The organism is Brevibacterium sp. 239c (assembly GCF_900169365.1).
In the GTDB taxonomy this organism is placed as follows: Bacteria; Actinomycetota; Actinomycetes; order Actinomycetales; family Brevibacteriaceae; genus Brevibacterium.
This window is the reverse complement of sequence record NZ_FXZH01000009.1, coordinates 57672-114241: the sequence shown is the minus strand read 5'-3', so window position 1 is coordinate 114241 and position 56570 is coordinate 57672. Positions and strand designations below refer to the sequence as shown.

Genomic DNA, 56570 nt, shown 5'->3' with positions numbered 1-56570 from the left:
AGCAGCCAACCCTTCTGCAGCAGTCCGATGTCGGAATCGGTCTCCGCGCTTTCGTTACGCAGATTCTCCATGTGCAGCCAGGAGATGTCCTGTGGCAGCCATGCCGCGGCCGAGATCCTGCGCAGGTCGACAGCAGAGACGATCTCATGGGTGCGACCCGATTTAGTCGGTGCCGGCGGAACCTCGTGGACGAGCATGATCTGGTCCCGGTTGATCCGGATGGGCCCCCGTTTGGTTCCGATCTCCACCGTCGACTCGTCGGCGGTGTTGACGACCCCGAGGGCATCCGAAGTCGAATGTGTATCACCGGGCTCGAGCGAATACCGCACGACCACTCTTTTGCCGGGCTGCAGATCGTCCACTTGTCGCCTTCCGCCGAAACATCTTAGAGCTCTTGCGCCCCCAGCCTAATCGAGCCTGCATCGCAGCGGCCGCAGGCGTGACGGAGGACACGAACGTGAAAGAAGGATCACGTCGACCCGATGGGACCCTGCCGAGCCGGAAGGCGTAGTCTTAGGCTGTATACGTGCAATCTCGCTGAGTCTTAATAGGAGTCGTACTCGTGACGTACATCATTGCCCAGCCTTGTGTTGATCTGAAGGACAAGGCCTGCGTCGACGAATGTCCGGTCGACTGCATCTACGAAGGTGAGCGCAGCCTTTACATCCACCCGGATGAATGCGTCGACTGCGGTGCCTGCGAACCTGTCTGCCCGGTCGAGGCGATCTTCTACGAAGATGACACTCCGGAGGAATGGTCGGAGTACTACAAGGCAAACGTCGAATTCTTCGACGAGCTCGGTTCACCCGGCGGAGCCGCGAAGCTGGGCAACACTGGCCTGGATCACCCGATCATCGCAGCCCTGCCCCTGCAGCAGCACGACTGAGCCATGTCTTCTCGCTTCGGCCTCAACCTGCCCGACTACCCTTGGGATCGACTCACCGAGTACCGCAACCGGGCCGCCCAGCACCCCGACGGGGTCTGTGACCTGTCGATCGGCACACCGGTCGATCCCACACCTCAGGTGATCCAATCCGCGCTGGCGGTCGCCGGCGATGCTCACGGCTACCCGACGACGGCGGGCACGGATGAACTGCGTGAAGCCATTGCCTGGTGGTACCAGAACTGGCATGGAGTCACACTCGACCCCGCCGCTGAGGTGCTGCCCACCATCGGTTCGAAGGAGCTGGTTGCGTGGCTGCCCACGCTGCTGGGGCTGCGTCAGGTTGGCCTGGACGTTGCCTGCCCTTCAGCGGCCTACCCGACCTACGAGATGGGTGCCACGATCGCCGGTGTCGACTGTCGTCGTCTCGACGCGGCGGATGTTGCCAACGGTGCCTCCCTCGATGGGATCGGTCTGCTGTGGATCAACACCCCCGGAAACCCGACCGGTGAAGTGCTCGACACCGATACCCTGGCCGAAGTTGTCCGTCGTACCCGTGAAGCCGGAGTCGTTCTCGCCTCCGATGAGTGTTACGGACTGCTCAACTGGGAATCCGAGTCACCGGCACCGAGCATCCTCAACGTCACCGGTGGCGATCACAGCGGTGTGCTCAGTGTGTACTCGATGTCGAAGCAGTCGAACCTCGCCGGCTACCGTGCTGCCTTCGTAACCGGAGACAGCCAGCTCATCGCCGACCTCACCAAGTCGCGCAAGCATGCGGGCATGATCGTGCCGTTCCCTATCCAGGCAGCGATGATCGCGGGCCTGCGAGACACTACTCACGTTTTCGAGCAGAAGGAACGCTACCGAGCTCGTCGGGATCTGCTGCGCAGCGGGCTCGAAGCCTACGGATTCCGTATCGATCACTCGTCCGCCGGTCTCTATCTGTGGTCGAGCGCCGGCGTCAACTGCTGGGACTCACTGTCGAAGCTGGCAGATCTGGGCATCATCGCCGGTCCCGGCGAATTCTATGGTGAGGCCGCTGCCGACCATGTGCGCGTCGCTCTGACTGCTGGTGATGAGCGTATTCGCGCCGCTGCGCAGCGGCTGCACGGCGCCGTCGGCTGAGACGCCGGATGCGACGTTCACCGGCTTAAGGCACATCTCGGGAGCATCCGAACCGGAGTCTGAGACACCGTTATATGGCCAGAGTAAGCAGGTTACCGATCAGTTCCTGTGCGGAGCTGTGATTTTCTGATTCCTACAGTTATCGGTAGTCTTTGAGGGAATTGTGCAAGACACCTCAGGAAGTTCTTGAGGTGGGTCGAGGCTGAGGAGAACATATGCCATCGGATGCGAGTCTGCAGGTCGGGGACACGGAGCTGACACTGCCCGAGGTGGCATCCTCCGCGGGCAACAACGGATATCGCATCGGCTCGCTGCTGAAAGACACCGGCGCGGTCACCTACGACCCAGGTTTCGCCAATACTGCATCAAGTTCCTCGGCCATCACCTACATCGATGGTGACGCCGGTGTTCTGCAGTACCGCGGCTATCCCATCGAGCAGCTCGCTGAGCACTCAAACTTCGTTGAGGTCAGCTACCTTCTCATCCACGGAGAGCTGCCGACCCAGGAGCAGTACGACGCATTCGACGGCCGACTGCGTGGACACACCATCGTCCACGAAGACCTGCGTCGCTTCTTCCGTGCCTTCCCCTATGATGCGCATCCGATGCCCATGGTGGCAGCGGCAGTCGCCGCTTTGTCGACTTTCTACCAAGATGACCTCGATGTCTTTGACGAGGGCCAGGTCGACACCTCGACCTTCCGCCTGCTCGCGAAGATGCCGACGATCGCGGCTCTGGCCCACCGCAAGAACATGGGCTTGCCGGTCATCCACCCATCGAACTCCCTGGGTCTGGTGGAGAACTTCCTACGCGTGAACTTCGGTGTTCCCGCGGAGGACTACGAGCCGGATCCACTGACGGTCAAAGCCATGGACCAGCTCTTCATCCTCCACGCAGACCACGAGCAGAACTGCTCGACTTCGACGGTTCGACTCGTCGGCTCCTCGCAGGCCAACCTGTTCCAGTCGATCTCCGCGGGCGTCAACGCTCTGGCCGGACCACTGCACGGCGGCGCGAACTCGGCCGTCCTGACGATGCTGGAAGAGATCGCAGCCTCCGATGACGGCCCCGAGAAGTTCATGGAACGCGTGAAGAACAAGGAAGACGGTGTTCGTCTCATGGGCTTCGGTCACCGCGTGTACAAGAACTATGATCCACGCGCGAAGATCATCAAGAAGACAGCCGATGAGGTCCTGGCCCGCTCCGGCGGTGACCCGCTGCTCGATGTGGCACAGAAGCTCGAAGAGATCGCATTGGCCGATGACTACTTCGTCGAGCGCAAGCTCTACCCGAACGTGGACTTCTACACGGGTCTGATCTACAAGGCACTCGGCTTCCCGACCAACATGTTCACAGTGCTCTTCGCCGTCGGTCGTCTGCCAGGTTGGATCGCCCAGTGGCGCGAGATGATCAACGACCCCGAGACCAAGATCGGCCGTCCGCGCCAGATCTACACGGGTGCCTATTCACGCGACTACAAGGACATGAACGACCGCTGATCGTCCCTGGCGCGGCGGTGACATCTTCTACAGTCGGCCGCGTTCCGCACTGAAGGCGTCACTTCCTACAACTGACGTCACGTCCTGCAGCTAGCAGAATACGTCTTACATGCAGCATTGCTTCCACCCGTGGCAACACGGTGAGTTGCAGCTGAGTGTAGGGCGTATTTGCATGTTTGCTTGGGCCGCACGTGTTCACAGGGTATTTCGCTGGACTGTCCTTCAGGGCCTTTCAAGGCTGTGAGACGCAGAGATACGACAAAGGGCGCGCCCACTTCCGTGGACGCGCCCTTGTGATCAGAGCTTATGCAGCGTGAGCCTCAGTGCAGGTCGGGGTTGAGCTCGATGCCCTTGGACGTGCGTGAGATTGCCTCGACGGCTCCGGTGACGGAGTTGCGGCGGAACAGGATGTTGTTCTGACCGCTGAGCTCGGAGGCCTTCACCACGGCCTCGTCCTCACCTGTAACGCTGACGCGTGTGCCGGCGGTGATGTAGAGGCCGGCTTCGACGATGCAGTCATCGCCGATGGAGATGCCCACACCGGAGTTGGCACCCAGCAGGCTGCCATTGCCGATCGAGATGCGGTGCGTGCCGCCACCGGACAGAGTGCCCATGATCGAAGCACCGCCTCCGATGTCGGAACCGTCGCCGACGACGACGCCCTGGGAGATGCGACCTTCGACCATCGCCGATCCCAGTGTGCCGGCATTGAAGTTGACGAAGCCCTCATGCATAACGGTCGTACCCGCGGCCAGGTGCGCACCCAGGCGGACACGATCAGCATCGGCGATGCGCACACCGGAGGGGATGACGAAGTCGGTCATGCGGGGGAACTTGTCAAGGCCGTAGACGGCGACGGGGCCATTGGCCAGCAGCTTCGCGCGGGTGGCTTCGAAGTCCTCCGGTGAGCAGGCACCGGCGGAGGTCCACACGATGTTCGCGAGGTGACCGAAGATGCCGTCGAGGTTGACGTCATTGGGAGCGACGACACGATGAGACAGCGCGTGCAGGCGCAGGTAGGCGTCGGCGGCCGAGGCAGGACCGGCGTCGAGATCGATCGTCGTGGTCACGACCTCGGTCCGGGTGCCTCGAGCCTCATCGGTGCCGACAAGGGCATCGAGCCCGTCGGTGTTCGCGCGAGAGGTGGCGGTCGCCTCGGCGGCGTCCGGGGTGTCTCCCGTGCTCAGGGTGGGGTACCAAGTGGTGAGGACGGTTTCGTTGTGCAGGGTGGCCAAGCCACGTGCGGAAACTATGCGTTCTGTCATGCCCCCAAGACTAGTCGGTGGCGACAGTACTAGGCTAAGCGGTATGACTGTCGATCCATCTGCTGAGACCGAATCCGTTTTCAAACCCACCGGTGACCTGGCCGATTACCTGTTCGAGGCCCTAAGCGACCCGGCCGAACTCACGGGCCGCCTGTGTGCCATCGAGTCGGTCTCCGGTGACGAGACGACGATCACCGATGCCGTCGCCGAGGTGCTGGAGCGTATCAGCGCCGGGTCCGGTCCGGATTTGGAGATCCTGCGCGACGGAGACACCATCGTGGCGCGCACCCAGTTGGGGCTCGCCGAACGTATCGTCGTCGCCGGACATTTAGACACCGTTCCCGTGGAAGATAACCTGCCGCCTCGGCGCACACACTTAGACGGCGGCGACTACACCGGGGACGAAGTCATCTGGGGCAGAGGCGCCTGCGATATGAAGGCCGGAGTTGCGATGGCATTGGTCACCGCCGCGGCATTGAAGAATCCGAACCGTGACGTCAGCTGGGTCTTCTACGACCATGAGGAGGTCGACGCCTCCCTCAACGGGCTCGGCCGGGTCTCCCGCAACCACCCCGACTGGCTGTCCGGTGACTTCGCGGTCCTCGGCGAACCCTCGAACGCGTCCGTCGAAGGCGGCTGCAACGGCACCATCAGGGTCGACGTGTCCACCACAGGCGTCCGCGCGCATTCCGCGCGCGCCTTCATGGGTGACAACGCAATCCATGCCGCAGCCGAGGTTCTGTCCCGCCTGGCAGTGCACGAGACCGGGACCGTGAACGTCGACGGACTCGACTACCGTGAATCCCTGTCCGCCGTGTCGATCTCCGGGGGAGTGGCGGGCAACGTCGTCCCCGACACCTGCACCGTCGCCGTGAACTACCGTTTTGCCCCCAGCAAGTCCGCAGGAGAAGCAGAAGGTTTCCTCCGCGAGTTCTTCACCGGTTTCGACGTCGTCGTCACGGACGCAGCAGAAGGTGCCCGGCCCGGCCTCGACCGTCCAATTGCTCAGGACTTCATCGATACGCTCGGCCTCTCACCTGCCCCGAAGCTGGGCTGGACCGATGTTTCGCGGTTCAGTGCGCTGGGAGTTCCTGCTGTGAACTTCGGGCCAGGCAACCCCCTGTACGCCCACAAGTCAGATGAACACGTCGCCGTCACAGAGGTTGCAGCGGCCAGTCAGACGCTGCGCGACTACCTCGAAGGTCGTTGAGACCGATGAGTGAACACGATTCAGCAGCCGCGCACTCGGCCGCAGCGGGGGCAGAAAGCGGTGCAGGCTCACCCGATTCAAGCTTCTACAGCAAGGGGCCCCTGCGTCTGCGCCGCTCTCAGGTACCGGAGACGACCGCCGATCAGAGCCTGCTGGATTCCCGTGGCCCCTCCGATTGGACTCATGAGGACCCTTGGAGGGTGCTGCGGATCCAGGGGGAGTTCGTCGAGGGCTTCGACTCGCTGGCGAATATCGGACCGGCTGTGTCGATCTTCGGCTCGGCCCGCCTGAACCCCCAGACGCAGGCGTATCAGGATGCTCGCGAGATCTCGCGGCGCATCGCCGCAGGCGGCAACGCGATCATCACCGGTGGCGGACCAGGCATCATGGAGGCCGGCAATCTGGGCGCCAGGGAGGCAGGGGGGGTCTCGATCGGACTCGGTATCGAGCTGCCGTTCGAATCCGGGCTCAACGATCACGTCGAACTCGGCGTGAACTTTCGCTATTTCTTCGTCCGGAAGACGATGTTCCTCAAATACTCACGCGGCTTCGTGGTCATGCCAGGAGGCTTCGGCACTCTCGACGAACTCTTCGAAGCCTTCACAATGGTCCAGACCGGGAAGGTAACCTCCTTCCCGATCGTTCTCTTCGGCATCGACTACTGGCAGGGCCTCGTCGACTGGATGTCGGCGACCCTTGTGGCCGAAGGCACCATCAGCGACCGCGATATGTACCTGTTCACCCTCACAGACGACATCGATGAAGTCGTCGACATCATCGGCACTGCAATCGATAGAGAAGAACTGTGAAGGATGCAGCGGAACCGAGCACCCTCCTCGGCGGCTTCGAATTGGCACAGGCCCGGCCCGGCAATCCCGCCATCATGGCCGTGATCAACCGGACAACGGACTCGTTCTACGAATCCGCGTCCACCGCCGGGGAGGCCATCGACGCTGTTGCCGCCGCTGTGCAGGAAGGCGCGCACATCGTCGATATCGGAGGGGTGCGCGCCGGTCGTGGCAGGGAGATCTCCGTCGCCGAGGAGATCGACCGGGTCTGTCCCGTCATCGAAGCCGTCGCACACAGCCACCCCGACGTGCTCATCAGCGTCGACACCTGGCGACATGAGGTCGCCCAAGCTGCCTGCGCCGCGGGCGCAGGACTGCTCAACGACACCTGGGCAGGGGTCGACCCCGAACTAGCCTCCGTGGCGGCGAAGAACGAAGTGGGCCTCGTCTGCTCACATACGGGCGGCCTGTCACCACGGACTGATGCCCATCGCAACCGGTACGGCTTGAGCGCCGGGGAGGTCGTCGACCGGACCCTGGAAGGCGTGCTCGGACTGGCCGAGGCGGCACTGACGGCCGGTGTCGCGGCCGAGAAGATCATCATCGATCCGACACCAGATTTCGGGAAGAACACGTACCAGTCGCTGCGGGTGCTGCGTGAACTGGGCCGCTTCACCGAAACCCGGTTCCGGGTGCTGCTGGCCATCTCGCGCAAGGACTTCGTCGGCGAAGCCATCGGCGACGTGGAACCGGCACAGCGTCTCAACGGAACCATCGCGGCCACCGCGCTGACCGTGGCCAAGGGTGCCGCAATGATCCGCACCCACGACGTCCGCGCCACTGCAGACGCCATCGACGTGACCTTGGCGATGACTGGAGATGCCCTGCCCAAACACACCGTGCGCGGCCTGCGCTGAGCAGGTGAGCCCACTGTGAGAAACTAGCATCATGCCATTGTGGATTGTGATCGGAGTGGCCGCGGCGATCTTCGTACTCGTGATCGTGCTGGCGGCAACATTCAACGTCTTCTCCGCCGAATCCGCCGAGGAGACCGAGGCAGCGTGGGACCCCCTGCCTCCTGACTTCAACCCCGAGGATCTCGACGAACTGACGTTCCGGCCCGCCCTGCGCGGCTACCGGATGGAGGACGTCGACGCCGCGGTGAGAGTCCTGCGAACCCGCATCCATGAGTTGGAAGCCGCACGCGGGCAGCAATGAGCAGAGCCCACGACCTCCCCGGAATCACCCTCGCACCCGAAGTCTTCAACTCCTCCCGTCTGTCCCGGTTAGGCACCCTGTTCCTCGCCTTGCCCGTGTGGGTTCAGGCCATCGCCGTCTACTTCGTCTCACGTGTTGTGAGCATCTCGATCTTCGCCGCTGTCCTCAAACGTCAGGACCCGGCGAACTGGTCCTCGAGCCCGGTTACGACGACTCTCAACGACTTCCTCAACTTCTGGGACGGCGGTTGGTACGGACGGGTCGCCGAGGAGGGCTACCCGGGCATCCTGCCCGTCGATGACGCGGGCACGGTGACGGAGAACCAGTGGGCCTTCTACCCGCTGCATCCGGAGATCGTCGACTATATCTCCACGTTCACCGGCCTGAGCTATGAGGTGATCTCGCCGATCGTCTCGACGCTCGCGGCCGGACTCGCCGCCATCGTCATCCTCGTTCTGTTTCGCAGATACACTGATCCCGGGCAGGCTCTGACGGGGCTGGCCTTCGTCATGTTCTTTCCCCCGGCGGCCATATTCTCCACCGGGTATGCGGAGTCCCTGACGCTTCTGCTGCAGGCCACCGCGCTACTCCTGATCGTCGAACGCCGCTACCTGAGCGCGATCCCCGTCGTGTTCCTCATGGATCTGTCACGGCCCATCGGCGTCGCCTTCGCGTTCTTCATGCTGCTGCACCTCATCGACCGGTTCGCTCACCGCAGGCAGGATTCCTATCCCATCGCCGAGGTGGTCCGATCCTGGACCTTGGGTGTGCTCTCGTGTGTCGCGGCCCTGGTTCACCCCGTTCACGCGTGGTTGGTGACGGGGTCGATGACCGCGTATACGGATACCGAGGCGGCATGGCACACGGGGGAGTCGACCTATCTGGTGCAGTGGCTGGCTCAGGCCAATAACCTCATCGGTCCGCTGGGCCCGGTGCTCCTCTTCGTCGTCATTGCAGGAATGCTGGCACTGATCTTCTCGCCGGCAGGGGCGAAGATGGGCAGAACCCTGCAGTACTTCTGCCTGGCCTACGGCGTCTACCTGCTCATCTTCTTCACTCCTCAGACCTCGACCCTGCGTCTTCTGCTGCCGCTGTTTCCGATGGCGCTCACCCTGTCTCTGGTCCGCTCTCGCGGGTACAGAGCGGCAGTCCTGTGCGCGTTCATTCTGCTTCAGATCGTGTGGGTCGCCTACCTCTGGCACTTCACTCCACCAGCGGATCTGCCGCCCTGACAGCCAGTCCTAATGTCAGTTTTCGGTCGGGTTACCCGTCGATGACCGGATCATGGAATAATCGTAGGTATTACATTCGGTCCATCGAGCGTGAACCGTCTTTGCATAATCAACGGAAGGAAGAGCCCACATGGCAGCCCAGAAACCCCGCACCGGCGACGGACCTCTGGAAGTGACCAAAGAAGGTCGAGACATGGTGATGCGACTTCCAGTCGAGGGCGGAGGCCGCCTGGTGATCGAGCTCAGCAGAGACGAGGCCACGGACCTGCGTGACACCCTGGCTGAGACCTTGGGCCAGTGACCAGGACAGCACTTTTCCTCAGCTGAGCACAGAGCTCAGCGAAACGAACAGCAGAGACTTCGCAGAGTCTCTGCTGTTTTGGCATTCAGCGTCGGGTCTTCTGCACCATCAGCAGGCCCTGGCCGATTGGCAGCAGGACGTGTTCGAGTCGTTCCTGGTCTGCTAGGCGGTTGAGAAGTCCACGTGCTGCCTGTGTCCGCGGCGAGCGGTCGACAGGGTCGGCCACGCCGCCTTTGAGCAGCGTCTGGTGGATGACGAGGAGCCCGTGGGCGTCAAGCAGACGCAATGAAGGTTCGATCATGCGTTCGAGGTTCGTCGGTTCCGAGTCGAGGAACACCATGTCATAGGCACCCGGCGCCAGACGTTGGAGGACGTCTTCGGCCCGTCCACTCATCAGGCGCAGTCGGCTGTGCCGGATCCCTGCCATGTCGATGAGGTCCCGGGCAGCCGCCTGAGCAGTGGAGTTCGTGTCGATCGATGTCAGGATCCCTGAGCTGGGCATTCCGCGCAGCAGAGCCAGCGTGGAGGTGCCGGCGCCCGTGCCGACTTCGACAGCCGCGACCGGGGTGAGCAGCCGCGCCAGCAGGGTCAGCGTCGACGCTGTCGTCTGCGACACCGGAGCCAGGCCGTTCTCGTGAGAGAGCGCCCGTGCGGCGTCCAGAAGCGGGTCGGGCCCGTTGTACTGTTCGGAGAAGGTGAGATCACCTGAATTCTCGCGTGACAATCGACCCTCGCTTTCGGCTGACATTTGGTTCCAAGTCTAACTGCTTCCGGGGTCGATGCCGTGGGTCCGCCACAGCTCCTCGAGATCATCGACATCGACGAAGGCTGACCTGCTCACCTTCTCGTGCGTGTGAGGGATGCCCTCGTCGTCCCAGTGTTCGCGGGCGGTGGGCAAGAGCGCCTCCGGCAGCACTCCCGCAGCATTGACGACCCTCCACCAGCTGACATTGGAGCCGAACTCCTTCATCACTCGTCCGACATAGCGCGGGGAGCAGCCGGCGACCAGACCGACGGTGCCGTAGTTGACCACATGGCACTCAGGCACGAGTTCGACGATGCGCAGCACACGCTCCACAACCACCTCGTCCATGCTCGGAAATCCCTCCTGTGGCGTGTGAGCAATCCTGTATTGACCGTGAGTCGAGCATACTGCGGTCCACGGTAGACTTGTGCCCATGTTGGGTATCAACGGCACCGAGATGTTGATCCTGGTGGTAGTGGCTCTTGTCGTCATCGGGCCCAAACGCCTGCCCGAATACGCGCAGAAGCTGCGTGAGCTGGTGCGCCAGATGCGTCGCATGGCCGAAGGCGCGAAGGACAGCGTGCGCCGCGACTTCGGGGATGACTTCAATGATGTCGATTGGCAGAAGTTGGATCCTCGTCAGTATGATCCGCGCCGCATCGTGCGGGAGGCTCTTGTCGAAGAGGATTCAGCCATCCGGGAGTCCAAACGTCGGGAGCAGTCGACGGTGGCGAGCGAGAAGCCGGCTCAGGAGATCGAGGCCGGTTCCGAAGGCTCCACCGACACTGCGGGGTCCGGTGCTGGCGAGTCCCGAGCGCAGCCTTTGTCACCCATCGAACGTTTCCAGGCGCAGTCGGTCATGCGTGATCGCTCAGTCGCCGCGCCCTTCGATACCGAGGCCACCTGAGCCACGCTGGTCTGCATCGGGTTGAACTGAGTTTCCCAATCAGTTTTTGTGCACCGCAGGGTGTTCGGGGTTCGAGCACAGTTCGTTTGCGTAGCCGCGGCAGAAGTAGGAACCGCCCTTTTCGAACCCGATCCCTGCGAAGAGCTGACTGATGGTGACCGGATAGAGGCCTTTGTCCCTCACGGTTGCGAAGACACCGGGTGCGGCATCCACCGTCGTCGGATGGATCGAGTGCATGAGGACGATCGAGCCCGGCCCGGCATCGGCTCCGACCTCGGAAACCGTGCGTTCTGCGTCCTTGTGCTGCCAATCACCGGTGTCAACGTCCCAGATGATCGCCGGCCGGCCGAGAGCGGACGCGGCCGATCTGTCGAGCGCGCCGAAGGGTGGACGCACCAACTTTGGCGCCTTCGACGTTGCTGCTTCAATCGCCCTGTCGGTTCTCTTGACTTCCTTCTTAACCTTGGCGTCGCTCGATTTGTTGAGTCGTGGATGGGAGAACGTGTGGTTGGCGACCTCATGCCCGGCAGCAGAGATCCTCTTCACTGTGGCAGGGTCGGCGGCCACCCTCTTGCCGACGAGGAAATAGGTGATCCGGACCTTCGCCGTGGCTGCTTCTCTGAGCAGCCTGTCTTCGATTTCGGGCTTCCCCGGGCCGTCGTCATAGGTCAGTGCAGCACAGGGCAGCAACGTGCAGGAGAAGTCGGGATCACGCTCGTCGGTGCCGTCGGGCAGAGTGAGCGGGAGATAGAGAGAATCGATGACTCGTATTCCCAGCGAAGTCAGATCGGTTGAGGTGGGAACTTTACCGCCGACGGTCAGGTTTCCGGATTCGTCCGCAGCAACCTCGGCGGGGTCGATCTTCGAGGTGAACATGTCCTGGACATGCACCGTAGTGTCGTGCACCAGGTCGGTGAGCACTGCCCAGGTCTTCTCGGTGGGGGAATGCGTTGTCAGCGAGGAGATGAGGAAGTCCCCACCGGCTGCGATAATACGGTTGCTGACCTCCACGTCCGTGGACGCGTTGTGGTTGTGACCGCTGTCGGAGGCCTTCGCCGAGGTGGCTGTGCCCGGAACGAATGACGTGGAGGCCCAGCGGTGGGCCGGTGCTGTCGCCACAGGGGAGTAGGCCCGGTGAGTGTGGAAGCCTCCTGCGGACCTGATGGCCTGCAGAAGAGTCTTCTCGGTAGCCGAACTCAGGGAGTCGGCGCCGGGCAGACCGAAGAGATGGATGTTCGTCTTCGGATCACGCTTGGCATCGACGATCGCATAGCTGCGGATGTTCTGCCTCAGAACCTGAAGATTCGCCTCTGCCGTGTCCGCGTTGTGCTTGCCTGTTGCAGGGTCGGTGCGATGCTGCCCGCTGCGAGTGGGGTTGTCGCGGGTGGGACCGGAGACGACACATCCGGCAATGAGAGTCAGCGCTGCGCAGGTCGCGAGGAGCGCGAGGATGCGTCGCAGCTGCGTGCGATGGATGATCACGCCATGATCAGACGGGGCTGAGCCCGAGAGACTTGCCCGACAAGCCGCGTGAGCGATGCGCCAGAGTCGAGGCCAGCGAAGCGAATTCGCGCGCCGCGGGTGAGTCTGGCTGTCCCAACACAACGGGGGTTCCATCGTCTGAACCCTCGCGGACCTGTGTGTCGAGTGGCACCTGAGCCAGCAGCTCAACCTGTGAACCGATGGTCTCGGACAGATTCGCGGCCACCTGAGCACCGCCGCCGGAGCCGAAGACATCCATGCGGGTGCCATCGGGCATCTCCATCCAGGACATGTTCTCAATCACCCCGGCCAGTCGCTGATCGGTCTGTGTGGAGATCGACCCTGCCCGTTCGGCGACCTGCGCGGCAGCCTGCTGCGGCGTTGTGACGACGAGGAGCTCGGAGCCCGGAAGCAGTTGGGCCACGGAGATCGCGATGTCACCGGTGCCCGGAGGCAGGTCAAGGAGGAGCACGTCCAGGTCGCCCCAGAAGACATCGGTGAGGAATTGCTGCAGGGCCCGGTGAAGCATCGGCCCGCGCCAGACGACGGCCTGGTTGGGCGGGACGAACATGCCGATGCTCATGACCTTCACACCATGGGCGATCTGCGGGATGATCATGTCATCGACTCGGGTCGGCTTTCCGGACAGGCCGAGCATGGAAGGGATCGAGAAACCGTAGATGTCGGCGTCGACGACGCCCACGCGCAGGCCCTTCTGGGCCAAGGACACAGCGAGATTCGCGGTGATCGAGGATTTGCCCACACCGCCCTTGCCGGAGGCGACGGCGTAGACCTTCGTCAGGGAGTCGGGCCGGTTGAACGGGATCTCACGGCTCGTGCCGGGACCTTGGAGCTTCTCCCGCATCGCGGTGCGCTGCTCGGGGGTCATCGTGCCTAAGATCACGGACACCTCGGTGACACCCTCGACCTTAGTCACCGCGGCTGTGGTGTCCTTAGTGATCGTGTCCTTGAGCGGACAGCCGGAGATGGTGAGAAGAACGGTGACGGTGACCTTGCCGCCGTCGATGCTGATGGAATCGACCATGTCGAGTTCGACGATGCTGCGGCGGATCTCCGGGTCGATGACCCCTGTCAGGGCTTCGCGAACGGAGTCCTCGGATGGCCCAGTCATGTGCTCACGTCCTTTCTCTTCCCGATCAATATTCCCGGGGCCTTCAGCCTACCTGCTCGCCATCGGACCGGTCACTTCGCCCGGGGTCGCTGACAGGTCCCTTCGTCTCCTCCTCAAGTTCCTTCAGGAGGTCCTTGAGTTCGGAGCGGATGAAGTCGCGAGTTGCGACCTCACGCATGGCGATGCGCAGGGCGGCGACCTCACGAGCGAGGTATTCCGTGTCGGCGAGGTTGCGTTCGGCTCGCTGCCTGTCATGTTCGAACTCGACACGGTCACGGTCGGTGCTGCGATTCTCCGCCAACAGGATCAGCGGCGCGGCATAGGAGGCCTGCAGCGACAGGATCAGCGTCAGAAGTGTGAAGTTCAATGAGCGGGGATCGAACTGCCAGGCCTCGGGGAGGAGAGTGTTCCAAACCAGCCAGACGGCGCAGAACACGGTCATTCCCACGAGGAAGGCCGGAGTGCCCATGAACCGGGCGAAGCCTTCGGCGCCACGGCCGAATGTCTCCGGTGACATTGCAATGTTGGGGAGTCGGCGTTTGCTTGAACGGGGAACGTCGAAATCGTCAACGGCCACTGTTATCCCCTCCTGTGATCATCACGACCGGTGCGCCAGTCATCGGGAAGCAGCTCATCGAGGACGTCGTCGACGGTGACCACACCGATGAGGTGATCGTTGTCGTCGGTGATCGGCACCGACACCAGATTGTACGCCGCCAACAGTTTGGTGACCTCGCCCAGCGGCGAGTCCGGCGGCAGCGCCTCGACCTCGGTGTCGAGCATGATGCCGACAGCTTCGTGCGGAGGATGGCGCAGCATCTCCTGAATGTGGACGATGCCCAGATACTTGCCCGTCGGGGTCTCGATGGGCTGACGGCAGACGAAGACCGCCGCCGCCAGTGCTGCGGGAAGGTCCTCGCGTCGGACATGGGCCAGCGCCTCGGCGACGGTGGTCTCCGGCGTCAGGATGACCGGCTCTGTGGTCATCAGGCCACCGGCGGTGTCATCGTCATAGGACAGCAGGGTGCGCACATCCTCGGCTTCGTCGGGTTCCATCAGGGCGAGGAACCGTTCGGCCTGCTCATCGCTGAGCTCGCCGAGGAGGTCGGCAGCGTCATCGGGTTCCATCTCCTCAAGGACGGTCACCGCACGCTGGGTGTCGAGGGCGGACAGAAGTTCAACCTGCGTCTCATCCGGCAGCTCCTCGATGACGTCGGCCAAACGTTCGTCATCGAGGGCTCGTGCGACCTGAAGCCGACGTTCGGGTTTCATCTCAAACAGCACGTCGGCGAGGTCGGCAGGCTTCGTATCCTGGTAGGCCGCAATGAGCTGTGTGGCCTCCTGATCGACGTTGTAATCGGTAGGGTGCTCGGTGTCCGTCCAGTCGATCTGCATCGTCTCACCGCGTCTGCGGAATGCGGAAAAGGCGCTGCGCTCTTGGACTCTGCGTACGAAGAGCCGCGTCACCTCCCAGTCCTTGTTCACCTGCTGTTCGATGCCGACGTCTTCGATCTGGATTGGGGAGTTGTCCTCACGCAATCGCAGTCGACGGTCGAGGAGGTCGTTGACGACCAAGGTCTCCGAACGGCGCTGTTCGAAGCGGCGCATATTCACCAGCCCGGTGGTGATGACCTGACCGGAATCGATCGACGTCACCCGACCCATCGGCACGAAGACGCGTCGCCGACCCGGAACTTCGACGACGAGACCGATGACGCGGGGAAACTGGCGCATGGTGGCCCGGTAGACGATGACGGCGTCTCGAACGCGTCCGACCTGATCCCCGAGAGGGTCGAAGACGGGGACGGCGATGAGGCGCGCGACGAAGACTCTTTTCGGTGGACCACTCATGGTCTTAAGCCTACGGGGTCATCGCAGCAGTGTGCGCGAAACGCGCCTGGGCCACTGGCCGTGAGCAGGTTCCACGGACGCATCATCTCCCGTTCATCACACGGTCGTGCCTGCGCCATTCAGGATTCTCTCAGCTTCCCTAAGGTCTTTTCTCGGCAGCTCTTCTCACTACCGAAAACAAGGAGAACTAAATGTTCGAGAGACGACTTCGTCCGAGTGCGATGACGGGGCTCAGCGCCTGTGCCGCTCTCGCCCTGACGGCGCCGCTGGTGTGCGCCAGCTCCGCAGCGGCCGCCGAAACACCGGCTGAACTCTATGAAGGCCACGTGCAGGTCGACCGGGGCCAGGCCGATGACCCCGAGGCATTGCAGGGGCAGGTGTTCGACGATGTCAACGAGAACTCGAAGCTCGACGGCGACGAGACCGGCATCGCCGATGTCGCAGTGACCAACGGCGTCGACGTCGTCCAGACCGACGGAGAAGGCGCCTACGAGCTGCCCGTGCGCGACAATATGACGGTCTCCATCACCCAGCCCTCCGGTTGGCAGGTTCCTGTCGACTCGGATAATTTCGCGCAGTTCAGCTACAACCATCTGCCCAAGGGCTCACCAGGCCTCAAATACGGCGGAATCAAACCCACGGGCGAGACTCCGAAGGCCGTGAACTTCCCGATGATCGAGTCCGCGGCGACCGCCTCGGCGAAGCAGAACTGCGCGATCGCCTCCGACACGCAGGCCTATGACAAGACCGAGATGGGCTACGCGCGTGACGGCGCAGTCGGCGACCTTGCCGATCGTGACGACTACAAGGGCTGCGGCGTCCTCCTGCTGGGAGACAATGTGGGCGACGACCTCAGCCTCAATGACGAGCTCCGCGACGTCTACTCGCAGATGAACGGACCTGTCCGTGCCGCACCGGGCAATCATGACCAGGACTACGATTCGCCCGACGATGCTCACGCGCTCGACACCTTCCGTGACCAGTTCGGTCCCGGCTACTTCTCCTATGACGTCGGCGAGACGCACTTCGTCGTCCTCGACAGCATCGAGTACTCGGGCAACGCTTCGACGAAGAAGTACAAGGAGAAGATCGGTGAAGAGCAGCTGGAATGGCTGGAGAACGATCTGAAGAACGTGGCGAAGAACGACCACGTCGTCATCGCCACACACGCACCGATCGTCGACCACCAGCAGGTCATCGTCGATGACGCACCCGACCTCTACGATGTCATCGCCGACTACCCGAATGCGGTGACGATCGGCGGTCACACGCACACGCAGGAGAACCTCGTCGCCGGCGAACAGCGCAAGGAATGGGCCGACGCGGGCATCGACACCCTGCCGAACACCCAGATCGTCGCCGGTGCCGTCTCCGGTGACTGGTACTCCGGCGGACTCAACGCAGACGGGCTTCCCTACGCCTTCACTCGCGATGGGTCAGAACCCGGCATTCTCACCCTCGAATTCGACGGCTCCGACCGCAGCGAGCGCTACACGGTCCGCAACGAATCCGATGATCATCAGCTGCTGTTGGGTGTGAACTCACCCAAATGGCGCGACTGGGCACAGAAGGCTCAGGACTGGCAGGACGCGGACAAGGCAGGCGAAGAGCCTGAGGCCATCTCCGAGCGCGTCGTCACCCGCGAGGACCTCAAACAGGGCGACACCTGGCTGACCTCAAGCTTCCTCGCAGGGACCTCGGATGCCCGAGTCGAGATGAGCTTCGACGGCAAGGCGAACACCGTCGCCGAGCACACTCAGCCCGGCAAGGGCGAGTCGCTGGCCAAGGGCTGGGAATACTCCGACCCGTACACGACATCGCAGAACCTGCGCACCTCGGGCAGCGTCGGTCAGACCAGTTCGCACCTGTGGCGCACAGAGATCCCCTCCGACCTCGACCTGGGCACGCACACCGCCGAAGTCACCGGCACGGACCGCTACGGTCGTGAGTCCACGGAGACCATCCGCTTCACTGTCGTCGAGGACGAGGCCGCTGCGGAGCAGACCTCGAAGAAGCTGCTGCCGGAAGACGGATTCGACACACAGCAGGAGACCAAGGTCGACGAAGACGATCGCAAGGGGCTCGGCTCGGACGAGGCGCGACAGGCCGCGAACTGAGAGATTCCTTTGAGCGAATCGGTTGAGCTTGATTCGCATAGGACAGGGACGGGCACCAACATCATCGATGTCGGCGCCCGCCCCTGTTTCAGTCTGCAGCCAGTCAGTCGGTCAAGTCGCCGCCGTGATCTGCTCAGTCCAATGCGGCGAAAGCCTGTGCAAACTCGGGGGCGATGTCGCTGAGTGTCGGTGGCTGGTCCCACGAGTCCTCCACCGGTGCGGCAGCGACGTGAGCGTCGATGACGGCCAAGCTCAGGGCATCCGCTGCCGCGGCGGTGATCGAGACCTGGTCGAGTGTCGAGGCCGCGAAGTCTGTAGGCAGGTCGACCTCACCAGTCGCGATGGAGAAGACGGTGTCGCCATCGAAGAGCGTGTGCGAGGGGTGGACTGCCCGCGCGATGCCGGCGTGAGCACCTGAGGCCATGCGGGTGACCTGGGCCGGATCCAAGGTGGCGTTCGTGGCGACGATGGCGATGGTCGTGTTCTTCGCCGAGGTGGCCTCCGCCGTGGATACGGGGGCCGCGGGCAGGTGCCCGATCCCGGGCAGATCGAACCCATAGGAGCGCAGAAGTGGGTGCGCCCACAGCGTGCCATCGGGGGTGCCGATCGTCCCGAGCGGGTTGGCCACCACAAGCGCGGCGACAATGTACCCGCTGGGCAGTCGGATCGAGACCGAACCCAATGAGCTGCGCATGGTCTGCATTCCCGATCGAGCACCAAGACCGGCGCCGAGGCTGCCCCTGACCGAAATTGGCTCTGCCCCTTCGTGGGTTGGCTGCAGAGCGCTATGAGCCGCAGCGACGCCGTCGTCGTGTGTGGGCGGACGGGCCGTCCCATCGCCGCGCCCGAGATCGAAGATAGCGGCCGCCGGGACGAGGGGAATGACCGTGTCCGCAAGTCCTGGGGCGGGGAATCCACGCCCCGCCTCGGCGAGGGTGGCAACGACACCGCTGACAGACTGCAGTCCCAGTGCCGAGCCCCCGGTGAGGACGATCGCATCGGCACCGTAGGAATGGGTGCCGGGGGCGATGACGTCCGTTTCATGGGTGGCTGGCCCGCCGCCGCGGACGTCGACGCCGACCTGCGCTCCTGGGGGAGGCAGTACGGCGGTGACGCCGGTCAGCCGATGCGGGGCGAACTGACCGGCGTGGCCCACAGCGATCCCCGGGATCTCCAGGATGCCCCGACCCCGTATCGGGCCTGCGTTCATCGTCCCTGGACCCAAGCCTCTACCTCGGCGCGGGTGCGCGGGAAGTCGGCCGAGAGGTTCTCGACCCCATCTGCGGTGACGAGCACGTCGTCTTCGATGCGGACACCGTTGCCGCGGAATTCTTCGGGCAGGAGCAGGTCATCGGTCTTGAAGTACAACCCGGGCTCGATCGTGAAGACCATGCCGGGTTCGAGCACTGCATCGAGATACATCTCGGCCCGAGCCTGCGCACAGTCGTGGACGTCGAGTCCCAGGTGGTGGCTGGTTCCGTGCACCATCCACCGGCGGTGATGCTGGCCTTCCGGCGACAGCGACTGGGCCGCAGAGACCGGCAGGATGCCGAATTCTTCGAGACGGGCGGCGATGACCTCCATCGCCGCTCCGTGGATTTCGCGGAACTTGACCTCACGGTTGACGTGATCAGCGGCGACAGCGAAGGCCGCATCCGAAGCGTCGAGGACGGCATCGTAGATCTTCGCCTGGACCTCGGTGAAGGTTCCGGAAACCGGGAGAGTGCGGGTGATGTCGGCGGTGTAGAGGGAATCCGCCTCTGCGCCGGCATCGACGAGGACGAGATCCCCGGCCTGCACCGCACCGTCATTGCGGATCCAGTGCAAGGTGCAGGCGTGATTGCCTGCGGCCGCGATCGTGTCGTAGCCGATGCCGTTGCCATCGGAGCGGGCAGCGGTTTCGAATGCAGTCTCGATGATGCGTTCGCCGCGTCGATGGGCGAGTGCATCGGGCAGTGCGGCGACGACGTTGTCGAAGCCGGAGCGGGTGATGGCCACGGCTTCACGCAGAGCCTTCACCTCATGCTCGTCCTTGATCAGTCGCAGCTCGGACAGCAGCTGTGTCAGCTCGGCATCGCCAGCTTCGGAGATCTCGAGATCGGCCTGCACCTGGGTGCGGGCGACGTCGATGACAGAGTCGATGCGGGCATCGGCCTGGCGGACCAGTCGAACGGAGATCGCGCCGAGGTCTTTGGTGATCGCGTCGTCGACTGTGGCCGAGCTCTCGGTGGCGATACCTGTCATCGTCGACATCGCTTCGAGGTCGGCGCGGGGTCCGACCCAGTATTCGCCGTACCGGGAGTCGGAAAAGAACTCGACGGTGTCCGACCCTGCGCGGGGGCGGAAGTACAAGGTCACGTTGTGGGTGTCGTCCTCGGGCTCGAAGACGAGGACGGCGTCGGGCTCAGAGTCGGCCTCGAGTCCGGTCAGGTGGATGAATGCAGAGTGGGCGCGGAACCGGTAGTCGGTGTCGTTTGAGCGCACCTTGTGACCGCCGGCTGGGATGACGAGTCGTTCACCGGGGAAGGCCGCGGAGACCTGTGCCCGCCGTTCGGGAGTGAACCCGGCTGCGGCAAGAGCCTGAGCGTCTAGCGGCGTGCGGTCCCACCCCTCGGCGACGAAATCGCGGAATGCTTGCGAATTGGGGCGGTGGGAGCGGTTGTTGACGCGATCGTCGAGGGCCTGGGTCGTGTCGGTGCTATCTTCATTCTGGGCTGTCATGCTTCCATTCTAGGCTCTGCCTGCAGGCAGAGCCTGAACGAGGATGAGCTTCCTCGGTGACAGCGGATAGACTGGGTGCATGGTCATTGATCTCCATGTGCACACTGCGTTCTCGGACGGGACTCAAACCCCGTCCGAACTTATGTCCGAAGCGTCGATGGAAGGCATCGACGTGCTCGGCCTCACGGACCATGATTCCACCGCCGGGTGGGCGCCAGCGGAAGCTGCCGCCAGGGTCTACGGTCTGGGTCTGGTCCGGGGAATGGAGATCTCGTGTCGACACGAGGGAATCAGCGTGCACCTGCTGTCCTACCTCCACGACCCCTATGACACCGGTTTGGCCGCGGTGGTCGAGGAGACCCGACGCGCCCGGATTGATCGCACTCACCTCATCATCGATCGTCTCGCAGAGGACTACCCAATCGACATGGACGCGGTTCTCGCAGTCTCCGGTGAAGATGCGACGATCGGTCGACCTCATATCGCCGACGCTCTGGTCGCCGCCGGAATCGTCGAGTCGCGCACCGAAGCCTTCGGCTCGATCCTGTCCAGCCACGGCAAATACCATGTCAGTCTGCCGACGATCGATCCCATCACGGCCATCTCACTGATTCGAGAGGCCGGGGGAGTCTCCGTCTTCGCCCACCCGCGCGCCGCAATGCGCGGACTGGTCGTCCCCGATACGGCGATGGCCGAATTCATCGCCGTCGGTCTCGACGGTCTTGAGGTCGATCATCGAGACAACCCGCCGAACGAACGCGAGATCATGCGCAGGCTCGCGAACGAGCATGATCTCATCATCACCGGGTCGAGTGATTATCACGGCACTGGAAAGCCCAACCGGCTGGGTGAGCACGTGACGACGGACCACATGTTCGCAAAGCTCCTCGATCGTGCGAACTCCCGTCCTGGGGGAGTCGACTTCATTCAGGGCTGAGCACCGACCTCACCCGAGGATTCTGCGCAGGCGCAGCTTTCCCCACGCCAAGCTGAGTGCGTAGGACAAGACCGCGGTCAGGCCGAGATAGCCCACATACTGCACAACCAGCAGCAGGGGCGAGGCATCGACGACGAAGAGGCGCTCGAAGAAGAGCTCGAGGAAGAAGACATGGACGAGGAAAGCACCGAATGAGGCACCAGCCAGTTTCGTGAAGAACCGTTTCGTGCGCTCTCCCAGTTCGATGCGGGAGATGATGAGGATGACGCTGACCGCCAGTCCCACGATGAGCGGGTTGGCATTGGCAATCGGGTACGAATAGTCCGATTCCCAAAAGAAGACCCCAGCTGCGCAGACTCCGAAAGCGAGCACGAGGGTCCACCTGGGTGGTCGCAGATCCTTTGCATAGTGGATGAAGAATGCACCCATGCAGAAGTACACCACCTGGTAGGTCGCAAAACCCCACCTCCAGGCGTCCTGACTGGAACCGAGCTGCTCAAGCACGAACGGCGCCCAGACGCTCGAGCCGGCCAAGACGACGGCCAGGGCTGCGAGCTTCCACGGCCGCTGCCCGCGCCAGAACAGCACGAGAGTTCCGAAGACGAGGATGAGTGGGATATAAGCGTAGAGATACCAGAGGTGGAAGGCAGGACGGTCGGCTTCGAGGAAGGTTCTGACCAGGTCGTGTCGCACATCGACACTGTCAGTGTCGAAGAGATTGAAGCCGAGGATGAAGATGATCGACCACGCGAACAGCGGCACGAAATGACGGATGATGCGATCCCAAACTTTCGCGCCTGACCGCGGGGGTGCACCCACCAGGGTCGCCCAGCCGGCGATCATGAAGAACATCGGCACCGCCCACGGATTGACCGCCTCGGCGAGGTGGCCCAACAGCCAGGCGTGACTGCTCTCTTCGGCCTCACCGCGTCCGATGAGGACACCACCGGAATGTCCGACCATCACAGTCAGTCCGGCCAGGACCCGCATGACATCGACGTCGTGGCGGTGGCCTTGGGAAGCGAGGGGGAATTCCTGAGGCCGTGTCTGGGGGCGGATGCCATCCGGTGGTGGTGCTTCGAAGGACTCCGCATCCGGTGGGTGTGAACCGAACAAAACTCACTCGCGTTCATGCTAGACGACATAGGCTCAGCCATTGTCTGGGCACGAATTGAACGCAATATGAACGAGCGGCCCCGGCCGGTGTGGTCGGGGCCGCTCGTTCGGCTGTGACGTGCTTAGACGAAGTCCCTATTCCGCGGAGTTCTGGCCTTCGCTGGGGGCGCTTGACGTGCGTCCCACAGGCTTGCCGCCGCGGGTGCGTCGACGTTCACGGCTGCGGCGTGGCTTCTTCGGTGCTTCGTCGCCTGCGGAAGAACCGCTGCGGTTCGAGGAACCGCCTCGCCGCGATTCAGATTTCTTGGGACCTGTGTGGTCGTCGGAGCCTTCGGTCTGCTGCCTGCGCAGGCGCCCCTTCGTTCCCTTCGGAATGGAGAGGTCGGTGAAGAAGTGCGGTGAGGTCGAGTAGGTCTCGGCCGGTTCGTCATGGTCGATTCCGAGAGCCTTGTTGATCAGACGCCAGCGAGGCATGTCGTCCCAGTCGACCAGGGTCACGGCGATGCCCTTGTTGCCGGCACGACCGGTGCGGCCGATGCGGTGGACGTAGGTCTTCTCATCGTCAGGGCACTGGTAGTTCACGACGTGGGTGACATCGTCGATGTCGATTCCGCGGGCCGCAACATCGGTGGCCACGAGGACGTCGACCTGACCGTCGCGGAAGGACTTCAGTGCCTTCTCACGCTGGGCCTGGCCGAGGTCGCCGTGCAGGGGCTTGACCTGGAAGCCACGGTCGCCGAGTTCGGCGGCGAGCTTGTCTGCGGTGCGCTTGGTGCGGGTGAAGATGATGGTGCGTCCGCGTCCCTCGGCCTGCAGCATGCGGGCGACGAGTTCGCTCTTGTCCATGGAGTGGGCGCGGTAGACGAACTGTTGTGTGTTCTTGCCCAGCAGTGACAGGTCTTCGTTGTCGTGGGCGCGAATATGTGTCGGGCGGCTCATGTAGCGGCGGGCCAAGGTGATGACCGCGCCGGGCATGGTGGCGGAGAAGAGCATCGTCTGGCGGTGTGCGGGCACAGCGTTGATGATCTTCTCAACGTCGGGCAGGAACCCGAGGTCGAGCATCTCATCAGCCTCGTCGAGGACGACCGTGCGGACCTTGTGCAACCTAAGGACCTTGCGCCCGTAGAGGTCGAGGAGGCGGCCGGGAGTGCCGACGACGACATCGACACCCGATTTGAGCTTCTTGATCTGCGGGTCGAAGTCCATGCCGCCGTAAATGGTCATGATGTCGATGTCACGCTGAGTGGATGCGGTGACGAGGTCGGCAGCGACCTGCTTCGCGAGCTCACGTGTGGGGACGACAACGAGAGCCTGGGGGAGGCGTGTCTCACTCGAGTCGGACACCATCTCGGGCGTGTTCTCGGGATCGACCGGGGCAGACCCGTCTTCATTCTTGCCCATGACACGCTGGAGCAGAGGAATGCCGAAGCCCAGCGTCTTGCCGGTTCCGGTCTTCGCCTGTCCGATGATGTCGGCTCCGGACAGTGCCACCGGCAGTGTCATCGCCTGGATCGGGAAGGGGTGGGTGATGCCCTTGGCAGCCAGCGCGGCCACGATCGGTCCAGCAACTCCAAGTTCAGCGAAATCTGGTTCTGTCTCCGCCATGTTTCAAAACTCCTTTTAGCGCCTTCGCGCTCGTCATGGTCGTGAACCGGTACTCTTGAGTTATGCCCGATTCTGCCCCATTGGCCGGTAATAATGCTGCTACGCTCGCGCTTCTGGCGTTCGGCGAGCTGACCGCTTTCGAACGAATGGCCACCAACGCAACCACCGCTGTGCACATGGACGATAAAGTCACTTTGGCGCGGCTGGCCTCTCTGTCCTTTGCGAACTTCGAAGAGCTCTCGCAGCACATCAGTCGATTGGGCCAGGATGCGGTCGAGCTCTGTCAGCATTTCGAGCCGACCTTCTCCGTGCTGGCTGAACGGACTCGTCCTCGTGACTGGCACGAAAGTCTCATGAAGGGATTCGTCTTCGACGGAATCATGAATGACTTCTACCGCACGGCCGTGAATGAGCTCAGCGAACCCGGATACAGCCTGGCAATTACAATTCTCGATGATACACGTGCGACCGAATATGTGCGCAATCGTCTGACTGCAGACGTGGCTGCCGACACCCAGCTGGCCTCGCGTCTGGCGCTGTGGGGACGCAAGCTTGTGGCCGAGACCCTGGGGCGTGCACGCAACCTTCTCACCGACCCGTTTCTCGGCATCGACGAGGAATCGGTGGTGGCATCGATTCCTGCGGTGACGGCCAATCATTCGAAGCGGATGTCGGCTCTGGGACTCGTCGCCTGAGGCTCCGCGATTCCGGTACGTGAATAGGCTGGGGGCCCGGTGAGAAACCGGGCCCCCAGCCTATTCACGGGGAATTCACCGAGACGCGGTGTTCAGCCGTGCACGATGCTCTGCGCAGGCAGTCGTTCAGGCTCCGAAGCCGACGCGACGGGCAGTTTCCGTGCCGATCTCCACATAGGCCAAAGCCGATGCCGGGACGAAGACCTGGCGGCCCTTCTGGTCTGTGAAGGACAGCAGCGAATCGGCCTTGACGGATTCTTCCAAGCGTGCGGCCAGATCCTTCGGTGTCTCGTCGGAATCCATGACGATTTCGCGTGGTGACTGCTTGACGCCGATCTTGATTTCCATTGTGCTCCTTGTACAGGTCGTGGTGTGATTCGTGTTCAGCATAACGTCAGCGGAGACGTGTTTTCTTCCCTCATCAGGTCAGAGTTCCCAGTCACTTCGTAGTGAAGGACTGGAGTCCGCCCCAGCTCATCTGTGTGAGCAGGCTGACGGCGGTGTCGACGTCGATCTCCGGCGTCGTCTCAAGCTGTTTGACGACGACCTCGGCGGTGCCGATGAGCGTCCGGCACAGCATTCGAGCCTGGATGTCATCAAGATCGGTGTAGCTCTTCAGTGCAGACATGACACGGGAGGCGGTGCGTTCACGCAGGTTGCGGATTCGCTGCTGTGCCTCGGGTTCGTAGACATCTGAGTTGAAGAGGATGACGAATTCTTCGCGGTGGGAGACGACGAATTCGAAGTAGGAACGATATGTGGCACGGACCTTCTCATGGGGATCATCGGTCGATCCGATCGCGACATCGAGGGCCGTGTCGAGGTGCGCGGCGGAATCGTCGATGAGCGCCAGGTAGAGGTCTTGCTTCGATGCGAAGTGCTGGTAGAGGACAGGCTTTGAGACGCCAGCCGCCTCGGCGATCGTGTCCATTGAGGTGGTCCGGTATCCGCGGGTTGCGAAGACAGAACGTGCCACCCCCACCAACTGGTCACGGCGCTGTTCACGGGGCAATCTTTGTTGCGGACTCGACATCCCATCATGCTACGCGAAAACCTAGTCCGGGTCCCGGCAACGCGCTCGACCTCGGCCACATCGCCCTCATGTCCGTGGCTCGTGATGGAATACGAGTATGGATGAAGTGACTGAGGGAATCGGCGCGAAGCTGCTCGCGGGGGAGTCGGTAACGGTCGTGGGACGTCCCGGAACGGGCAAGACGACGATGCTCGAAACCGTCTACGCGCATCTGATGTCGGCGGTGAGTCCCGCATCGGTGCTGGTTCTCACGCCCAACCGTGATCATGCCGACGTGCTGCGCAACCGACTCGCAGTGCCAGCAGATGCAGTGTTGGCAGCGGCTCCTGCTCGAAGCATCTCATCGTTTGCCTACGGGATTGCCCGGGCGGCTCATACGACGCAGACCGGGGAAGACCTGGAGTTCATCTCGGGAGCGGACCAGGACGTGTTCCTCGCTGATCTTCTCGCCGGGCATGAGCACGGCTATGTTCGAGGCCCCGCCTGGCCGTCCGAGATCACCGCGGAGGTGAGATCGACTTCGGCATTTCGGACAGAGGTCCGTGACTTCCTCAACAGAATCATGGAATTCGATTTCGGTGTTCGGGTTCCGGCCCCGGCGGTCGATGGTGTGCCCGGTCAGGCTCCGGAATTCGTGTTCGACTTCGGTCGCAGCGTCCTTGATCGTGTGCTTGAAAGACACCACGATCCGCGGTGGGAGGCTGTGGCCCAGGTGCTCGACGAGTACCTCGACATCATGAGCATGCCCGGCTACGGAGGCACAGACTCTGCGACCGTCCTGGCGCGAGCGGCGTTCGAAGTCCTGCGCGAACCCGCCGAGGTGACCGCGGGCCGAGCCTGGACCTTCGCTCCCGATGTGGTTCCCACCGTTGTCTTAGCCGATGGAGTCCAAGATTTCCCCGCTGCGAGCTGGGGTTTGCTAGAGCAGCTGCGTGAGCGCGGGAGTGCTCTGGCGCTGTTCGGCAGTCCAGAAACCGTGACCGGACGCTTTCACGGGGCCGACGCCTCGATCATCGATCGCAGCGTTGCCGATGGGGACTTCACGACCGTGGTCCTCTCCGACGTGCAGGGCACGGGACCCGACATCATCGACGTCAGCGATGACTTCGGTCACCGCATCACCACACGGTGGGGTCTGCGCCATATGCCGCGGCCCACGGGGGATCCTGAGACCACAGACGACAGCTCGGCACCCGGTGACATGTCCCTCGACGCCGATGTCGACACACCCGATGGCGCGGACACTTCGTCCGTGAATGATGTGCCTGCGAGCGTGGAGACGCATGTGTTCGAGGGAGCAGCCTCGAGCTATCGGTACCTGGCGAGGCGAGTGACGGAGTTCGTCGACGCCGGCCATGCGTGGTCAGATGTGGCCGTGCTGTGTCGAAACACCTCGACTGCCCGAGTCGTGGCGAACGAATTGAGTGCCTCAGGCGTTGCGACCGCGAACATCATGCAGCCTCTCAGCATCGATCCCGCCACCGCACCGCTGCTCGAGCTGCTTTCGCACACACCAGACTTTGCTGACGACGAATCGATTGCGGCACAGGCTCTGGCCTTGGCCGGAAGCGTCTATGTTCGCCTCGACCCGGTTCAGATCAGACGATTCAAACGTGTGGTGAGGAAGAATTTTCCGGCACCGAACAGTTCGACGTCTCTGGCTCACGCACTGCGCAGCGAGGTCGACGACTCATCTCCAACCGGGCTGGCCACGATCGCTCGGATGCTGCGAGCAGCAGCTGAGGTGCGATCGGTCGACCCGCATCAGGCACTGTGGATGATCTGGTCAGCGTCGGGTGTGGCCGAGAGGTGGCAGTCGGAGGCGCTTCGAGACCCGGAGTCAGTGGCCAATTCCCACCTGGACTCGGTGCTGCGGTTGTTCACCTTAGCGGAGAAGATCTCCGACCGTGGAGGATTCACAGCACGTTCGTTCGCTGGGATCGTGGCCGAACAGGACATCGCGCAGGACTCCTTGGCTGCGCGGGCCGGCACGGATGATCACGTGCAGGTGGGCACCCCGTCGTCTCTGGCGCATCTGCGAGTGCCGCTGGTCATCATCGCCGAGGTGAACGAAGGGGTATGGCCCAACCCGAAGATTCGTGGCGGCATCCTCGGGCTCGACGATCTCAGCGCCGTGCTGGCAACCGGTGATACCGCGACCGGTGACCCGGGCTACCACTCCCATGCCAAACGGAAGAACCTGCGCGAAGAGGGCGAACTTTTCTACACGGCGCTGACTCGGGCCGAAGCACACATCATCGTCACCGCAATCTCTGATGCAGAGAGCAGCCCATCACCGTTCTTCGACGTCATGGCCGCACGAACAGAGAAGGGCACGGAGGATGCCGACAGCTACGCGATCACTCACGAAGACGAGCTCCTTCCCCTGTCGCTGGCAGAGATGGCTGCACACACTCGGGCACGCCTGCTGAGTGCCGCTGCAGACCCGGGACAGGAAGAAGCACCCGATGAAGAGGTGGAGGACTGGGCGCAGCTGCTGGCGGCGCTGACGGCCACCAGCTCTACGGTCGAACCACCCGAACAATGGCGTGAGACCGAAGACATCACCTCCTCAGAGCCTCTCTTCACCTCCGAGGACACAGTGCGAGTCTCACCATCGCAGGTCGAGTCCTTCACCGACTGCTCACTGCGCTGGTTCCTCACACGCAACGGAGGCGATAGGCCAGGGTCGATGGCCCAGAATCTGGGGACAATCATCCATGCCGCGGCGGAGAACTTCCCACGGGGGCCTGCCTCGGACATCCGGGAATACGTCGACCATGAATTTGCGACCCTCGAATTCGACGCGGAGTGGGAGCGGGATCGCGAACACTCTGTGGCGATGAAGATGGCCGACCGCCTCGGTGAATACATCAAGACCGCACCCGGTGAACCCATCGGAGTCGAAGCTCAGGTGTACGCCACCGGGGTGGATGACAAGGGCCAGGAATGGAAGGTCACCGGGCGCCTCGACCGACTCGAACAGATGCCCGAGGGCATCCGAATCGTCGACTTCAAAACCGGAAAGAACGTCGTCAAGGGTCAGGAGATGCCCCGCCACGCTCAGCTTGGTGTCTACCAGGAGGCGATCAACTCCGGAACCATCACCATCGGTGACGACCAGGTCATCGACGCTAAAGCGTATGGAGCGGAACTCGTGTTCCTGCGCCATTCCAAACAGACGACGAGAGAGCAGTCCGCGCTCGAGATCGACGAAGACCCGGGGTGGGCCCGAGACCTCATCAACGATGTCTCCGATCGTATGCGAGCTGCCGAATTCCCGGCCCGAGTCGAACCTCAGAAGTGTCTGAGCTGTCCTGTCCGCACCTCCTGCCCGGCAATCGGGCCACAGACGTTGGAAGAGTCCTGATGCGCTTCACTGCAGAACAACTGGCCCGCCTGACCGCCGCCGATCCCGGGCAGGCATTCCCACCGAGCGAAGAGCAGCGAATCATCATCGAAGCCGACCCGCAGCAATCGATGAAGGTCACTGCCGGCGCAGGTTCAGGCAAGACGACTGTGATCTCCCAACGCGTCGTATGGCTCGTGGCCAATGGCTTCGTGGCCCCCGAAGAGATCCTGGGGCTGACCTTCACTCGGAAGGCCGTGGGCGAACTGGGCGGTCGGATCAGAGTGCTCCTGGCCCGGCTGCGCCATAACCTCGGGCTGGGGGCGGAGATGAGCCTGCCTGGTCTCGACAACCCCACAGTGTCGACCTACAACTCCTATGCGGCTTCAATAGTCAGCGAGCACGGAGTCAGCATCGGCATCGAACCAGAGACGGTGCTGCTCGATGATGCCGCCGCCCATACGATCGCCGGTTCGATCGTCGACTCCACCTCAACAGACGAGATCCCCGGGGACTTCGCACGAGAGACGATGATCGCTGACATCATCTCGCTGGCAGCGGCGATGAATGACCATGGTCGCGACCTCGACGAAGTCACGGACTATCTCGACCAGTGTCTGCAGGCACTCGTCTCGAGCAAGGGCAAGCCCGTGGATCCCAACGGTCGTCGGGCCAAACTCGAGGCGAAGATCAAGACAGCGAAATTGGCCGACGCATACATGATGGCCAAACGTCGCAACCTGGCCATGGATTTCTCGGACCAGGTGCGGTTCGCTCAGCGCATCCTCGACGAAGTGCCGGCGGCCCGCAGCGCCGAACAGCAGCGGTGGTCGATCGTTCTCCTTGACGAATTCCAAGACACTTCGGTCGCACAGCTGAACCTGCTGCACGACTTGTTCCAATCCACCGCGGTGACCGCCGTGGGCGATCCCAGGCAAGCCATCTACGGTTGGCGCGGTGCCAGCGCCGACAACATGATCCGCTTCTCAGCAGACTTCGACAATGTGGAAGCACTGACTCTGAGCACCAGCTGGCGCAACGACCACACGATTCTCCAAGTCGCCAACCGGACAGCTGAGGGATTGGCCGGGAGCAGAGAAACGCCGTTGTCGGCTCGCGCAGGAGCAGGAGACGGTGGCGTGGCCATCGACATCAGTTCGGGAGCACACGATCCGGATTTCCTCACTGTCGGACTCAGGTCACTGACACAGTGGGTCGCCACCGTTCCCGCAGGGTCATCCATCGCGGTTCTGTGCCGCAAACGCGCCCATTTCGCACCGGTTGCCGCGGCATTGGAAGCTGCCGGCTACGCCGTTCACGTCCACGGCTCATCGGGTCTCCTGAGCGACCCCTTCGTCGCCGACCTGCGGGCAGTGCTCACGGCCGCCGTCGACCCGATGGCCGGTGACAGTCTGATGCGGCTGATCAGCGGACGTCTGCTGGGACTCGGTGCCACAGACATCGCCGCTCTGCAGACATTCACCCGGAAGCAGAACGATTCGCGACTGGCCGAGTTCATAGGCGAGAGTCCTGACGGTGCTGGAGTCGTGCCCGAATCCATCGACCAGCCGACCATCGTCGAAGGCCTTGACGAACTCATCGACCTCTCTGACACGCTCGACGGGTCGGCACGCAACGCTGGCGCACGGTCAATGGTGAACAACTTCCGCAATTCCGGTCTGAGCACGACCGCACTCGACCGCCTGGTGAGGTTGGCACGGGCTCTGCGCCATGTCCGTTCCGGTTCGGGGACCATCGCGACCATCATTCGTACCGCGATGACTGAAACCGGCGTCGACTCAGACATCTGGGGACTGAGTGACTCTCTGCGCAACCTCCACCGCTCTGCGATCGACTCCTTCCTGTCCGCTGCAAGCCAGTACTCGGCAACCGACGATCAGCCGTCCGTGCCGGGCTTCCTCGAATGGCTGACCCTGATGGAGGCGAAGGATGCGCTGAGCGTGGCCGAGCCGAATTCAGCCTCCGACGCGATCGACATCATGACGGTCCACGCCTCGAAGGGACTCGAGTTCGACGCAGTCGCTGTGCCGTCGTTGGTAGTCAAGGACTTCCCGACGGAACCGCGAGACAAAGAAGGGTGGATGGACAGAACAGCACTTCCGTACCCACTGCGAGGCGACCGCGCTCATCTGGTCGACTATGATCTTCGCACCGCCGACTTCGACACGAAGAAGGCACTCGATGAATGGGTCAGCGAATTCATCAAACCAGCCATCGCGGATGCGCACGAGGAAGAGGAACGACGCCTTGCCTACGTGGCATTCACCCGCGCCAAGCACTACCTGTGGTTGGGTGCGGAGCTGATGGGCGCCAGAGCCAACCCAGACGAACCGTCCCCGTTCCTGACCGAGGCGATCGAGGTACTGGAGCGCAATGTCGACATGCCAGAACCCGCCGAGGAATCTGCTGAGGACCGTATCGAAACAAGCATCTGGCCCGTGCCCCGGACTGACCGCGTGTCCACAGCCAGGCGAGCGGCAGACTGGGTCAGCTCCGCTGCCCCGGCCGGCCTGGATGAGTTGGGGCAGAAGCCGGGCTTGGTGGGCCGATATGCGCGACAGGCGCTGCGGATCAGCAGTCGCCAAGGCGCAGGCACCACCGGAAGCGTGCCGGATCGACTCTCGGCGACAGCACTCGTCTCGTGGCGCAGAGACCCCCAACAATTCATCACTCAGACATTGCGCCCGATCCCGAATCCCCCGAGCCGAGCCGCAGAGATCGGAACCACTTTCCACTCCTGGGTCGAGCAGCATTTCGGACAGGCGAGCATCGACATCGACGACGAACAACAGGTCCAGGCCATCGACAAAGCGACGATCGAACGTCTGCAGCAGACATTCATCGGCTCCGAATTCGCGAGCAGGCATGCCGATCACATCGAGATGTCATTCGAACTCGTCCTCGGCCGGTTCAGAGTCCCTGGCAAGATCGACGCGGTCTTCATCACAGGCGATCACGCTGAGGTCGTTGATTGGAAGACGTCCAAACAGCCGGACGAGCAGACTCTGGAGGTCATGAAATGGCAACTGGCTCTCTACCGGTTCGCCATTCAGCGGGTCCATCCCGAGATCACCGAGGTGACGGGGACCTTCTACTTCGTCGGCAGCGACGACATCGTGCGGTTCACCCAGCTGCCGGAGGAAGCCGACATCATTGCGTGGTTGGAGGCCAACGACAGCACGTGAGGCAGGAACAGCTCAGTTTGAGGGGCGAGGAATTCCCTCGGTCGGTTCACCGTCGTCCGATGCGGCATCCTTGTCGATGATGTCTTCAGTCTCCGACTCGGGCTCTTCGGGCGGCACAGCCTCCGTGTGAACTGGGTCGTGGACCGTGTCTGCGGCTGCTGGTTCCGGGGGAGTGGCAGCAGGCTGGGCATCGTCTTTGGCGAACAGGACATCGTTGAACGAGGACAGAAGTTCACCTGCGTCCTGAATTGCCTCCTCATCGCCGGAATCTACTGCTTCGAGCAACCAGTCGAGAACGGCGAATTCGGCCAACAGCTCGGCACGGGTGATGACATGTTCGTCGGCCCGTGGTCGGGAGTTTCTGTACTCGCTGAAGAAGGACGGCACAGCAGCAGGATCGATCAGCGCCGAGGCTGCAGCCAAATCGATGGCAGGGTCTGAGACCCGCATACGCTCGATTCCCGACAGCGCGAGTACGCGTTCCTGATCGGTGTAGACACTGGTTTCGTCGATCGCACCGTGGATGGGGGTGGCGAGGAAGCGCCAGAGAGAGACCTTCTCAAACTCCTCTTCCCAATGCTGGAGCAGATCAGCTGGCACCCGACCTGTGGCCGCGGCCTGGTCGAGCCTCTCGAGGATCTGAAACTGGAACCGTGAAGGGTCCTCGACGGGGAAACCCGCCTCGGAAATCGATTCTGGTGCTGCCGAATGTACGGTGGCGAGAGCTTGTGCCAAGGAACTAGCTCGAGCGACGTCTGCAATGGCCTGATCACCGACAGGGGCACCAGGCAGGGGGTCGATCAGAGTCACAGTGATCGGTGCAGACGTGTCGAAGTATGCAGGCTCAACCTCGGTGATGGCGCGCAGATGAGGCCAGACGAATCCGGCATGCGGATACATCATGTCGTAGATTCGAGCTGCTTCGGCAGCCGAACCGGTGTCTGCTGACCGATCGAGGCTTGTCTGTGCTGTCGCCACCAACTGCTGCTGACCATCGTCGAGCAGAACTCTGATTCCCAGTCCCAACGACGGTAGGGGGACCCATTCCGTCGGGGAAAAGTCGTCGAGCATCGTTGCCGCGACAGCTGCCAACTTGAGCGCCTTGGTATTCACCCTCCCCAATCTACCGTCTGGCACAGCCGGAGACAGAAGATTTGGGTGTTGAGCGTGTCAGCACCCACACTTCTCGCGTCAGGACCCTGAGTTATCGTGGAGGACATGAAGCCACTGCCACCCGTGAAGCCGATCAGTCTGGCCCGTCATGGAATCGATCGCGACCATCTTTCTCGTGGCCAAGACGGTGACCTGGAAAAACTGTGGGCCAGCGGAGCAAAACCCGTGTTCGAACATCGTGGTTCACTCCTCGTTGCGTCGGGGGGTCTGTTCATCAGTGATCCAGATTTGGTGCCGGGAGGCCAAACCGAGATCTATCTCGGTCGCGATGGTGAAGGACACCAGTACATCGGAGTCTCTCTCGATGATTCCGGCCGCAGTCAACTCGATACGTCGCTGGCGACGTCGCGGGCACGCGACGCCACAGACCTGCTGACCGCACCGGGAGAGGGCATCGACAGCGCCGAGCCGGTCTGGTTGCCCCTGCGCCAATTGGCAGAATCGCTCGACGACGTGCAGGTGTCCCTGGCTTGTGAGATCGTGAGCCTGGGCAATTGGCACAGAGCCCACCAGTTCTCGCCCCGCACCGGACGGCCCACCCGACCAACTATGGGCGGCTGGGTGAGATCGGACCCCGAGAATGACAGCGAACATTTCCCCCGCACTGACCCAGCCGTCATCGTCCTCATCATCAACACAGATGAGGACGGGGTCGAAAGAGTGCTGCTGGGCAACAACGCGGCCTGGGAGGCCGACCGCTTCTCCCTGCTGGCTGGTTTCGTCGAACCCGGTGAGACCCTTGAACGCGCTGTCATTCGCGAAGTGTTCGAAGAAGCTCATGTCGAAGTGAGGAATCCGCAGTACCTCGGATCCCAACCCTGGCCGTTTCCGTGTTCACTGATGCTCGGCTTCTCAGCTGAAGCCCCAAGCCTCGAATTCGCTGCCGATGAGGCAGAGATCGCCACACTGACATGGTTCACCCGGGAAGAGCTGCACGCAGCCATCGAAAGCGGCACGGTCCGAGCCCCCGGACTCGTATCGATCGCCGGGCAGGTCCTTTGCAGCTGGTTGGACAACATTTGAATGCTCAGGCCGCAGCACTGCTCGATGCCCTCGACGACGAGCAGAAGGAGGTCGCCACCCAATTCTCTACACCGGTGATCGTTCTGGCAGGCGCCGGGACAGGCAAGACCCGTGCGATGACCCATCGTATCGCCTACGGCATCGCCACCGAGGTGTTCCCTCCTAACCATGTTCTGGCCCTGACCTTCACGGCCAAGGCCGCAGGGGAGATGCGTTCGCGCCTGCGTGACCTCGGTGTACCCGCGGTCCAGGCCCGGACCTTTCACTCCGCTGCTCTGCGCCAGCTGCGCTTCTTCTGGGATCGCTTCGCAACAGGTGACTTCCCCCGAATCATTGACAACAAAGCCGGAATCCTGGGGTCAGTGCTGCAGGGAATGGGCATCGAGACCAGCCGGGAATTGAATCGGGACGTGGCCTCCGAGCTCGAATTCGCTGCCGCGTCGCTCCTCGGGGTCGACGACTATGCCACCCACGCCGCTACGCGCGATCTTCCCGGCACATTGAGTGTTGAGGACATGGTGCGCATCTTCGAGGCGTACAGTGAAGCGAAGACACGCGGGCGTCTCATGGACTTCGAAGACGTTCTGCTTGTTCTGGACGGAGTCCTCGCCGAGTATCCCGCAATCGCAGCAGACATTCGCGATCAGTACCGACACTTCGTCGTCGATGAGTTTCAGGACGTTTCGCCCCTCCAATACGATGTCCTCTCGCGCTGGCTGGGGCCACGGGACAACCTCTGCGTCGTCGGTGACCCGGCCCAGACGATCTATTCGTTCGCCGGAGCAGATTCTTCACTGCTGGGGACACTCGATGCCTCATTGCCCACGTCGACGACGATCCAACTGGTTCGCAACTATCGGTCATCGAAGGCGATTGTGTCCACGGCGAATAACCTGCTTCGCCACACATCGCGGACCGCATTGACCTTGCGCACCGACAACCCTGAAGGCCAAGCGCCGGTCATGACTGAGTACCCGACCGATGATGCTGAAGCCGTTGGGGTCGTCAAGGCCATCTCCGCCGAGGTTAATGCCGGTCGTCGTCCGCGCAACATCGCAGTTCTGTTCCGCACGAATGGTCAGAGTCCCGCCTACGAGCAGGCTCTGGCCGCAGCCGGAATCCCGTATGTTCTGCGCGGAGGAGAACGGTACTTCGCGCGTAAGGAAGTCAAAGAAGCCATTCTTATGCTCAAGGCGGCCCGTGCCACCTCAAGTGGCAGATCCCTGCCTGAGGTCGTCGCCGAGGTGCTGGTGTCCCTGGGATACTCGACCAAACCGCCTGCCGCAGGTGCAAGTCGACAGAAATGGGAATCGCTGAAGGCTCTGGTTGATCTGGCGGGGACGCTCCAAGCAGGATCTGAACTGCCGGTGCCTCTAGAAACTTTTCTCGCTGATCTCAGCGATCGCGCCGAACACCAATTCGCTCCCGATATCGAAGGCGTCACCCTGGCCTCGTTCCACGCCGCAAAGGGCCTCGAATGGGACAGTGTGCACCTCGTCGGACTCAGTGAGGGCCTGTTGCCCATCAGCTACGCCCAGACGCCGCGAACGGTCGCTGAGGAGCGTCGCCTATTCTATGTGGCGCTGACCCGTGCGGGCAGAGATCTCAGCTTGAGCTGGTCACAGTCACGCCATGATTCCAGGCAGCGACCGCGTAAGCCGTCCCGATTCCTCAGCGAGCTCGGTCGCATTGATCCATCTGCAGGTCACGGCCGTCGCACTTCGACCACGGTGGCGATGAACCGTTGTCGATCATGCGGCAAGGTGCTCGTCTCCCAAGTCGACCGGGCCCTGTCACGGTGTGCCGACTGCCCACCCGACATCGACCTCGAACTCCTTGACCGACTGCGCCGGTGGCGGGCACGCGTCGGTTTGGAACAGGGTCTGCCTCCCTACCTCGTTCTCACCGACACATCCATCTCTGCGATTGCAGAGATCAGGCCCCAGGACATGACTGCATTGGCGAAGATCCCAGGTGTCGGAGCCACCAAACTCGAACTCTACGGGTCAGGACTATTGAGCCTGCTCGTCGATTAGGTCGAAGTGCGGTACAGATACTCGACATTGGCAGCGGGGATGGAAAGCCAGACTCTCGTCCGTGCCGATCCCTGTGGCCAGTGAGACGTTTCTATTCACCGGTTCTGTATCGGGCTGCAACAGCGATCGTCTGAGGACCTGGACGACGTTGAGTGCGCCGAGCACACGTGACAGGGGATCGCTGAGACTTTCTCTGTCGGGGAGTGCTCGAACGTGGGAATACTGGTCCAACCAGGAATCATCGGCGTCCTTCTTCCTCAGGCACGCACAGACGGCGCACGGTGTCGTTCCCGGACGGATGAGGCCAGTGACCTCGAGAGAATACTCCCCGATCACCACCTGGCAATAGGGAACTTCGTGATCTGTGAGCCAAGTTGCGACGTGTATATCCGGGACGAGGTAGGACGTCGTGATCACCAGCGGTGAGGACATTAGATCGAGCTCCTCGACGCGGCGCTGCTCTGCGATGGCGAATCCGGAGGCTGAGAGATACTGCTCGGTGACTGCTCGCAGCGGGCCCAGCACCACGATCGGCGAATCGCCGAGGAGCCTCGACACACGATCGGGGGAGAGGGCGAAGATCTGTGCAGTCGCCAACAGCGGCGAACTCTTCGTCACCAGCACGGCATCGGAATCGTCGGGAACCAGCACTCCTGCTTCGTCGAGCAAGGTGATCAACGAACTCGCCCGGCCCAGGTCGGCACCGAGATCCTGTGCCCGCGAATAGTACTGGGCCGAACCGACACCCATTCGGAGTTCCTCGACGAGGGTGACATCTGCGGGCAGGAGACCGTCGATGAGGACAGGATCATCGACGCCGAACTGCACACACGATGGCGACCGCCACGTGATCGGCACACTGGGAAAAATCCGGAACATGTCTCCACCTCACCTCGAACCCTTCGGACTTCCACAGTAGTGAAGGTGGAGAGCATCCGCCATGGACGAGATGGAACTGTGGAAAACCCTGTGGAAAACAGTCGAGGGCAAGCCGGAAAATGCATCCCGACGTGCCCTCAACCGCTTTGTGCCCCAGGCGCTCGCGGAGACTCGTGCAGCTTCCCCTTCCGCACGCATCTCCGGGTTTTCCGGGGTCAATCATAGAACCTATTCTGCATTTTCCGCCCCGTCAATGTCGGTTCATGCACAGACCAGTCAACAGAGTGTGGATAACCTGTGGATATGTCGCCCTGAGTTGTGGAGAAAAGGTACCTTGAATGATTGAATATGGGACTCCGGGGAGAGCGAAACCGTAGGTCACTTCCGCATACAGCGGTCTCCATGGATGATTCGGCCTGTGGACAGCCCCACGGGGCTGTCGAAATGACGATACTCAGGAAACTCACAAGTAGAGACAGGTGATTCGACGGCTGACGAATTTCCTATGATGGGTCTGTGGCAACTCTACACAGATGGACCGAAGAAGATGTGCTGCGGGCTATCGCCCGTGGGGAGATCGAAGTGCGTCGCTCCGCGCGCCGCAAGAAGACCATTTCGGTTTCGAAGGAAGTCGATACCTACGTTCTCAGCACGCCTGTGCGATACAGCGTGGAACACAACATTCGCTCGTTGACCGATCTGTTCAATCGCCTCGCGGCCAGGGACCATTCTTCGGCGTCGGACCTCGTCGCTGTGGCAGATGAGATGAACGCCCGCTATTTCGATGGGCGTCTGCGTCCGCAGTCGATCAGGTGGGTGACAAATCAGAACATCAGTCGGTGGGCATCGACGACGACCTCGTCAGGAGACATCAGGGTCTCCCACCGTCTGCAGGCCGTGCCTCGTTGGGTGCTGGAGACCGTCATCGTCCATGAGCTAGCTCATCTGCAGGTCGGACCGCACAACAAGGCATTCCATGAGTTGGCGGACAGGCACCCCCGTCAGGCAGAGGCGAAGCTCTATCTAGAGGGCTTCAGTGCAGGAGAGCAATTCAGTCGTGGCGGCGGTCGCTGACCTGTCGTGCTTCCACACCTGCCCGATAGAGTTCCGGCAGTCGCACAATGAGGTCGGGCATCAACGCGGTCGGCAGGGCAGTGAGAGGGAACCACTTCACTGCCAGAGACTCGTCGGAGACGACTGGAACCTGGTCCACAGACGCGATAGCGGCGAACACCACGTCGAAGTGACGTTCGCACGCACCGAAGGAGGCCGAGAGATCATGCACATGGAGATCGATCGGGGCGGGGGAGAACCAGGTCAGCCGACTCAGTCCGCTCTCCTCCATGGCCTCTCTGCGGGCCGCAGAACGCAGACTGTCGTCTTCGGCCTCGAGGTGACCCCCGAACTGACCCCAGAGACCGGCCTTGCGGTGGTGGTTGAGGAGCACGGACTCCGTGTCCGGGTCGAAGACGAGGCAACTGGCAGTGACATGCTCAGCACCAGCCTCGCGTTGCAGCGCTGAGGCGCCGACGGCGGTGAAGAGGCGCTCGAAATCGAGCGTGAAATCAGACGGTGCCGACGTGGCGCCGACCTCGGCACGGGCGGTCTCGAGATGGATCATTCAGCTCTCACTGCGGCCGCCAGTCTCATCACCCTCGTCTGACCCATCGTCGGTGTCGGAGCTCGAGCTGGTGTCGGAGTCAGAACTAGCGTCGGATCCGGCGTTGTTCTGCGGTTCCGAGTCCCCGCTGGTTTCGGTACCTTCAATACCTTCGGCGAGAATACGGTTCAAGGCCTCGTCAAGAGTCGATTCGCTGGTCCATTCGGCATTTCGACGTTCGGAGTATCCCAACGGATCGTCGAGATCCTGTGTTGTGGGCAGAAGGTCGGGGTGTGAGAACACCTTGTCTCTGGCCTCTGTGCCTCCCTGCGTCTCGAGGTATCCGAACAGCGCCGCAGCATCACGCAGACGCCGTGGATTGAATTGCAGGCCGACCAAGGTTGAGAACGTCTTCTCAGCAGGGCCCGCGGTGGCTCGACGGCGGCGCAGAGCCTCACGGATCTGGTCGCGTCCCGGAAGATGAGCACATGCGGAGTAGACGACGACGTCGACCCATCCCGCGATGACCGCGAGGAGGTTCTCCAGATTCGTCAGTGCCTTCTTCTGATCCTCGGTCGTCGGGGGATTGAACAGTCCCTGGCGGATATTGTCACTGAGGTCGGAAATGTTGGATGGATCGATCTGTGAGGCCATGTCCTCGATCTGTGAGGTATCGACCTTCAGACCCTGCGCATAGCGTGTCAACGCAGCTTCTACCTGTGCACTGAGCCACGGGGCCCGTTCGAACAGTGCAAGATGTGCGAGCTCTTGGGCGGCCAGGTAGATCCGGACTTCCGAAGCGTCAACGTCGATCTCAGACGCGAACTTCTCCACGTTGGTCTCCACGAGCACTGCACTGTCCTGCGGCAATAGGGGCAGTCCCACCTCGGTGCCGGTCAGCACGCTCTCCGACAACGCGCCCACGGCCTGACCGATCTGCATTGCGAACATCGAATCGCTCATCGAGCCGAACATCGAAGAGGCACCTGCGAGGATGCCCTTCATCTCTGCCGGCATCTGAGTCTCCAGTGCCCCTGTCAGGGCAGTGGACATGTTCTCCTTGATCGGGAGCACGAATTTCTGCCACCCGGGCATGGTCTCGCTGACCCAGTCCTCGCGGGTGAGTGTGCGGGCTGCTCGGTTGGCCACGGAGAACTCGGTGGCTTCGGCGAGCCAGAGTTCGGCAAGTCGGAAGGCGTCTGTGGTTGCCTTAGCAGATTCCTCGCCCACAGCGGGGTCAGGAGTCGGGATCGCCTTCTTCGCGATCTGCGTCGCCTGCGCCTGAGAGTCGGCGCCCTGCCCGAAGAGACCTTGCATCTGATTCATGATCGTCGACATCATCGCGGGATCGATCTGGAAACCCTGCGGACCGGCGTTGCCGTCCTTGTCTTCGCCCTGACCGGCCCCGGGACCGTTGGCTCCGAAGAGCATTCCGAAGATCTGCTCGAACGGATTCTGTTCGTTGTTATTGTCATCGCTCATTTTCTCAATGCCCCCAAGAATCGGTTTGTCCTATACGTTAACGGTTCCGGATGTGGGAAGCTTCCCAATTCCGGGAGGTTTCGGAGGATGTTCGCACCGGGCGAAAGGAGTCTGTGAAACTCACGGTCAGGTTTCAACTAGACTGGTCGGGCGGTGCAGCGAAAGGAACACATGACAGCTAATACTCCTCGGGCCGTGCCGGTGCCCGAAGCACCGACGCGTGGCAACGCTCGCCGACGCGCCCCACGTCTGACCACGACTTCAGGGGTCATGACCTATCTCCTCATCGCTCTGGCAGTTCTGCTGCCGGTGCCATACATGTTGCAGCTGCCCGGCCCGGTCTTCAACACCCTCGGTGACTATCAGGGCAAACCCATGATCCACGTCACCGGCGCCAAAACCTACCCGACCGATGGTCGCATCGACATGCTCACGGTGGCTGTTAGCGGCGGCCCGGGTCGTGACACCTATGCTTCGCAGGCCCTCGGCGCTCTGCTCCACGGCAAGGAAACAGTCATCCCCACCGAGGCCTACTACCCACTCGACACGACGAGGGAAGACGTGGCGGCCACCAACGCGGTGGAGATGTCATCCAGTCAGGATGTGGCCGTTGCGGCCGCAATGGGACAGCTGGACAAGCCGTACGAGGTTCATCTTCTCGTCGGCGACGTAGTTCCCGACTCTCCCGCCGAGGCGAAACTGCGCAAGGACGATCGGATCATGTCCGTCAACGGCAAAAAGTTGGGTTCCGACCCTGCAGCCGCACAGATCATGAGCGAGACGGTACAGTCCTCTGACTCGGTTGACCTCGTCGTCGAACGCGGGGGTAAGAAGATCGACGTCGCGCTGAAACCTGAGCCGATCGATGGTCGCAAAGCCATCGGCATCAGTATGAAACAGGACTTCAAATTCCCCGTAGACGTGGCATTCAATGTTGAGGGTATCGGCGGCCCATCTGCCGGCACCATGTTCGCATTGGCGATCATCGACGAACTCACACCCGGGGCGATGACCGGTGGTAAGCATGTGGCAGGAACCGGCGAGATCGATCCTGCAGGAAAAGTGGGCCCCATCGGTGGTGCCCGACAGAAGGTAGCGGCCTCGACTGAGCAGGGGGCGAAACTCTTCCTTTCCCCCGCAGACAACTGCGCAGAAGTCATCGAGGCTGCCGATCAATCCAAAATCACGGTGGCGCGAATCGATAATCTCGATGATGCGCAGAACGCCGTGGAACATTACGCAGCTGGAGACACTTCAGATCTGAAGAAGTGTCCGGCCAGCGGCGCCGACAACAACGAGAAAGGGCAGTAGTGAGCTCTCCGTCCTCACCCACCTCCGCACGAATGCCGACGAACCGGCCCAGACGTTCGCCTCTGCTGCTCACTCTTGTGTCAGTGGCGATTCTGCTCGTCGCTTTCATCGCGTTCACACAGGTGTACACCGAAGTTCTGTGGTTCAAGCAGATCGATGCTTCACAGGTTTTCCGCACCATGTGGTTCACCCGCGGACTCACCTTCCTCGCCGGATTCGTCATCATGGCGGTCCCGGTGTGGCTGAGCCTGCATCTGGCCTTCAGCAATCGCCCGGTGTATGCGCCGACAACCCCGCGCCAGGAGAACCTCGATCGGTACCGTGAAGCAATCGAGCCGCTTCGGAAGGTCGCGACCTTCGCGATCCCAGCGGTCGTCGGCCTGCTCAGCGGAATCACCGCCTCGGCGCACTGGAACACCGTCTTGCAGTGGATGAATTCGACCTCGTTCGGCTCGCAGGATGCCCAGTTCGGGATGGACAAGTCGTTCTTCGTCTTCGTCCTGCCCGGCCTGCGATTGATCGGGGACCAGGTGGGGATGGCGGTGCTGCTGTCGCTCATCGCTGCACTCGTCGGACATTATCTCTTCGGCGGTATCCGCCCGGGAGAGCAGAAGGGCGTCATCCTGACGAAGACCGCCCAGTGGCAGCTGGGAATCACCGTTGCCGCCCTGGTCCTCGTTCAGGCAGGCCGTCTCTGGCTTGCCCGGTACGAACGACTGACTTCGACGGGTGGCATTGTTCCCGGAGTGACCTTCACCGATGACAGGGCGGCACTTCCGGCCATGGCCATAGTCGCGATCGCAGCGGTGCTTGTGGCGTTGCTGTTCGTCTATACGGCGTGGAAGGGAAACTGGCGGATCTCGCTCATTGCGACCGCCACACTCATCGTCCTCGGTGGCATTTCGATCATCGCCTATCCCGCGATGGTTCAGCAGTTCCAAGTCGCTCCGTCCCAGCAGAGCCTGGAATCTGAATACATTCAGCACAACATCGATGCGACCCGTGACGCCTTCGACTTCGATGACGTGGATGTCACTCCCTACGAACCGAGCACCAGTGGTGAGAAAGGTGCATTGCGCGAAGACGCTGAGACTGCTGCATCGATTCGTCTCCTCGACCCCAACTTGGTATCGGACACGTTCCGCCAGCTCCAGCAGGTCAGGCCCTACTACTCCTTCCCCGAACAGCTCGACGTCGATCGCTACAACATCGACGGTGAGAAGCGCGACACCGTGATCGCGGTGCGTGAATTGGCTCCGGACTCGGTGAACAACCAGAGCTGGTACAACCGTGCAATCGTCTACACGCACGGGTTCGGTGTTGTCGCCGCCAACGGCAATCAGCGTAACCCCGATGGTGAACCGGTGTTCATGGAATCCGACATTCCGCCCAAGGGAGAGTTCCCGAAATACGAACCGCGCGTGTACTTCGGTGAGGATTCACCGGACTACTCGATCGTCGGCGGCGAGAAGGACACAACTCCTCGAGAGCTGGACTACCCGTCCGATGAGGATAGTGGTTCGGGCCAGGTGAACAACACGTTCACCGGTGACGGCGGGCCATCCGTGGGTGGACTCTTCAACCGTCTCGCCTACGCTCTGAAATATCAGGACGAGCAGATCCTGCTCTCCGACGCGGTCAACGAGAAGTCCCAGATCCTCTACGAACGCCATCCGCGTGAACGCGTGCAGAAGCTGGCACCGTTCCTCAAGATCGATGGAGACCCGTACCCGGCTATCGTCGACGGCAAGATCAAGTGGATCCTTGACGGCTACACAACAGCAAAGGACTACCCGTATTCGACGCCTCAGCCGCTGCAGGAGGCCACCGAGGATTCGGTGACGGCAACTGCGCCCAACTCCGTGGCGACACTTCCGGATGAAGAGGTCAACTACATTCGGAACTCGGTGAAGATCACTGTCGATGCCTATGACGGCAAGGTCGACATGTTCCAGTGGGACAAGAAGGATCCTGTTCTCAAGACGTGGATGAAGATCTTCCCGGATCTCATCAAACCCTCGTCCGAGATGTCGGGCGACCTGATGAACCACGTGCGATATCCGGAAGACCTGTTCAAAGTGCAGCGTGATCTGCTCACGAAGTACCACGTGACTTCGGCCAGCGAGTTCTACACCGGCCAGGACTTCTGGACGCTGCCGACGGATCCGACGAAGAAGGCCAACAGCGGTCTGACTCAGCCTCCGTTCTACATGACCCTGCAGATGCCGGGCCAGAAGTCCCCGTCGTTCTCTCTGACGAGCTCCTATATTCCTGCACGCTCCTCTGAGGGGCAGGCACGGAACAACTTGACCGGCTTCCTGTCAGCAGATGCCGATGCCGGCGGTTCCAAGGGAGAGGTTGCAGAAGGATACGGCAAGCTCAGGCTTCTGCAGCTGCCGCGTAACACGACGGTGCCCGGACCAGGTCAGGCTCAGAACAACTTCAATACTGCCCCGGATGTTCAGCGCAGCCTGAACCTGCTTCGTCAGGGTGAGTCTGAAGTCCAGAACGGCAACCTGCTCACATTGCCCGTCGGCGGCGGTCTGCTCTACGTGCAGCCCGTCTACGTACGGTCCGCAGGCGACACGTCCTACCCACTGCTCCAGCACGTACTGGTGGCATTCGGCGAGGACATCGGATTCGCTCCGACCCTGGACGAAGCCCTCGACCAGGTCTTCGGCGGCGACTCAGGTGCCAAGGCCGGCGACGCGGGTACCGAGGACAGCGGTGCAGCAGGCAAGTCGGGCGGGTCCAAGAGCGACGACGATTCCGGCTCCAAGCCTGATGACAAGAATCTCAACGATGCGCTTGAGAAGGCTAAGAAGGCTATGGAGGATTCCGACGCAGCCCTCAAGGAGGGTGACTTCGAGAAGTATGGAAAGGCGCAGGATCGTCTGAAGAATGCGATTGAAGATGCGGTAGCAGCCGATCCTTCTCTCGCCGAGGATGGTTCGAAGGACGGAGCGTCAGCTCCGGCCAGTGCCCCTGCCGATAAGGGCGGGGACAACTGACACCCGCGCCGGTCGACGTTGAATGAGTCAGGCCCCTGGGATCCGAACGGATCCCAGGGGCCTGACTCATGTGCCGGGGCCGACATGCGGGCCGCCCCTTTCAGGGAGGCGACGGCTTAGTCGGGTCAGTCTGTCAGGTATCCATCGAGGTCATCGACGATCTGTTTCGCCCCGATTGGCCCCAACCCGAGGAACCAGACGTCGTCTTCGACTCGGAAGGCTCTGTCGTCCTCTACTGCCTTTATCCCCGACCATTGGCTGCCGGAGACTGCTGCGGTCTCACCGGTGGCCTCAGGGTCGCCATAACTGGTGTAGAAGACGTAGTCTCCACCAGCCTGGTCCAGATTCTCCGGAGAGATCTCGACCGCGAGCTCAGCAACGTCCTGTGCTTCAGGACGGGCGAGCCCGGCATCGTCGAGGATGACGCCGATGAGGGACTTGTTGCCGTAGAGCCGCAACCTGTCGGGCATGAATCGCACGAGTGAGATAGTCGGCTCGCCCTCGACCGTCTCGTCGAGTTCGTCGGTGGCCTTCGCATATTCATTGAGCACGTCTGTGGCTTCATTCTCCATGCCCAGCGCCTCGCCGACGAGCATGAAGTTCTCCTTCCACGGGAACCCCGGCCGAATCGAGAACACCGTGGGTGCGATTGATTCGAGTTCGTCGTGGAGCGTGTCGGCACGCAGTTGGCTGCCCAGAATGAGATCCGGCTCAAGCTCGGCAATCGCCTCGAGATCGAGTTCGTTGATCGTGCCCACCGTGTCGACGTTTTTGACCTGATCGTCCAGGTAGGAGGGCACCGGGTGAGCTCCCTCGGTGGTGACCATACCGACGGGAGTGATGCCCAGGGCGAGGACATCGTCGAGTTCACCGGTGTCGAGCACGACGACCCGTTTGGGCGCTTCCTCAATCTCGGTGGTGCCGTTGGCATGTTTCACCGTGCGGGGAAATGCCCCGGGCTCAGCATCACTTCCCAGCTCAGCGGTCTCTTCATCGGCTTTTGCGAAGGCTTTACCACCGGTAGCAACATCCTTTTTTCCAGTGTCCTCACCCCTGTCAGCTTCTGTGCCGGATGTGCAGGCGCTGGTGAGCAGGAGGACGGACAAAGCGGTTGCGGCCACTGCGCAGGTTCCGCGGGAAGTAATATGCATAAGGTAAGCATAACCTTGCTAACGGTGACTCTTGGGCGCTGGTGTCACTCAGTCACAGGTGGCACGTGGTCACAGTTCACACTTAGTCACGGTTGATACGGTGGAGGGCCAAATTCACACGCTGTCCGAGGATTTCGTTTCCCTCCTGACGCAGCAGGCCTGTGGCCAAGCGACTGTGACAGGTGCTGGGTGTGCCGTCGGCATAGATGATCCGCCACCACGGCGCAGCATCAGCGATCTGACCCACGAGGCGTCCTGCCTGGCGGAGGCCGACGTTGATTATGGTCGCGATGTCTCCGTACATTGCCACGTATCCGGCAGGCACAGATCTCACAGCCCTCCGAACTGCGTCTTGGAGGCTCGGCCGCTTCGCACTCGCAGAATCAATCGGGCTGCGCATTGCCGTACCGCCTGATTGCAAATGTGGTGGAGTTACAGCCGTTGCCTCCTGAACCGATATAGAGTAGGAATCGCCCTGTGTTCATAAGCGCCTGTGCTCCCATGATCTGCATCCCTCATCTAAGTTGAGCGTGACCGTTGGTATCTCTTCCACCCTAGACCTGCGGTTGAAGATCTGGCGCGGACGATGGGGGGCTATAGGTCAGTAGATGTGTACGGGGGAGCGCGGGTCAGGTGAATGCGTAGAGCCCCCATCCAATGGATGGGGGCTCTACGACTTTCGTGGCGGGGGCAAGATTTGAACTTGCGACCTCCGGGTTATGAGCCCGGCGAGCTACCGAACTGCTCCACCCCGCGGCGTTTGTTTACTTGGTAAATACTACGTCCTCGCAAGTCAGAAGCATAATCGGCATGCAGATGACACTACGTCTCCCCCGGCAACACGGCCGAGTCGCCACCGCAGGATGTTGTTTTGGACAGGGCCGGGGGATCGGGGGAGAAGGGGGCTGCTGAAGGTTTGGTTGACTTCATGACGAGATCGTCCGGGCATTCTTCGGCCCTGGCCGGAGCGGTCGTCGGCTGCTTCCGTCTCGTACGAACCCCATCGATGCCCAGCCTGTGCATCAACCTCTTGCTGGTGCACCGGGCCACCGGACCGAACCGGCCGGTATGCTCACGATTGATCGCCTTCCACATCTTCCGCGCCCCGTAACAGGAATAGTTCGCCTCATAGATGTCTTGGATGATGACCATGAGTTCCCGGTCCTGACGGGGACGGGCTGAGGGTAGGCGCTTCTTAAGCGCGTAATACGAGCTCACAGCAATCCGTGCAGCAGTCCCTGAAAGGGCGCGCACGATTGGCTCGACTCCGAACTCGTCGCAGTTGTTGTCGATGAAGCCGACGATTCCCCCGCAAGCGGGAGGTGCCCCCTCTTGGATGGGCGGTCGAGCTCCGCCGCGAAGAAAGCCGACGCCCGGCGCAGTATTTGGTTTGCCCGTTTCGCTTCGGTCAACTCGGCGCGCAGTCGACGGTTCTCGGCATCAAGGTCGACCGATTCCGCCGGCGTGGCTTTGCCGGAGTCCTTGTTCTTGCGCACCCAGACTCACAGGGTCTCCTTGCTCAGGCTGAGTTCGTTCGCGACGCGGGTGATTGCCCCATTCGCGGTCTCAGGATCGGCTTGAGTATGGATGACGAGTTCGACGGCACGAGCTTTGGGTTCGTCGGTGTATTTCATTGGTATGAGAGGATCTCCTTCTTCCAATCTCCCTGCCTCTATTATCCTCAGGGCGATGGCGATTCACCTCCTCAAACACCGTACTCGTGCCCACGCCGGCACGCCTCGACCCTCGTACGTCAGACCGGGCCAGACCTGGTGGTACACACACCTACGGACCAGGCGGGCGTGGAGACTCCTGGCCGGACTGATCCGTGACGACCAGCTTTTCACCTGGTTGGGCCTGGCGAAGGAGGGCGTCACGGTCGCGCGGACGACGAACCCGTTAGAGGGCGGGTCGAACGGGGCCATCAAGGAGTTCCTACGACTCTGCAAGGGTCTACCGGCCGATCATGCCGGGCGGGGAATCGACTGGCTGTTGTATCTGCAGACAGAAGCAGCGAGGGATCCGTGGGACTTCGTCACGTCGGCTGCGAGGACGAAGAAGCCTCGGCGCACAGCCGCGGAGGCTGATGCCGGTCGCCGGGAGACAAAGTCTTTGTATGGGACGTCGTTCAGCGTCAAGGACGGTAGCGGGATCCAGAAAGGGTGGGACGGGCGATCACGGTGAGACCATCAGGGCTAGCCTGCCGGACACACTCTACCCATACACGCACTTTGAGCATTAACCCAATCATGGGGATGCGGGGAGCCAGAGACAAAGAATGTGCCGCGAAACCGAGTGAACGATTTCGCGACACATTCGCAACGTGGCGGGGGCAAGATTTGAACTTGCGACCTCCGGGTTATGAGCCCGGCGAGCTACCGAACTGCTCCACCCCGCGTCGTGTTTTCTACTTTACACGAGTGGTCTCCTGCGGGCCAAACCGTTTATGAGTGACGTCCAACACATGTCTGCTTGCCGTTCAACTGGCGCCCCATTCTGGAATTGAGTGCGTCTATTGAGTTGCATGTAGTTGAAATAAAAACTATAGTCATTCTTGTACTTCAAATTTCAACCAACAGGAGAAATCATGACTGCTCTTCCAAAGGGACTCACTGCAGGAACCTGGAACATCGACCCAGTGCACTCCGAGTTCACATTCACCGCACGCCACGCTGGCGTCTCGAAGGTGCGCGGACACTTCGAGGACATCGCTGGCAGCGTCAACGTCGGTGAGACCCTCGAAGGCAGCACAGTTGCCGCTGAGGCCGACGTCGAATCGATCACCACACGCAATCCTCAGCGCGACGGTCACCTTAAGGGCGGTGACTTCTTCGAGGCTGAGAACAACCCGAAGCTGACCTTCAAATCCACACGGATCAACGCTGCTTCCAATGAAGAGTTCGAACTCATCGGTGACCTCACGATGCGCGGTGTGACGAAGGAAGTCACCTTCGCCACCGAGTTCAGCGGCGTTGCCACCGATCCCAACGAGAACCAGGTCGCGGGCCTCTCGGCTGCGGCCCAGGTCGATCGTAAGGACTTCGGTATGGAGTTCAATGCCGTCCTCGGCGGTGGAGAACTGCTCGTCTCCAACAAGATCAAGATCGAACTTGAACTCGAACTCGTCAAGGCCTGAACAGTCTGACGCTGACGCTGCCACAGGTGCATCTGCGCTGTGGCGGTCACAGTGAAAAGGAGTGAATAGAGGAGGGGACGAATCGCAGAACTGCGATTCGCCCCCTCCTCTATATGTGCCGGCTCTGTGTGAGCCTGGTGCTTCGTTCTGTGTTCAGATCAGGGCTGGTGGCATCAGTCCTGGCTGCGCAGCGCATTGGGATTCTGCTTCAGGTCGGCAGCCAGCTCGTAGAACAGCTGTGCCCCGCGATCGACATCCGCTGCAGACTTGCAGAATGAGTAGCGGATTGATGCTCTGTACGCCGTGTGAGCAGGGGATCCGGTCCGACAGAGGGCTGGAACGGGAATTCCGACTATCGAATACCGTCGAGCCAATAGGTTGTTGAGCTCGAAAGCGTCCAGATCAGTCAGGGCGGAGAAGTCGACGACGGTGAAGTACCCAGCAGCCGGCGTTGATGCAATGCCCCCTGGAATAGCACGGCAAGCCGGAACCAGGACGTCTGCTCGCTGCTGCAGTGAAGATCGATTTTCATCCACAAACGTCGAACCCCCGGCCAGTGTCCGTGCCAGGCCCACCTGCAGGGGACCGCTTGCTGTGAACGTGAGGAACTGTTTGACCGTCTGGATGGCCTGCCTGACCTCAGGCTCAGCAATCACCCACCCGATCTTCCATCCGGTCGCGTTCCAGGACTTTCCCGCTGAGGAGACTGTGACGACTCGTGAGCTGTCGCTCATGGCCACGGCCGGTGCCACATGTGGCGTACCGTCGAGGACCAACTGTTCGTACACTTCGTCGGTCAGGACCCACGCGTCGGCGGCGACTGCTGCTTCACCGATGCGAACCAGATCCTGTTCGGTGAACATGAAACCTGTCGGATTGTGGGGAGTATTGATGAGAATGATCGAGGGACGGCTGCCGGCAGCAGTGACAGCATTGTCGAAGATGTCCCAATCGGGCTCGAACCCGCCCTCAGCGGTTGACAAGATTGGCACGGTGATCATCGACCCACCGGCGGCGGCGATTGCCGCAGGGTAGGAATCATAGAACGGTTCGAATGCGAGAACCGTCCCGCCCCGGGGGAGGAGAGCCAGAATCGCGGCGGTGATGCCCTCTGTGGCTCCACAAGTGTAGAGCACGTCCTGGGGTGAGACCTCGTGGCCGAAGTCCCGCTGCCGTTGGTGAGCCACAGCCTCGAGCAGCGCCGGACTGCCCTGGCCCGGCGGGTACTGGTTGCAGCCCTCACGCATGGCGTCTGCCGCGGCCTCGATGAGTTCGGCAGGAGCATCGGTTCCAGGCGCTCCCTGCCCCAAATTCACAGCTCCGGTCTCTGCCGCGAAAGCCGTCATCTGTCCATAAATCGTCTCGCCGATCGTTCCGTCGGCGTTGATCAGTCCGGCCGCATCAGCCATTGAATGCCACAGATCAGCACGCATCACATCGGGCATCTGTCTCCCTCTTCGTCAGAGATGTTCGGGTTGCGTCGAAAACTGACGCTCAGGTGTGGGATTGAGGGGTGGCAGGGGCGATCCGACCCAGCGCATCGAGGGCACGTTCGTGGAGTTTCGAGTTGCTGGCCAGGGCATTCCCGCCGAACGGTCCGGACTCGCCGGCCGTGTTCGTGAACGTTCCGCCTGCTTCAACGACGATGGGTACCAGCGCACCCATGTCGTAGAGCTCCAGCTCGGGTTCGCAGGCGATGTCGACGGCTCCTTCGGCCAGAAGCATGTATGAGTAGAAGTCTCCAAAGCCTCGGGTCCGCCACAGGGAATCGCAGAGCGCGAGGAAGTCGTCGAGGACGCCGAGTTCCTTCCAGCCGGAGAGGGAAGCATACGACATCGAGGCGTCTTCGAGGGCATCGACGTCAGAGACGTGGATGGGCTTCGCAGGTTCTCCCAGCGCCGAGGTGAAAGCACCGTGACCGACTTCGGCCCACCATCGTCGCCCCAGAGCAGGAGCTGAGATCATGCCGATGATCGGTGTCTGTCCGTCGTACAGGGAAATCAGAGTGGCCCAGATGGGAACGCCCCTGACGAAGTTCTTCGTGCCGTCGATAGGATCGATGATCCACCGCCTCGGCGAGGTCCCGTGGGATCCGAACTCTTCGCCCAGGACACTGTCCTCCGGTCGTTCGCGTTCGAGACGATCCATGATCGCGGTCTCCACGGCACGGTCGCATTCGGTCACGGGTGTCAGATCGGGTTTGGTCTCGACGGTGAAGTCCTGCGCCACGAAATGACGGTTGCTGATGGAGTCCGCGAGGTCGGCGAGTTCGGTCGCCAGGTCGAGATCGTTCATGGTCCCACCTTATCCAGACGAGGGCAACAGTCTGCGCAGCGACTCCAACCGTGAGACTCCGCCGGGGCCGGCCTTGCCCTCGCTGACCCAGGAGTCGAGCTGACATCCCGGTGCCTCGGACTGATGGGTGCAGCCGCGTGGACACTCGGCAGTGGCTTGGACGAGTTCTGGGAAGGCTGAGATCAGTGTCTCGCGATCGACGTGGGCCAGACCGAAGCTGCGGACTCCCGGGGTGTCCACGAGCCAGCCGCCACCGTCAAGACGAAGACAGATCGCGGAAGACGAGGTGTGTCGACCCCGACCGGTGACGTCATTGACGTGGCCGGTGGCCCTCTCAGCGCGGGGGACGAGAGCATTCATGAGGGTCGATTTGCCGACCCCCGAATGACCGATGAGCACACTGATCTGGCCCTGCAGACGGTCGAACACCCTCGCATCGGTCAGTGTGCCGTCGGGGCTGAGCCCTGAGGATATGATCTCCACTCCGGTCTCCGAGAACCGCTCCATGATGCCATCGGCCGGTTTCAGATCGGTCTTGGTGACGATGAGCAGGGGAGTGATGCCGGCGTCGAAAGCCGCAGTCAGAGCCCGGTCGATGAGACCGTAGGAAGGTTCGGGGTCCTCGGTTGCGGTGACGATGCCCATGACATCGACATTGGCGACGATCACCCGCTCGGTCGGGTCTGTGTCATCAGCGCTGCGACGCAGCAGTGTTCGCCGCTCAGTGATCTCAACGAGGCGCGCCAGCGACCCCTTGCCGCCCGAAGTGTCGCCGACGAGTTTGACGATGTCCCCGGGCACGACTGCGTCTTTGCGCAGGTGGGAGGCTCGTACAGCCGTGACATCTGAAGTGGTTGCGCCAGCGCCGGGGGAATCACGGACGTCACCGCTGTCATTGGCAACGACCACGCGGTAGCGTCCCCGGTCAACAGCGGTGACAAGTCCCTCGATCGCAGCATCGTGGTTCGGCCGGTTCTTCGTTCGTGGCCTGGAACCGCGTCTGCTGGGCCGGGGGCGATAGTCCTCGTCACGGTAGATCCGTGCCATCTCAGGCCCGCCGACTCAACATGTCTTCCCACAGCTGGGTGAACTCCGGCAGTGTCTTCGCTACAGTGTCGGCATTCTCGATGACCAGCCCGTCGACGCGCAGACCGAGAATGGCTCCGGCCATGACCATTCGGTGGTCGTTGTACGTATGCCAGGTTCCTCGGCGCGGGGAGGCGCCCGTGATCGTCAGAGATGTCGGTTTTTCGTCGACGTCGATCCCGATGGCACCGAGCTCGCGGCGAAGTGCCGAGAGCCGATCGGTCTCATGCCCTCGGAGATGACCGATCCCAGTCAGATTCGAGGTGCCGTCTGCCAATGCCGCCAGAGCAGAGACGACGGGTGTCAGTTCACCAATGGCGGAGAGGTCGAGGTCAACAGCCTGCAGGACTTCTGGGCCTTGGACTCGCAGGCCGTTTCGATCCAGAGTCACAGTGCCGCCGAAGGCTTCGGTGATGGCTCTGAACCCATCACCGGCCTGCGTCGTATGAGCTGGCCAATCCAGTATCGTCACATCGCCGTTGGTAGCCAGAGCAGCGGCGACGAAGGCCGCCGCATTGGACAGATCCGGTTCGACGTGAACGTCGAGTCCGCGTGGGCGACCCGGTTCTATGATCCAGCGTTCGGGTTCGGGCTCGGTGACGTCGACGCCCGCATCGGCGAGGACTTCGATGGTCATATCGACATGAGCTCGGCTGGGGACAGCCTCGCCGCGATTGACGAGCTCGATTCCCAGGGGCATGACCGGCGCGGTCAAGAGCAGGCCCGAGACGAATTGGCTGGAGGCGCTGGCATCGATCTCAAGGTGGCCGCCGCGCAGCTGTGATTGGGCATGGACCGTCATCGGCAGGAGATTGTCCTCTGCCGTGATGGAGGCGCCGAGGCGGGTCAGAGCATCGATGATCACCGACATCGGCCTGACCCTGGCTTGTTCGTCGCCATCGAGGACGATCTCACGTCCAGTGGCTGCGGCGAGCGGGGGCACGAAGCGCATCACGGTTCCCGCCAGTCCGCAGTCGATGGCGACGGGTGGGCCTTCACGGTGTGCGGAGAAGTCAATGGGGGTGATGTGCAGGTTGCCGTTGACGTTGTCGATATCGGCTCCGAGCGCCTTCAGAGCATCGACCATGAGTTCAGTGTCACGACTGCGCAGCCACCCACGCACGAGTGACTGCGATTCGGCCAGTGCGGCGAGGATGAGATAGCGGTTGGTCAGCGACTTTGAACCGGGAACGCTGACAGTGGCGGTGACGCCGCCACCGGCGACCGGCGCAAGCCAGTCACCTGTGGCGGGTGCGGTGAGATCGGGTGTGTCAGTCAACGCCAAGTGCACTCATTGCTTGTTTCGAGGTGTCTTCGACCGACGACCAGAGATCTTCGGCGGCATGCTGTGTGCGCCACCAGAGTCCTGGCTTGCCCGCCGTGTCGACGCTGGCCAGCAACGCGCCACCGAGCATCGAGGTGCGGATCAGGGTGCGCTCCGTGCGTGCCCGCTTGTCATCCTTCGATGTCGTCTTGTCAGCAGCGATACGCTCGCCGACGGTGTCGAGGAGGTAAGTGCCGACGAGGATCGTGGCACTCACGCGAGGGAATCGTCCGATAGCCAACAGTGATCCCGCAGCGACCTGAGCCGCTCCTGTGGCGCGTGCCAGGGTAGGAGCATCGATGGGTACGTCGATCTGTTTGCGTGCCATGTTCAGCAGCGCACCGATCGAGGCGGCCGCTGCTTCTGGCCTGCGCAGACGGTCGACCCCGTTGCTGATGTAGCCGGCGGCCAGCATGGGCCGTGCGAGGAATCTGATTGGAGACACTATGGTCCTTCCTACGTGTCGGGCATCTCACTGGCAAGCATAACGGTTGTGCGGGAATAGTGGGGCCTCGGCCCGGTGTTGAACAGGAGAACACGCGCCGGTGAGGGAGATCCTTCCCGGTGCAGAGTCGAAAGGCAGAAGGAGAAGTCTGTGAACGCCACTGCCGTCCTCGAGAGAACGGGCGTACCATTGACTACGATGACCGAATCAGTCAAAGATGTCCCCGAAACCAAGGCCGAGCGTTCGGCCCGTTTCGAGCGTGACGCTCTGGAGTATCTCAATCAGCTCTACGCAGCTGCACTTCGAATGACCCGAAATCCTGCCGACGCCGAAGACCTCGTCCAAGAGGCCTACGCGAAGGCTTATGCGGCGTTCCATCAGTACAAGCCGGGAACCAACCTCAAGGCATGGCTGTACCGGATTCTGACGAATACCTTCATCAACAACTACCGGAAGAAGCAGCGCCAGCCGCTGGAGCACGGCAGCGAGGACATCGAGGACTGGCAGATCGCCCAGGCTGCGAGTCATTCGTCCTCCGGTGGTCGCTCCGCAGAACTCGAAGCTCTCGACCATCTTCCCGACTCCGACGTCAAGGACGCGCTGTCGGAGCTTCCGGAGGACTTCCGCATGGTTGTCTACTATGCCGATGTCGAAGGTCTGCCGTACAAGGAGATCGCTGAGATCATGGATACGCCCATCGGCACCGTGATGTCGCGCTTGCACCGGGGGCGCCGTCAGCTGCGTGACATGCTTGCCGACTACGCTGCGGATCGCGGCTTCTCCTCACCTGCAGGAGGTGCGAAATGAGCGATGAATGCTGTGAGAATGTGCGCGCGGAATCCCTGATGCGCATCTACCACTATCTTGACGGAGAGCTGACGACGACGGAGATCCGCGAGATCTCGGTACACCTCGAACAGTGTCCGTCGTGCCATGACGAATACGAGATCGAGGCGCTGCTCAAGGAATTGGTGCGCAGATCCTGCAGTCGGGAAGAAGCACCGATGGGGCTGCGCGAGAAGATCCGCCTGCGTATCGCCAGCGAACAGGCCGTGTGGCCCGGAACCGGAGCGTAGAGATACGAAACAGGCATATGAAGAGGGCGGGGAAAATATCTATTCTCCCCGCCCTCTTCATATGTCCTGGTTGATTCGAAGGAATCAGCTGAGTGGACGTTTTCCGTGGTTCGCCTTGTTACGGCGACGATCGTGACGCTTACGGCTGCGCTTACTCATAATCACACTCCTTCGCTAGATGCTTCATTCTTTCATGACTGGTGTGTCTGGGCAAAGTATCGCTCAGGTCATAGCCGGTCGGACTCCTGCGGTTTGCGACTGTTTGGGCCCAGGTCAGGAATCGCCCATGGCATCTTGGACACCGAGCCATGGGAACCAGCCACGATGCAGCACCAACCAAGCGAGCAGCCCGTAGCCTTCCTGAGCTGGAAGATGGTCTCGTGAGGATGCGATCTCACGCTGCCACACGGGATGGCCCAGCAGAGGCGTGAACGTATCGACATAGGCGATTCCTCGGCGCTTTGCGACGTCTGAGAAGCTCGCATTGAGCTCAGCGATCGCACGATTCCGGTCGGAGTTGTACTCCGGGGGAGGCCCGATGACGAATGTTGAGACCTTCCTCGCCAGCGCCTCATCGAGCACATTGGCCACATCGAGCCGAGCACGAGCCACGGAACGACCTGAATCGAGGTCCCCGGAGCCCAGGGCCAGCACCAAACGGTTGTCCCCATCGGAGGTGAACCTCAGGGACGCCTCGGAGATGGTTCGGGCATGCAGATCCGCAGAGTCTTCGTGCGGTACGGCCAGGGGAAAGACTCTGAGGTCGGGCAGGCTCGGCAAGGTCCTGGCCGTGACGCGTCCGACCCAACCGAGGCCACGACCATCACCGTGACCGGCGACCAGAGGGCCACCGATCACAGCAACGGTCGTTGGAGTCACTGAGCTCACCGGCTGAAGATCCTGTCGATGAGTTCCTGCTGCTGGACTTCGTGGACATGCTTGAGTCCGGTCGCAGTCGCAGCGGAGGCAGGACGTGAGATCACGGTGAGCTCACGATCGCCGAGGAGCTCAGGCATGTTCAGCGCCATGAACGGCCAAGCTCCCTGGTTCTCCGGCTCTTCCTGGGCCCAAGCCAGCTGAGCGCCGGCAGGGTACCGGTCGAGCAGAGCCGCGATGGAATCC

56 protein-coding genes and 2 tRNA genes (2 of these 58 cut by a window edge) are annotated in these 56570 nt (G+C 61.8%); 25 read left to right on the top strand and 33 right to left on the bottom strand.

Annotated features, from left to right (window positions below; all coding sequences use genetic code 11):
- Positions 1–362, bottom strand: partial view of an N-acetyltransferase gene (locus tag BSP239C_RS10390; protein WP_101572535.1) — the beginning only. It extends 712 nt beyond the left edge of the window; 362 of the gene's 1074 nt are visible here — the first part of the coding sequence; it begins with the start codon at positions 360–362; its stop codon lies beyond the left edge, outside the window.
- 200 nt (positions 363–562) lie between these two features.
- Here BSP239C_RS10390 and fdxA point away from each other — a divergent pair, with 200 nt between their 5' ends.
- The 3 genes from fdxA to BSP239C_RS10375 all read left to right on the top strand — a co-directional run bounded on the left by fdxA (position 563) and on the right by BSP239C_RS10375 (position 3510).
- Positions 563–886: a ferredoxin gene (gene fdxA, locus BSP239C_RS10385; RefSeq protein ID WP_101572533.1), complete on the top strand. Its 324-nt coding sequence runs from the start codon at positions 563–565 to the stop codon at positions 884–886.
- 3 nt (positions 887–889) lie between these two features.
- The gene (dapC, locus tag BSP239C_RS10380) at positions 890–2011 is read left to right on the top strand and encodes a succinyldiaminopimelate transaminase (protein WP_101572531.1); all 1122 of its coding nucleotides are present in this window, start codon (positions 890–892) and stop codon (positions 2009–2011) included.
- A 215-nt stretch (positions 2012–2226) separates the two neighbouring features.
- Entirely contained in the window at positions 2227–3510 is a 1284-nt protein-coding gene (locus BSP239C_RS10375; RefSeq protein WP_101572529.1) for a citrate synthase, read from the top strand.
- A 320-nt stretch (positions 3511–3830) separates the two neighbouring features.
- Here BSP239C_RS10375 and dapD read toward each other — a convergent pair whose 3' ends face one another.
- Positions 3831–4775 (bottom strand): 2,3,4,5-tetrahydropyridine-2,6-dicarboxylate N-succinyltransferase, encoded by a 945-nt coding sequence (gene dapD / locus BSP239C_RS10370; protein WP_101572527.1) that lies wholly within the window; start codon positions 4773–4775, stop codon positions 3831–3833.
- Between the two features lie 43 nt (positions 4776–4818).
- Between dapD and dapE the strand changes: the two genes are divergently transcribed.
- From dapE to BSP239C_RS10340, 6 genes are all read left to right on the top strand, one after another.
- The gene (gene dapE, locus BSP239C_RS10365) at positions 4819–5985 is read left to right on the top strand and encodes a succinyl-diaminopimelate desuccinylase (RefSeq protein WP_101572524.1); all 1167 of its coding nucleotides are present in this window, start codon (positions 4819–4821) and stop codon (positions 5983–5985) included.
- 5 nt (positions 5986–5990) lie between these two features.
- The gene (locus BSP239C_RS10360; RefSeq protein ID WP_101572522.1) at positions 5991–6794 is read left to right on the top strand and encodes a TIGR00730 family Rossman fold protein; all 804 of its coding nucleotides are present in this window, start codon (positions 5991–5993) and stop codon (positions 6792–6794) included.
- Positions 6791–7690, top strand: coding sequence for a dihydropteroate synthase (gene folP / locus BSP239C_RS10355; protein WP_205683597.1), 900 nt, complete (start codon positions 6791–6793; stop codon positions 7688–7690). Before BSP239C_RS10360 ends, folP begins: the two co-directional genes overlap by 4 nt.
- Before the next feature lie 31 nt (positions 7691–7721).
- On the top strand, positions 7722–7991 hold the full coding sequence (locus BSP239C_RS10350; protein ID WP_101572520.1) for a DivIVA domain-containing protein: 270 nt from the start codon (positions 7722–7724) through the stop codon (positions 7989–7991).
- The gene (locus tag BSP239C_RS10345; protein ID WP_101572518.1) at positions 7988–9223 is read left to right on the top strand and encodes a hypothetical protein; all 1236 of its coding nucleotides are present in this window, start codon (positions 7988–7990) and stop codon (positions 9221–9223) included. Before BSP239C_RS10350 ends, BSP239C_RS10345 begins: the two co-directional genes overlap by 4 nt.
- 130 nt (positions 9224–9353) lie before the next feature.
- Positions 9354–9524 (top strand): DUF3117 domain-containing protein, encoded by a 171-nt coding sequence (locus tag BSP239C_RS10340; RefSeq protein ID WP_101572516.1) that lies wholly within the window; start codon positions 9354–9356, stop codon positions 9522–9524.
- An 85-nt stretch (positions 9525–9609) separates the two neighbouring features.
- Here the strand turns inward: BSP239C_RS10340 and BSP239C_RS10335 are convergent, their stop codons facing one another.
- Together BSP239C_RS10335 and BSP239C_RS10330 are read right to left on the bottom strand one after the other, a co-directional pair.
- Complete coding sequence (locus tag BSP239C_RS10335; RefSeq protein ID WP_226831081.1) at positions 9610–10272, bottom strand: O-methyltransferase; 663 nt, start codon at positions 10270–10272, stop codon at positions 9610–9612.
- Positions 10273–10284: 12 nt separating this feature from the next.
- Positions 10285–10617 (bottom strand): MGMT family protein, encoded by a 333-nt coding sequence (locus tag BSP239C_RS10330; protein ID WP_101572514.1) that lies wholly within the window; start codon positions 10615–10617, stop codon positions 10285–10287.
- An 85-nt stretch (positions 10618–10702) separates the two neighbouring features.
- Here BSP239C_RS10330 and BSP239C_RS10325 point away from each other — a divergent pair, with 85 nt between their 5' ends.
- Positions 10703–11176 (top strand): twin-arginine translocase TatA/TatE family subunit, encoded by a 474-nt coding sequence (locus tag BSP239C_RS10325; RefSeq protein ID WP_101572512.1) that lies wholly within the window; start codon positions 10703–10705, stop codon positions 11174–11176.
- A gap of 39 nt (positions 11177–11215) precedes the next feature.
- On the opposite strand, the gene BSP239C_RS10320 is transcribed toward BSP239C_RS10325, so the two are convergent.
- The 4 genes from BSP239C_RS10320 to BSP239C_RS10305 are packed head-to-tail and all read right to left on the bottom strand — an operon-like array spanning position 11216 to position 15641.
- On the bottom strand, positions 11216–12658 hold the full coding sequence (locus BSP239C_RS10320) for a polysaccharide deacetylase family protein (protein ID WP_101572510.1): 1443 nt from the start codon (positions 12656–12658) through the stop codon (positions 11216–11218).
- A 7-nt stretch (positions 12659–12665) separates the two neighbouring features.
- Entirely contained in the window at positions 12666–13790 is a 1125-nt protein-coding gene (locus tag BSP239C_RS10315; protein ID WP_101572508.1) for an Mrp/NBP35 family ATP-binding protein, read from the bottom strand.
- A gap of 43 nt (positions 13791–13833) precedes the next feature.
- On the bottom strand, positions 13834–14367 hold the full coding sequence (locus tag BSP239C_RS10310) for a DUF1003 domain-containing protein (RefSeq protein ID WP_101572507.1): 534 nt from the start codon (positions 14365–14367) through the stop codon (positions 13834–13836).
- A 2-nt stretch (positions 14368–14369) separates the two neighbouring features.
- Complete coding sequence (locus tag BSP239C_RS10305; RefSeq protein ID WP_101572505.1) at positions 14370–15641, bottom strand: magnesium transporter MgtE N-terminal domain-containing protein; 1272 nt, start codon at positions 15639–15641, stop codon at positions 14370–14372.
- A 191-nt stretch (positions 15642–15832) separates the two neighbouring features.
- Between BSP239C_RS10305 and BSP239C_RS10300 the strand changes: the two genes are divergently transcribed.
- Positions 15833–17758 carry a calcineurin-like phosphoesterase family protein gene (locus BSP239C_RS10300; protein WP_101572503.1) on the top strand — a complete coding sequence of 642 codons (1926 nt, stop codon included), beginning with the start codon at positions 15833–15835 and terminating at the stop codon, positions 17756–17758.
- 133 nt (positions 17759–17891) lie between these two features.
- On the opposite strand, the gene BSP239C_RS10295 is transcribed toward BSP239C_RS10300, so the two are convergent.
- Together BSP239C_RS10295 and BSP239C_RS10290 are read right to left on the bottom strand one after the other, a co-directional pair.
- Entirely contained in the window at positions 17892–18968 is a 1077-nt protein-coding gene (locus tag BSP239C_RS10295) for a P1 family peptidase (RefSeq protein ID WP_101572501.1), read from the bottom strand.
- Entirely contained in the window at positions 18965–20479 is a 1515-nt protein-coding gene (locus BSP239C_RS10290; protein ID WP_096162880.1) for an aminopeptidase P family protein, read from the bottom strand. The genes BSP239C_RS10295 and BSP239C_RS10290 overlap by 4 nt, the downstream gene beginning before the upstream one ends.
- Before the next feature lie 79 nt (positions 20480–20558).
- Between BSP239C_RS10290 and BSP239C_RS10285 the strand changes: the two genes are divergently transcribed.
- Positions 20559–21416: a PHP domain-containing protein gene (locus BSP239C_RS10285; RefSeq protein ID WP_096162879.1), complete on the top strand. Its 858-nt coding sequence runs from the start codon at positions 20559–20561 to the stop codon at positions 21414–21416.
- A 9-nt stretch (positions 21417–21425) separates the two neighbouring features.
- Here BSP239C_RS10285 and BSP239C_RS10280 read toward each other — a convergent pair whose 3' ends face one another.
- On the bottom strand, positions 21426–22532 hold the full coding sequence (locus tag BSP239C_RS10280; RefSeq protein WP_096162878.1) for an acyltransferase: 1107 nt from the start codon (positions 22530–22532) through the stop codon (positions 21426–21428).
- A 135-nt stretch (positions 22533–22667) separates the two neighbouring features.
- Positions 22668–24137, bottom strand: coding sequence for a DEAD/DEAH box helicase (locus tag BSP239C_RS10275; RefSeq protein ID WP_101572499.1), 1470 nt, complete (start codon positions 24135–24137; stop codon positions 22668–22670).
- A 62-nt stretch (positions 24138–24199) separates the two neighbouring features.
- On the opposite strand from BSP239C_RS10275, the gene BSP239C_RS10270 reads away from it, so the two are divergent.
- Positions 24200–24832, top strand: coding sequence for a ferritin-like fold-containing protein (locus tag BSP239C_RS10270; RefSeq protein WP_096162876.1), 633 nt, complete (start codon positions 24200–24202; stop codon positions 24830–24832).
- 126 nt (positions 24833–24958) lie between these two features.
- Here BSP239C_RS10270 and BSP239C_RS10265 read toward each other — a convergent pair whose 3' ends face one another.
- Positions 24959–25180, bottom strand: coding sequence for a DUF3107 domain-containing protein (locus BSP239C_RS10265; RefSeq protein ID WP_096162875.1), 222 nt, complete (start codon positions 25178–25180; stop codon positions 24959–24961).
- A gap of 91 nt (positions 25181–25271) precedes the next feature.
- Complete coding sequence (locus BSP239C_RS10260; protein WP_257930166.1) at positions 25272–25808, bottom strand: TetR/AcrR family transcriptional regulator; 537 nt, start codon at positions 25806–25808, stop codon at positions 25272–25274.
- Positions 25809–25962: 154 nt separating this feature from the next.
- Here BSP239C_RS10260 and BSP239C_RS10255 point away from each other — a divergent pair, with 154 nt between their 5' ends.
- Positions 25963–29235: a PD-(D/E)XK nuclease family protein gene (locus BSP239C_RS10255; protein WP_101572495.1), complete on the top strand. Its 3273-nt coding sequence runs from the start codon at positions 25963–25965 to the stop codon at positions 29233–29235.
- Entirely contained in the window at positions 29235–32420 is a 3186-nt protein-coding gene (locus BSP239C_RS10250; RefSeq protein ID WP_101572493.1) for an ATP-dependent DNA helicase, read from the top strand. Before BSP239C_RS10255 ends, BSP239C_RS10250 begins: the two co-directional genes overlap by 1 nt.
- Positions 32421–32432: 12 nt before the next feature.
- Here BSP239C_RS10250 and BSP239C_RS10245 read toward each other — a convergent pair whose 3' ends face one another.
- The gene (locus BSP239C_RS10245) at positions 32433–33533 is read right to left on the bottom strand and encodes an aminoglycoside phosphotransferase (RefSeq protein ID WP_101572491.1); all 1101 of its coding nucleotides are present in this window, start codon (positions 33531–33533) and stop codon (positions 32433–32435) included.
- Between the two features lie 105 nt (positions 33534–33638).
- On the opposite strand from BSP239C_RS10245, the gene nudC reads away from it, so the two are divergent.
- Complete coding sequence (nudC, locus tag BSP239C_RS10240) at positions 33639–34616, top strand: NAD(+) diphosphatase (protein WP_101572489.1); 978 nt, start codon at positions 33639–33641, stop codon at positions 34614–34616.
- Positions 34613–36652 (top strand): ATP-dependent DNA helicase UvrD2, encoded by a 2040-nt coding sequence (locus tag BSP239C_RS10235; RefSeq protein ID WP_101572488.1) that lies wholly within the window; start codon positions 34613–34615, stop codon positions 36650–36652. The genes nudC and BSP239C_RS10235 overlap by 4 nt, the downstream gene beginning before the upstream one ends.
- Here the strand turns inward: BSP239C_RS10235 and BSP239C_RS10230 are convergent.
- Positions 36629–37531: a hypothetical protein gene (locus BSP239C_RS10230; RefSeq protein WP_101572486.1), complete on the bottom strand. Its 903-nt coding sequence runs from the start codon at positions 37529–37531 to the stop codon at positions 36629–36631. The two genes, BSP239C_RS10235 and BSP239C_RS10230, sit on opposite strands and share 24 nt — an antisense overlap.
- A gap of 61 nt (positions 37532–37592) precedes the next feature.
- On the opposite strand from BSP239C_RS10230, the gene BSP239C_RS20450 reads away from it, so the two are divergent.
- Positions 37593–37877, top strand: coding sequence for a hypothetical protein (locus BSP239C_RS20450; RefSeq protein ID WP_145997432.1), 285 nt, complete (start codon positions 37593–37595; stop codon positions 37875–37877).
- Positions 37878–38047: 170 nt separating this feature from the next.
- On the top strand, positions 38048–38605 hold the full coding sequence (locus BSP239C_RS10225) for a M48 family metallopeptidase (RefSeq protein ID WP_101572484.1): 558 nt from the start codon (positions 38048–38050) through the stop codon (positions 38603–38605).
- Here the strand turns inward: BSP239C_RS10225 and BSP239C_RS10220 are convergent.
- Both BSP239C_RS10220 and BSP239C_RS10215 read right to left on the bottom strand, forming a co-directional pair.
- A complete protein-coding gene (locus tag BSP239C_RS10220) occupies positions 38583–39152 on the bottom strand; it encodes an NUDIX hydrolase (protein ID WP_101572481.1) in 570 nt (189 codons plus the stop codon). The genes BSP239C_RS10225 and BSP239C_RS10220 overlap by 23 nt on opposite strands.
- Positions 39153–40613, bottom strand: a complete 1461-nt coding sequence (locus tag BSP239C_RS10215; RefSeq protein WP_101572479.1) for a zinc-dependent metalloprotease — start codon at positions 40611–40613, stop codon at positions 39153–39155.
- A 171-nt stretch (positions 40614–40784) separates the two neighbouring features.
- Between BSP239C_RS10215 and BSP239C_RS10210 the strand changes: the two genes are divergently transcribed.
- Both BSP239C_RS10210 and BSP239C_RS10205 read left to right on the top strand, forming a co-directional pair.
- Positions 40785–41924: a PDZ domain-containing protein gene (locus tag BSP239C_RS10210; protein ID WP_101572477.1), complete on the top strand. Its 1140-nt coding sequence runs from the start codon at positions 40785–40787 to the stop codon at positions 41922–41924.
- 32 nt (positions 41925–41956) lie between these two features.
- The gene (locus BSP239C_RS10205) at positions 41957–44935 is read left to right on the top strand and encodes a UPF0182 family protein (RefSeq protein ID WP_226831113.1); all 2979 of its coding nucleotides are present in this window, start codon (positions 41957–41959) and stop codon (positions 44933–44935) included.
- A 125-nt stretch (positions 44936–45060) separates the two neighbouring features.
- Here the strand turns inward: BSP239C_RS10205 and BSP239C_RS10200 are convergent, their stop codons facing one another.
- From BSP239C_RS10200 to BSP239C_RS21130, 6 genes are all read right to left on the bottom strand, one after another.
- The gene (locus BSP239C_RS10200; protein ID WP_101572473.1) at positions 45061–46086 is read right to left on the bottom strand and encodes an ABC transporter substrate-binding protein; all 1026 of its coding nucleotides are present in this window, start codon (positions 46084–46086) and stop codon (positions 45061–45063) included.
- 82 nt (positions 46087–46168) lie between these two features.
- The gene (locus BSP239C_RS10195; protein WP_101572471.1) at positions 46169–46486 is read right to left on the bottom strand and encodes an MGMT family protein; all 318 of its coding nucleotides are present in this window, start codon (positions 46484–46486) and stop codon (positions 46169–46171) included.
- Positions 46487–46768: 282 nt separating this feature from the next.
- Positions 46769–46842, bottom strand: a tRNA-Met gene (locus tag BSP239C_RS10190).
- Positions 46843–46908: 66 nt separating this feature from the next.
- Positions 46909–47304 carry an IS3 family transposase gene (locus tag BSP239C_RS10185; protein WP_145997431.1) on the bottom strand — a complete coding sequence of 132 codons (396 nt, stop codon included), beginning with the start codon at positions 47302–47304 and terminating at the stop codon, positions 46909–46911.
- Positions 47301–47582: a hypothetical protein gene (locus BSP239C_RS20705; RefSeq protein ID WP_180958979.1), complete on the bottom strand. Its 282-nt coding sequence runs from the start codon at positions 47580–47582 to the stop codon at positions 47301–47303. Before BSP239C_RS20705 ends, BSP239C_RS10185 begins: the two co-directional genes overlap by 4 nt.
- Before the next feature lie 6 nt (positions 47583–47588).
- The gene (locus tag BSP239C_RS21130) at positions 47589–47720 is read right to left on the bottom strand and encodes a hypothetical protein (protein WP_257930165.1); all 132 of its coding nucleotides are present in this window, start codon (positions 47718–47720) and stop codon (positions 47589–47591) included.
- 55 nt (positions 47721–47775) lie between these two features.
- Here BSP239C_RS21130 and BSP239C_RS10175 point away from each other — a divergent pair, with 55 nt between their 5' ends.
- Positions 47776–48270: a hypothetical protein gene (locus BSP239C_RS10175; protein ID WP_145997430.1), complete on the top strand. Its 495-nt coding sequence runs from the start codon at positions 47776–47778 to the stop codon at positions 48268–48270.
- A 140-nt stretch (positions 48271–48410) separates the two neighbouring features.
- Here the strand turns inward: BSP239C_RS10175 and BSP239C_RS10170 are convergent.
- A tRNA-Met gene (locus BSP239C_RS10170) sits at positions 48411–48484 on the bottom strand.
- A gap of 189 nt (positions 48485–48673) precedes the next feature.
- On the opposite strand from BSP239C_RS10170, the gene BSP239C_RS10165 reads away from it, so the two are divergent.
- Positions 48674–49222 (top strand): YceI family protein, encoded by a 549-nt coding sequence (locus BSP239C_RS10165; RefSeq protein ID WP_101572465.1) that lies wholly within the window; start codon positions 48674–48676, stop codon positions 49220–49222.
- A gap of 173 nt (positions 49223–49395) precedes the next feature.
- Here the strand turns inward: BSP239C_RS10165 and BSP239C_RS10160 are convergent, their stop codons facing one another.
- The 5 genes from BSP239C_RS10160 to BSP239C_RS10140 are packed head-to-tail and all read right to left on the bottom strand — an operon-like array spanning position 49396 to position 54372.
- Positions 49396–50667 (bottom strand): aminotransferase class I/II-fold pyridoxal phosphate-dependent enzyme, encoded by a 1272-nt coding sequence (locus BSP239C_RS10160; RefSeq protein ID WP_101572463.1) that lies wholly within the window; start codon positions 50665–50667, stop codon positions 49396–49398.
- A gap of 49 nt (positions 50668–50716) precedes the next feature.
- Positions 50717–51517, bottom strand: coding sequence for a histidinol-phosphatase (gene hisN / locus BSP239C_RS10155; RefSeq protein WP_101572461.1), 801 nt, complete (start codon positions 51515–51517; stop codon positions 50717–50719).
- Between the two features lie 9 nt (positions 51518–51526).
- Positions 51527–52564, bottom strand: a complete 1038-nt coding sequence (rsgA, locus tag BSP239C_RS10150; RefSeq protein ID WP_101572459.1) for a ribosome small subunit-dependent GTPase A — start codon at positions 52562–52564, stop codon at positions 51527–51529.
- Position 52565: 1 nt separating this feature from the next.
- Positions 52566–53882, bottom strand: coding sequence for a 3-phosphoshikimate 1-carboxyvinyltransferase (gene aroA, locus BSP239C_RS10145; protein WP_101572457.1), 1317 nt, complete (start codon positions 53880–53882; stop codon positions 52566–52568).
- Positions 53875–54372 carry a DoxX family protein gene (locus BSP239C_RS10140; protein ID WP_101572455.1) on the bottom strand — a complete coding sequence of 166 codons (498 nt, stop codon included), beginning with the start codon at positions 54370–54372 and terminating at the stop codon, positions 53875–53877. The genes aroA and BSP239C_RS10140 overlap by 8 nt, the downstream gene beginning before the upstream one ends.
- Positions 54373–54522: 150 nt before the next feature.
- Here BSP239C_RS10140 and BSP239C_RS10135 point away from each other — a divergent pair, with 150 nt between their 5' ends.
- Together BSP239C_RS10135 and rsrA are read left to right on the top strand one after the other, a co-directional pair.
- The gene (locus tag BSP239C_RS10135) at positions 54523–55179 is read left to right on the top strand and encodes a sigma-70 family RNA polymerase sigma factor (RefSeq protein WP_374701024.1); all 657 of its coding nucleotides are present in this window, start codon (positions 54523–54525) and stop codon (positions 55177–55179) included.
- A complete protein-coding gene (gene rsrA / locus BSP239C_RS10130; RefSeq protein WP_101572451.1) occupies positions 55176–55448 on the top strand; it encodes a mycothiol system anti-sigma-R factor in 273 nt (90 codons plus the stop codon). Before BSP239C_RS10135 ends, rsrA begins: the two co-directional genes overlap by 4 nt.
- An 84-nt stretch (positions 55449–55532) precedes the next feature.
- Here rsrA and BSP239C_RS21360 read toward each other — a convergent pair whose 3' ends face one another.
- From BSP239C_RS21360 to BSP239C_RS10120, 3 genes are all read right to left on the bottom strand, one after another.
- Positions 55533–55607: a 50S ribosomal protein bL37 gene (locus tag BSP239C_RS21360; protein WP_374701025.1), complete on the bottom strand. Its 75-nt coding sequence runs from the start codon at positions 55605–55607 to the stop codon at positions 55533–55535.
- A 114-nt stretch (positions 55608–55721) separates the two neighbouring features.
- Positions 55722–56336, bottom strand: coding sequence for a GDSL-type esterase/lipase family protein (locus BSP239C_RS10125; RefSeq protein ID WP_101572449.1), 615 nt, complete (start codon positions 56334–56336; stop codon positions 55722–55724).
- Positions 56333–56570 carry the 3' end of a multifunctional oxoglutarate decarboxylase/oxoglutarate dehydrogenase thiamine pyrophosphate-binding subunit/dihydrolipoyllysine-residue succinyltransferase subunit gene (locus BSP239C_RS10120; protein WP_101572447.1) on the bottom strand. It continues 3530 nt past the right edge of the window, so the window shows 238 of its 3768 coding nt (coding positions 3531–3768); its start codon lies off the right edge, out of view — the gene reads right to left on this strand; its stop codon occupies positions 56333–56335. Before BSP239C_RS10120 ends, BSP239C_RS10125 begins: the two co-directional genes overlap by 4 nt.

Coding starts and splice junctions, on each gene's coding strand:
- dapC (WP_101572531.1), top strand. CDS start 890: ATGTCTTCTCGCTTCGGCCTCAACCTGCCCGACTACCCTTGGGATCGA.
- BSP239C_RS10375 (WP_101572529.1), top strand. CDS start 2,227: ATGCCATCGGATGCGAGTCTGCAGGTCGGGGACACGGAGCTGACACTG.
- dapD (WP_101572527.1), bottom strand. CDS start 4,775: ATGACAGAACGCATAGTTTCCGCACGTGGCTTGGCCACCCTGCACAAC.
- dapE (WP_101572524.1), top strand. CDS start 4,819: ATGACTGTCGATCCATCTGCTGAGACCGAATCCGTTTTCAAACCCACC.
- BSP239C_RS10360 (WP_101572522.1), top strand. CDS start 5,991: ATGAGTGAACACGATTCAGCAGCCGCGCACTCGGCCGCAGCGGGGGCA.
- BSP239C_RS10350 (WP_101572520.1), top strand. CDS start 7,722: ATGCCATTGTGGATTGTGATCGGAGTGGCCGCGGCGATCTTCGTACTC.
- BSP239C_RS10345 (WP_101572518.1), top strand. CDS start 7,988: ATGAGCAGAGCCCACGACCTCCCCGGAATCACCCTCGCACCCGAAGTC.
- BSP239C_RS10340 (WP_101572516.1), top strand. CDS start 9,354: ATGGCAGCCCAGAAACCCCGCACCGGCGACGGACCTCTGGAAGTGACC.
- BSP239C_RS10335 (WP_226831081.1), bottom strand. CDS start 10,272: ATGTCAGCCGAAAGCGAGGGTCGATTGTCACGCGAGAATTCAGGTGAT.
- BSP239C_RS10330 (WP_101572514.1), bottom strand. CDS start 10,617: ATGGACGAGGTGGTTGTGGAGCGTGTGCTGCGCATCGTCGAACTCGTG.
- BSP239C_RS10325 (WP_101572512.1), top strand. CDS start 10,703: ATGTTGGGTATCAACGGCACCGAGATGTTGATCCTGGTGGTAGTGGCT.
- BSP239C_RS10315 (WP_101572508.1), bottom strand. CDS start 13,790: ATGACTGGGCCATCCGAGGACTCCGTTCGCGAAGCCCTGACAGGGGTC.
- BSP239C_RS10305 (WP_101572505.1), bottom strand. CDS start 15,641: ATGAGTGGTCCACCGAAAAGAGTCTTCGTCGCGCGCCTCATCGCCGTC.
- BSP239C_RS10300 (WP_101572503.1), top strand. CDS start 15,833: ATGTTCGAGAGACGACTTCGTCCGAGTGCGATGACGGGGCTCAGCGCC.
- BSP239C_RS10295 (WP_101572501.1), bottom strand. CDS start 18,968: ATGAACGCAGGCCCGATACGGGGTCGGGGCATCCTGGAGATCCCGGGG.
- BSP239C_RS10290 (WP_096162880.1), bottom strand. CDS start 20,479: ATGACAGCCCAGAATGAAGATAGCACCGACACGACCCAGGCCCTCGAC.
- BSP239C_RS10285 (WP_096162879.1), top strand. CDS start 20,559: ATGGTCATTGATCTCCATGTGCACACTGCGTTCTCGGACGGGACTCAA.
- BSP239C_RS10275 (WP_101572499.1), bottom strand. CDS start 24,137: ATGGCGGAGACAGAACCAGATTTCGCTGAACTTGGAGTTGCTGGACCG.
- BSP239C_RS10270 (WP_096162876.1), top strand. CDS start 24,200: ATGCCCGATTCTGCCCCATTGGCCGGTAATAATGCTGCTACGCTCGCG.
- BSP239C_RS10265 (WP_096162875.1), bottom strand. CDS start 25,180: ATGGAAATCAAGATCGGCGTCAAGCAGTCACCACGCGAAATCGTCATG.
- BSP239C_RS10255 (WP_101572495.1), top strand. CDS start 25,963: ATGGATGAAGTGACTGAGGGAATCGGCGCGAAGCTGCTCGCGGGGGAG.
- BSP239C_RS10250 (WP_101572493.1), top strand. CDS start 29,235: ATGCGCTTCACTGCAGAACAACTGGCCCGCCTGACCGCCGCCGATCCC.
- nudC (WP_101572489.1), top strand. CDS start 33,639: ATGAAGCCACTGCCACCCGTGAAGCCGATCAGTCTGGCCCGTCATGGA.
- BSP239C_RS10230 (WP_101572486.1), bottom strand. CDS start 37,531: ATGTTCCGGATTTTTCCCAGTGTGCCGATCACGTGGCGGTCGCCATCG.
- BSP239C_RS20450 (WP_145997432.1), top strand. CDS start 37,593: ATGGACGAGATGGAACTGTGGAAAACCCTGTGGAAAACAGTCGAGGGC.
- BSP239C_RS10220 (WP_101572481.1), bottom strand. CDS start 39,152: ATGATCCATCTCGAGACCGCCCGTGCCGAGGTCGGCGCCACGTCGGCA.
- BSP239C_RS10215 (WP_101572479.1), bottom strand. CDS start 40,613: ATGAGCGATGACAATAACAACGAACAGAATCCGTTCGAGCAGATCTTC.
- BSP239C_RS10210 (WP_101572477.1), top strand. CDS start 40,785: ATGACAGCTAATACTCCTCGGGCCGTGCCGGTGCCCGAAGCACCGACG.
- BSP239C_RS10205 (WP_226831113.1), top strand. CDS start 41,957: ATGCCGACGAACCGGCCCAGACGTTCGCCTCTGCTGCTCACTCTTGTG.
- BSP239C_RS10200 (WP_101572473.1), bottom strand. CDS start 46,086: ATGCATATTACTTCCCGCGGAACCTGCGCAGTGGCCGCAACCGCTTTG.
- BSP239C_RS10195 (WP_101572471.1), bottom strand. CDS start 46,486: ATGCGCAGCCCGATTGATTCTGCGAGTGCGAAGCGGCCGAGCCTCCAA.
- BSP239C_RS21130 (WP_257930165.1), bottom strand. CDS start 47,720: ATGAAATACACCGACGAACCCAAAGCTCGTGCCGTCGAACTCGTCATC.
- BSP239C_RS10175 (WP_145997430.1), top strand. CDS start 47,776: ATGGCGATTCACCTCCTCAAACACCGTACTCGTGCCCACGCCGGCACG.
- BSP239C_RS10165 (WP_101572465.1), top strand. CDS start 48,674: ATGACTGCTCTTCCAAAGGGACTCACTGCAGGAACCTGGAACATCGAC.
- BSP239C_RS10160 (WP_101572463.1), bottom strand. CDS start 50,667: ATGCCCGATGTGATGCGTGCTGATCTGTGGCATTCAATGGCTGATGCG.
- hisN (WP_101572461.1), bottom strand. CDS start 51,517: ATGAACGATCTCGACCTGGCGACCGAACTCGCCGACCTCGCGGACTCC.
- rsgA (WP_101572459.1), bottom strand. CDS start 52,564: ATGGCACGGATCTACCGTGACGAGGACTATCGCCCCCGGCCCAGCAGA.
- rsrA (WP_101572451.1), top strand. CDS start 55,176: ATGAGCGATGAATGCTGTGAGAATGTGCGCGCGGAATCCCTGATGCGC.